This is a genomic window from Labrys sp. 22185, from assembly GCF_052045555.1.
Taxonomy (GTDB): Bacteria; Pseudomonadota; Alphaproteobacteria; order Rhizobiales; family Labraceae; genus Labrys; species Labrys neptuniae.
In genome coordinates this window covers 1-55804 of record NZ_JBQEPH010000031.1, presented here as the reverse complement: position 1 = coordinate 55804, position 55804 = coordinate 1, and the positions used below count along the sequence as shown (strand labels likewise).

53 protein-coding genes (1 of these 53 cut by a window edge) are annotated in these 55804 nt (G+C 64.5%); 29 read left to right on the top strand and 24 right to left on the bottom strand.

What is annotated here, in order from left to right; translation table 11 throughout:
- Nucleotides 1-318, bottom strand: partial view of a GNAT family N-acetyltransferase gene (locus ACTJKX_RS32110; protein WP_394312693.1) — the 5' portion only. Its footprint begins 228 nt before the window's first position; only the first 318 of its 546 coding nucleotides appear in the window; its start codon is at nucleotides 316-318; its stop codon lies beyond the left edge, outside the window.
- A gap of 429 nt (nucleotides 319-747) precedes the next feature.
- Here ACTJKX_RS32110 and ACTJKX_RS32105 point away from each other — a divergent pair, with 429 nt between their 5' ends.
- From ACTJKX_RS32105 to ACTJKX_RS32085, 5 genes are all read left to right on the top strand, one after another.
- A complete protein-coding gene (locus ACTJKX_RS32105; protein WP_440727738.1) occupies nucleotides 748-1881 on the top strand; it encodes an ABC transporter ATP-binding protein in 1134 nt (377 codons plus the stop codon).
- Nucleotides 1882-1908: 27 nt separating this feature from the next.
- On the top strand, nucleotides 1909-3060 hold the full coding sequence (locus ACTJKX_RS32100; protein WP_440727737.1) for an ABC transporter substrate-binding protein: 1152 nt from the start codon (nucleotides 1909-1911) through the stop codon (nucleotides 3058-3060).
- 203 nt (nucleotides 3061-3263) lie between these two features.
- Complete coding sequence (locus ACTJKX_RS32095) at nucleotides 3264-4103, top strand: ABC transporter permease (RefSeq protein ID WP_394312690.1); 840 nt, start codon at nucleotides 3264-3266, stop codon at nucleotides 4101-4103.
- A complete protein-coding gene (locus ACTJKX_RS32090; RefSeq protein ID WP_394312689.1) occupies nucleotides 4100-4942 on the top strand; it encodes an ABC transporter permease in 843 nt (280 codons plus the stop codon). The genes ACTJKX_RS32095 and ACTJKX_RS32090 overlap by 4 nt, the downstream gene beginning before the upstream one ends.
- 13 nt (nucleotides 4943-4955) lie before the next feature.
- On the top strand, nucleotides 4956-5465 hold the full coding sequence (locus ACTJKX_RS32085) for a 2'-5' RNA ligase family protein (protein ID WP_394312688.1): 510 nt from the start codon (nucleotides 4956-4958) through the stop codon (nucleotides 5463-5465).
- A 132-nt stretch (nucleotides 5466-5597) separates the two neighbouring features.
- Here the strand turns inward: ACTJKX_RS32085 and mutM are convergent, their stop codons facing one another.
- Entirely contained in the window at nucleotides 5598-6464 is an 867-nt protein-coding gene (gene mutM, locus ACTJKX_RS32080) for a bifunctional DNA-formamidopyrimidine glycosylase/DNA-(apurinic or apyrimidinic site) lyase (protein ID WP_394312686.1), read from the bottom strand.
- A 150-nt stretch (nucleotides 6465-6614) separates the two neighbouring features.
- Here mutM and ACTJKX_RS32075 point away from each other — a divergent pair, with 150 nt between their 5' ends.
- The 4 genes from ACTJKX_RS32075 (at nucleotide 6615) to ACTJKX_RS32060 (ending at nucleotide 10035) form a co-directional block, all read left to right on the top strand.
- Entirely contained in the window at nucleotides 6615-6872 is a 258-nt protein-coding gene (locus ACTJKX_RS32075) for a type II toxin-antitoxin system Phd/YefM family antitoxin (protein WP_311939178.1), read from the top strand.
- Nucleotides 6869-7252, top strand: coding sequence for a type II toxin-antitoxin system VapC family toxin (locus ACTJKX_RS32070; RefSeq protein ID WP_415083006.1), 384 nt, complete (start codon nucleotides 6869-6871; stop codon nucleotides 7250-7252). The genes ACTJKX_RS32075 and ACTJKX_RS32070 overlap by 4 nt, the downstream gene beginning before the upstream one ends.
- Before the next feature lie 98 nt (nucleotides 7253-7350).
- Nucleotides 7351-8106 carry a bifunctional demethylmenaquinone methyltransferase/2-methoxy-6-polyprenyl-1,4-benzoquinol methylase UbiE gene (gene ubiE / locus ACTJKX_RS32065; RefSeq protein ID WP_415083008.1) on the top strand — a complete coding sequence of 252 codons (756 nt, stop codon included), beginning with the start codon at nucleotides 7351-7353 and terminating at the stop codon, nucleotides 8104-8106.
- Between the two features lie 129 nt (nucleotides 8107-8235).
- On the top strand, nucleotides 8236-10035 hold the full coding sequence (locus ACTJKX_RS32060; protein ID WP_440727736.1) for a cation:proton antiporter domain-containing protein: 1800 nt from the start codon (nucleotides 8236-8238) through the stop codon (nucleotides 10033-10035).
- 120 nt (nucleotides 10036-10155) lie between these two features.
- Here ACTJKX_RS32060 and ACTJKX_RS32055 read toward each other — a convergent pair whose 3' ends face one another.
- Entirely contained in the window at nucleotides 10156-11010 is an 855-nt protein-coding gene (locus ACTJKX_RS32055) for an SDR family NAD(P)-dependent oxidoreductase (protein ID WP_394312682.1), read from the bottom strand.
- A 156-nt stretch (nucleotides 11011-11166) separates the two neighbouring features.
- Nucleotides 11167-11778, bottom strand: a complete 612-nt coding sequence (locus ACTJKX_RS32050; RefSeq protein ID WP_311939069.1) for a TetR/AcrR family transcriptional regulator — start codon at nucleotides 11776-11778, stop codon at nucleotides 11167-11169.
- A 294-nt stretch (nucleotides 11779-12072) separates the two neighbouring features.
- On the opposite strand from ACTJKX_RS32050, the gene ACTJKX_RS32045 reads away from it, so the two are divergent.
- From ACTJKX_RS32045 to ACTJKX_RS32035, 3 genes are read left to right on the top strand one after another with little or no spacing between them, the layout of a single operon-like run.
- Nucleotides 12073-12285, top strand: coding sequence for a hypothetical protein (locus ACTJKX_RS32045; protein WP_311939070.1), 213 nt, complete (start codon nucleotides 12073-12075; stop codon nucleotides 12283-12285).
- 14 nt (nucleotides 12286-12299) lie between these two features.
- Nucleotides 12300-15485, top strand: a complete 3186-nt coding sequence (locus ACTJKX_RS32040) for an efflux RND transporter permease subunit (RefSeq protein WP_311939071.1) — start codon at nucleotides 12300-12302, stop codon at nucleotides 15483-15485.
- 10 nt (nucleotides 15486-15495) lie between these two features.
- The gene (locus ACTJKX_RS32035; RefSeq protein WP_311939072.1) at nucleotides 15496-16668 is read left to right on the top strand and encodes an efflux RND transporter periplasmic adaptor subunit; all 1173 of its coding nucleotides are present in this window, start codon (nucleotides 15496-15498) and stop codon (nucleotides 16666-16668) included.
- Between the two features lie 190 nt (nucleotides 16669-16858).
- Here the strand turns inward: ACTJKX_RS32035 and ACTJKX_RS32030 are convergent, their stop codons facing one another.
- Together ACTJKX_RS32030 and ACTJKX_RS32025 are read right to left on the bottom strand one after the other, a co-directional pair.
- On the bottom strand, nucleotides 16859-17143 hold the full coding sequence (locus tag ACTJKX_RS32030) for a hypothetical protein (RefSeq protein ID WP_440727735.1): 285 nt from the start codon (nucleotides 17141-17143) through the stop codon (nucleotides 16859-16861).
- A gap of 156 nt (nucleotides 17144-17299) precedes the next feature.
- Nucleotides 17300-17572 (bottom strand): helix-turn-helix domain-containing protein, encoded by a 273-nt coding sequence (locus tag ACTJKX_RS32025; RefSeq protein WP_149253249.1) that lies wholly within the window; start codon nucleotides 17570-17572, stop codon nucleotides 17300-17302.
- 366 nt (nucleotides 17573-17938) lie between these two features.
- Here ACTJKX_RS32025 and ACTJKX_RS32020 point away from each other — a divergent pair, with 366 nt between their 5' ends.
- From ACTJKX_RS32020 to ACTJKX_RS31990, 7 genes are all read left to right on the top strand, one after another.
- Nucleotides 17939-19927 (top strand): hydantoinase/oxoprolinase N-terminal domain-containing protein, encoded by a 1989-nt coding sequence (locus tag ACTJKX_RS32020; RefSeq protein ID WP_440727734.1) that lies wholly within the window; start codon nucleotides 17939-17941, stop codon nucleotides 19925-19927.
- Nucleotides 19928-20196: 269 nt separating this feature from the next.
- The gene (locus tag ACTJKX_RS32015) at nucleotides 20197-20913 is read left to right on the top strand and encodes an SDR family NAD(P)-dependent oxidoreductase (protein WP_440727733.1); all 717 of its coding nucleotides are present in this window, start codon (nucleotides 20197-20199) and stop codon (nucleotides 20911-20913) included.
- Between the two features lie 269 nt (nucleotides 20914-21182).
- On the top strand, nucleotides 21183-22157 hold the full coding sequence (locus ACTJKX_RS32010) for a GAF domain-containing protein (RefSeq protein WP_440727732.1): 975 nt from the start codon (nucleotides 21183-21185) through the stop codon (nucleotides 22155-22157).
- A 214-nt stretch (nucleotides 22158-22371) separates the two neighbouring features.
- Entirely contained in the window at nucleotides 22372-23889 is a 1518-nt protein-coding gene (gene adh, locus ACTJKX_RS32005) for an aldehyde dehydrogenase (protein WP_149253252.1), read from the top strand.
- A gap of 217 nt (nucleotides 23890-24106) precedes the next feature.
- On the top strand, nucleotides 24107-24490 hold the full coding sequence (locus tag ACTJKX_RS32000; RefSeq protein ID WP_440727731.1) for a DUF779 domain-containing protein: 384 nt from the start codon (nucleotides 24107-24109) through the stop codon (nucleotides 24488-24490).
- 71 nt (nucleotides 24491-24561) lie between these two features.
- Nucleotides 24562-24969: a putative toxin-antitoxin system toxin component, PIN family gene (locus ACTJKX_RS31995; RefSeq protein ID WP_440727742.1), complete on the top strand. Its 408-nt coding sequence runs from the start codon at nucleotides 24562-24564 to the stop codon at nucleotides 24967-24969.
- A gap of 2 nt (nucleotides 24970-24971) precedes the next feature.
- Nucleotides 24972-25247 (top strand): toxin-antitoxin system HicB family antitoxin, encoded by a 276-nt coding sequence (locus ACTJKX_RS31990; protein WP_311939084.1) that lies wholly within the window; start codon nucleotides 24972-24974, stop codon nucleotides 25245-25247.
- Between the two features lie 123 nt (nucleotides 25248-25370).
- Here the strand turns inward: ACTJKX_RS31990 and ACTJKX_RS31985 are convergent, their stop codons facing one another.
- Nucleotides 25371-26126, bottom strand: a complete 756-nt coding sequence (locus tag ACTJKX_RS31985) for an SDR family oxidoreductase (RefSeq protein WP_440727730.1) — start codon at nucleotides 26124-26126, stop codon at nucleotides 25371-25373.
- A gap of 150 nt (nucleotides 26127-26276) precedes the next feature.
- Here ACTJKX_RS31985 and ACTJKX_RS31980 point away from each other — a divergent pair, with 150 nt between their 5' ends.
- On the top strand, nucleotides 26277-26657 hold the full coding sequence (locus ACTJKX_RS31980) for a hypothetical protein (RefSeq protein WP_367623789.1): 381 nt from the start codon (nucleotides 26277-26279) through the stop codon (nucleotides 26655-26657).
- Between the two features lie 344 nt (nucleotides 26658-27001).
- On the opposite strand, the gene ACTJKX_RS31975 is transcribed toward ACTJKX_RS31980, so the two are convergent.
- The 7 genes from ACTJKX_RS31975 to ACTJKX_RS31945 all read right to left on the bottom strand — a co-directional run bounded on the left by ACTJKX_RS31975 (nucleotide 27002) and on the right by ACTJKX_RS31945 (nucleotide 35358).
- Nucleotides 27002-27748: an HAD-IIB family hydrolase gene (locus ACTJKX_RS31975; protein WP_311939090.1), complete on the bottom strand. Its 747-nt coding sequence runs from the start codon at nucleotides 27746-27748 to the stop codon at nucleotides 27002-27004.
- Nucleotides 27749-27975: 227 nt separating this feature from the next.
- On the bottom strand, nucleotides 27976-28731 hold the full coding sequence (locus tag ACTJKX_RS31970) for an ATP-binding cassette domain-containing protein (protein ID WP_149253257.1): 756 nt from the start codon (nucleotides 28729-28731) through the stop codon (nucleotides 27976-27978).
- Nucleotides 28732-28734: 3 nt separating this feature from the next.
- Nucleotides 28735-29721, bottom strand: a complete 987-nt coding sequence (locus ACTJKX_RS31965; RefSeq protein WP_440727729.1) for an ABC transporter permease — start codon at nucleotides 29719-29721, stop codon at nucleotides 28735-28737.
- 249 nt (nucleotides 29722-29970) lie between these two features.
- Nucleotides 29971-30876, bottom strand: a complete 906-nt coding sequence (locus ACTJKX_RS31960; RefSeq protein ID WP_440727741.1) for a substrate-binding domain-containing protein — start codon at nucleotides 30874-30876, stop codon at nucleotides 29971-29973.
- Between the two features lie 361 nt (nucleotides 30877-31237).
- On the bottom strand, nucleotides 31238-32467 hold the full coding sequence (locus tag ACTJKX_RS31955; RefSeq protein ID WP_440727728.1) for an argininosuccinate synthase: 1230 nt from the start codon (nucleotides 32465-32467) through the stop codon (nucleotides 31238-31240).
- A 310-nt stretch (nucleotides 32468-32777) separates the two neighbouring features.
- Entirely contained in the window at nucleotides 32778-34331 is a 1554-nt protein-coding gene (locus tag ACTJKX_RS31950; protein WP_440727727.1) for a Ppx/GppA phosphatase family protein, read from the bottom strand.
- Nucleotides 34332-34464: 133 nt separating this feature from the next.
- Nucleotides 34465-35358 (bottom strand): LysR substrate-binding domain-containing protein, encoded by an 894-nt coding sequence (locus ACTJKX_RS31945; protein WP_440727726.1) that lies wholly within the window; start codon nucleotides 35356-35358, stop codon nucleotides 34465-34467.
- Nucleotides 35359-35461: 103 nt separating this feature from the next.
- Here ACTJKX_RS31945 and ACTJKX_RS31940 point away from each other — a divergent pair, with 103 nt between their 5' ends.
- A complete protein-coding gene (locus ACTJKX_RS31940) occupies nucleotides 35462-36754 on the top strand; it encodes an MFS transporter (RefSeq protein WP_440727725.1) in 1293 nt (430 codons plus the stop codon).
- Nucleotides 36755-36775: 21 nt separating this feature from the next.
- Here ACTJKX_RS31940 and coaA read toward each other — a convergent pair whose 3' ends face one another.
- The 7 genes from coaA to hisB form a co-directional block, all read right to left on the bottom strand.
- Nucleotides 36776-37729 (bottom strand): type I pantothenate kinase, encoded by a 954-nt coding sequence (coaA, locus tag ACTJKX_RS31935; protein ID WP_082979986.1) that lies wholly within the window; start codon nucleotides 37727-37729, stop codon nucleotides 36776-36778.
- A 29-nt stretch (nucleotides 37730-37758) separates the two neighbouring features.
- On the bottom strand, nucleotides 37759-38076 hold the full coding sequence (locus tag ACTJKX_RS31930) for a phosphoribosyl-ATP diphosphatase (protein ID WP_311939105.1): 318 nt from the start codon (nucleotides 38074-38076) through the stop codon (nucleotides 37759-37761).
- Entirely contained in the window at nucleotides 38073-38858 is a 786-nt protein-coding gene (gene hisF, locus ACTJKX_RS31925; protein WP_394312657.1) for an imidazole glycerol phosphate synthase subunit HisF, read from the bottom strand. The genes ACTJKX_RS31930 and hisF overlap by 4 nt, the downstream gene beginning before the upstream one ends.
- 210 nt (nucleotides 38859-39068) lie before the next feature.
- Nucleotides 39069-39809: a 1-(5-phosphoribosyl)-5-[(5-phosphoribosylamino)methylideneamino]imidazole-4-carboxamide isomerase gene (gene hisA, locus ACTJKX_RS31920; protein WP_440727724.1), complete on the bottom strand. Its 741-nt coding sequence runs from the start codon at nucleotides 39807-39809 to the stop codon at nucleotides 39069-39071.
- A complete protein-coding gene (gene hisH, locus ACTJKX_RS31915) occupies nucleotides 39797-40447 on the bottom strand; it encodes an imidazole glycerol phosphate synthase subunit HisH (protein WP_440727723.1) in 651 nt (216 codons plus the stop codon). The genes hisA and hisH overlap by 13 nt, the downstream gene beginning before the upstream one ends.
- On the bottom strand, nucleotides 40444-40974 hold the full coding sequence (locus ACTJKX_RS31910) for a DUF2628 domain-containing protein (RefSeq protein WP_440727722.1): 531 nt from the start codon (nucleotides 40972-40974) through the stop codon (nucleotides 40444-40446). The genes hisH and ACTJKX_RS31910 overlap by 4 nt, the downstream gene beginning before the upstream one ends.
- Nucleotides 40975-40978: 4 nt before the next feature.
- A complete protein-coding gene (gene hisB / locus ACTJKX_RS31905; RefSeq protein ID WP_367623799.1) occupies nucleotides 40979-41572 on the bottom strand; it encodes an imidazoleglycerol-phosphate dehydratase HisB in 594 nt (197 codons plus the stop codon).
- Between the two features lie 309 nt (nucleotides 41573-41881).
- On the opposite strand from hisB, the gene ACTJKX_RS31900 reads away from it, so the two are divergent.
- The 8 genes from ACTJKX_RS31900 (at nucleotide 41882) to ACTJKX_RS31865 (ending at nucleotide 50796) form a co-directional block, all read left to right on the top strand.
- Nucleotides 41882-43102 carry a serpin family protein gene (locus ACTJKX_RS31900; RefSeq protein WP_394312651.1) on the top strand — a complete coding sequence of 407 codons (1221 nt, stop codon included), beginning with the start codon at nucleotides 41882-41884 and terminating at the stop codon, nucleotides 43100-43102.
- Nucleotides 43103-43225: 123 nt separating this feature from the next.
- Nucleotides 43226-44167 (top strand): glutathione synthase, encoded by a 942-nt coding sequence (gene gshB, locus ACTJKX_RS31895; RefSeq protein WP_311939118.1) that lies wholly within the window; start codon nucleotides 43226-43228, stop codon nucleotides 44165-44167.
- A 162-nt stretch (nucleotides 44168-44329) separates the two neighbouring features.
- Nucleotides 44330-44656 (top strand): DUF2853 family protein, encoded by a 327-nt coding sequence (locus ACTJKX_RS31890; RefSeq protein ID WP_311939179.1) that lies wholly within the window; start codon nucleotides 44330-44332, stop codon nucleotides 44654-44656.
- A gap of 547 nt (nucleotides 44657-45203) precedes the next feature.
- Nucleotides 45204-46811: an ABC transporter substrate-binding protein gene (locus tag ACTJKX_RS31885; RefSeq protein ID WP_068293074.1), complete on the top strand. Its 1608-nt coding sequence runs from the start codon at nucleotides 45204-45206 to the stop codon at nucleotides 46809-46811.
- A gap of 81 nt (nucleotides 46812-46892) precedes the next feature.
- Nucleotides 46893-47909: an ABC transporter permease subunit gene (locus ACTJKX_RS31880; protein ID WP_311939120.1), complete on the top strand. Its 1017-nt coding sequence runs from the start codon at nucleotides 46893-46895 to the stop codon at nucleotides 47907-47909.
- On the top strand, nucleotides 47899-48831 hold the full coding sequence (locus tag ACTJKX_RS31875) for an ABC transporter permease (protein ID WP_440727721.1): 933 nt from the start codon (nucleotides 47899-47901) through the stop codon (nucleotides 48829-48831). Before ACTJKX_RS31880 ends, ACTJKX_RS31875 begins: the two co-directional genes overlap by 11 nt.
- Before the next feature lie 22 nt (nucleotides 48832-48853).
- Entirely contained in the window at nucleotides 48854-49840 is a 987-nt protein-coding gene (locus tag ACTJKX_RS31870; RefSeq protein WP_394312646.1) for an ABC transporter ATP-binding protein, read from the top strand.
- Entirely contained in the window at nucleotides 49840-50796 is a 957-nt protein-coding gene (locus ACTJKX_RS31865) for a dipeptide ABC transporter ATP-binding protein (protein WP_311939126.1), read from the top strand. Before ACTJKX_RS31870 ends, ACTJKX_RS31865 begins: the two co-directional genes overlap by 1 nt.
- A gap of 173 nt (nucleotides 50797-50969) precedes the next feature.
- Here the strand turns inward: ACTJKX_RS31865 and ACTJKX_RS31860 are convergent, their stop codons facing one another.
- From ACTJKX_RS31860 to ACTJKX_RS31850, 3 genes are all read right to left on the bottom strand, one after another.
- Nucleotides 50970-53492, bottom strand: a complete 2523-nt coding sequence (locus tag ACTJKX_RS31860; RefSeq protein WP_440727720.1) for a caspase family protein — start codon at nucleotides 53490-53492, stop codon at nucleotides 50970-50972.
- Between the two features lie 153 nt (nucleotides 53493-53645).
- Nucleotides 53646-55547 (bottom strand): caspase family protein, encoded by a 1902-nt coding sequence (locus ACTJKX_RS31855; RefSeq protein ID WP_440727719.1) that lies wholly within the window; start codon nucleotides 55545-55547, stop codon nucleotides 53646-53648.
- Between the two features lie 44 nt (nucleotides 55548-55591).
- The coding region (locus tag ACTJKX_RS31850; protein WP_440727718.1) for a caspase family protein at nucleotides 55592-55804 on the bottom strand (213 nt) is incomplete at its 5' end.

Sequence of the window (55804 nt, the reverse complement as noted above, 5' to 3'; positions counted from 1 at the left end):
GCAGGTGATCGACCAGATGCCCGTCTCCCCATCGTCCTGGTCGGACGAGAGCCTGAGGAAGCTCTCGCGTGGCGCCACGGAACACCAGCCAACGGGCTCGTCGTCGAGATAGCCGAGCAGGCCGATCGGCACATCGGTTTGGACCCGGTGGTGGAGCGCCTGCTTGCGGGCGGCATTATCGGCCGAACCCCGTTCGGCCATGGGGCGCCAGGCCATGCACCAGCAATATTTCGGCGCGCCCTTGCCTTCGAACAGCGCTTCGAAATCAGGCCAGGTGGCCGCGATGACGGGTCGGGCGGCGAATGTCGGAGCGATCATGCCGGCTGTCCCCCTGACTGTCTGCTGCGCCGGCTTCACCCATGCTCGGCTCCCTGCGGTCCAATCTCCGGCATTTGGGGCGGCGCTGCCAGCCGTGATTTTGGATCCCTGCCAGGCGAACCGTCATATGGCTGTCACCTCGAAGCGGCAGGGATAAAACGTGGCATTGCTCCTGCACAGCTGTGCAAGAAGGAATAGGCCCGTCGCTAAATTCGTTTCCACGCCATGGGAGCGGATTTCAACCTCTCAGGACCGGGCGGATGGTTTCAATGGAATGGCTCTGCGCTATTGACAGGAGTTTCGCGCAGAGCGAGCATTGCACAGCTGTGCAATCAGACATGGCGATGAGGAAACGAGAGGGAACGGTGTCCGCTGCAGGCTTCTTGCCTGAGCCGAGGACGCCGGGACCTGCCCGCGGGAGGTTGCGCCGTGAAGCCGAGTGATCAGCCCCTGGTGGCGACCCCAACGACGCCGGTGCGGCAACCCTTGCTCGAGGTCGACAGGGCCTCGGTGCGGCTCGGCAACACCCAAGTCTTCGAGAATCTGAGCCTGACAGTGGGGGAGGGCGAATTCGTCGCGCTGCTCGGTTCATCGGGCTGCGGCAAGACTTCGCTCCTGCGCACCATCGCCGGCTTCATCCAGCCGCGCGCCGGCACCGTCCGCGTGCGGGGACGCGACATTACCGACGAGCCGCCCGATCGGCGCGGCATGGCGCTGGTGTTCCAGACCTATGCGCTTTGGCCGCATATGACGGTGGCGCAGAATATCGGCTACGGCCTCAAGCTGCGCCGGTTGCCGCGCGCGGAGATCGCCGCCAAGGTCAAGGACATCGCGGCCCTGCTGGGCCTATCCGGGCTGGAGGAGCGCAAACCGGCGGCGCTCTCCGGTGGCCAGCGCCAACGCGTGGCGCTCGGGCGGGCACTCGCCATCAGCCCCGACATTCTGCTGCTCGACGAACCCCTGTCCAATCTCGATGCGCGCATCCGCCTGACGGTGCGCCAGGAGATCAGCGCCCTGCAGCGCCGGCTCGGCATCACCGCTATCCATGTCACCCATGATCGCGAGGAGGCCATGGTGATGGCCGATCGCATCGTCATTCTCGATGCTGGCAGGATCGCGCAGATCGGCACGCCGGAAGAGGTCTACAACCAGCCGGCCTCCGCTTTCGTCGCCGCCTTCATGGGGGCCGAGAACAGGCTGCGCCTCAACGCCGGCCCGGCGACGGAGGGCGATGGCCGGCTGCGGCTTCAAGCCCAGGGGGGCACGCCCGCTCTGATCGCGACTGTACGGCCGGTCGCGCCGGGGCCCTGCATCGCCCATTTCCGCTCCGAGGCGGCCGAACTGCATGAGGCCTCCGCCGCGGCGGAGCCGACCGCCGGCTTCCTCGTCCTGCCCGGCGAGGTCGGCCAGGTCAGTTTCCCAGGCGGGTTCTGGCGTCACGTCGTGGCCACACCAGCCGGTGCCCTGGTCGTCGACGCGCCCAAGGCCTGGCCCGCCGGTTCGAAGGTCGATGTTCATATCCCTCAGACAGGCCTGTTCGTCTTTCCCGACGAGCAAGGCTGAATTGCCATAAGAGACAGGAGAGTTCGGATGAGACTGACAGCATTGTCCGCCGTCGCGGGGCTGCTTGCCGCCGCGTTGCCCCTGGCAAGCACCACGGCATCGGCCGAGGAGCTGACGGTGATCACGGCAGGCGACCAGAACATGGTCGACTACGTCAATAATTTCCTGGCCCCGGCCTTCGAAAAGCAGAATCCCGGCACCACGGTGCGCGTGGTCGGCACCGGCCCCGGCGATGCCGGTTCGCAGAAGATCGTCGAGCGCCTCGATGCCCAGAAGAAGGCCGGCAAGGACGTCTACGACGTCGACGTCGCCGTCATCCACGAGAAGGTGGCGGGCAAGCTGGTCCAGGACGGGCTGCTCGACAAATATCGCGGCAATATCGACACCGGCAAGCTGGTCACGCGGGGCAACGCCAGGCTGGCACTCGGGGCCGATGTCGACGGCTATGTCATGCCGATGTTCAACAGCCAGACCGCCATCGCCTACAATCCGGACCTGGTACCCAATCCGCCCAAGACCTTCGACGAACTGGTGGCCTGGACCGAGAAGAACCCCAAGCAGTTCGGCTATAACGGCATCAAGGGCGGCGCCTCCGGCGTCTCCTTCGTGATCAGTTGGATCTACAACTATGCCGGCGACGCCAAGGTCCTGCAGGAAGGGCCCTATGACGCCAACGAGAAAGCCAAATGGGATGATGCCTTCGCCAAGCTGAAGGCCTTCAACAAGAATGTCGCGCTCACCCCCGGCAATGCCGGCACGCTCGACATGCTCAGCCGCGGCGAGATCGCCATGGGCGCGGTCTGGGTCGACATGTTCTATTCCTGGAAGGCCAATGGCCAGCTGCCGCCCACCATGAAGCTGGTGCTGCCGGCGCCCGGCATGCCCGGCCAACCGATGCATTACGTCATCCCCGGCAAGACCGCCCACAAGGCCCTGGCGGAGAAGTTCGTCGCGCTCGCCACCAGTCCCGAGGTCCAGGCCAACGGCATCGTCAAGCAGTTCAACTGGTATCCGGGCATCGACGCCAAATATGTCCAGGACAAGCTCGACCCGGCGATCTGGCAGAAGCTGTTCACCGACATCTCGCCCGATGACCTCGCCAAATACGGCAAGTCCTTCCCGATCGGGCCGTATTACGCCGACCTGCTCGAAGCCTATGAGAAGAAGGTGGCGGAGTAGGGGGCGACGTCGGCACCCCTCATCCGGCTGCCGCCACCTTCTCCCGCAAGGGGAGAAGGGGCCTGATTGGGAGTCGTGAAGCTCCTCGACCCAACCGAAAGAACGCCTTCTCCCCTTGCGGGAGAAGGTCCCGGCAGGGGGATGAGGGGAGTGGTCGCCACGCCATCATCCCCCTGCCGGATACCATCATCAGGATCTCCACCATGGCTCCTTCACGCACCGCTCCCTCCCTCGCCGGCCTGATGCTGGTGGCGCCGGCGCTTGCGGTGGTGATCCTGCTCTTCGTCGTGCCGCTGGCGAGTTCGGTCACCGGCTCCTTTGCGACGCCGGAGGGGCCGGGGTTCGGCAATTTCCGCAAGGCCTTCGAGCTCTACTGGACCGACATGGTCTTCTCGGTGGTGATCATCCTGATTTCTACCGCGCTGATCGTGCTGATCGCTGTCGCCATCGCCGGCTATCTCACGCTCGGCAACAACCCTCTGGCGGTTGCGGCCTTGCGCTGGCTCTATCGCTGGCCGCTCTTCGTGCCCTTCATCGTGGTTGGCCAGATCCTGCGGACCTTCCTCGCCAAGAACGGGCTGATGAACAGCCTCCTGGTGAATGCGGACCTGCTGTCGCCGCTGCAGGCTGTCAGCTTCCTCGACTGGCGGGGCATCGTCATCGCCTTCGTCTGGAAGCAGATGCCCTTCGTCACCCTGCTCACCGCCGGCGCCATGGCCTCGCTCGACCGCTCCACCATCGAGGCCGCCCGCAATCTCGGCGCCTCGCGTCTGCGCATCCTCCTGGAGATCGTGGTGCCGCAGGTGGCCTCCACGCTGCTGGTCGGGGCCGTGCTCAGCCTGGTGACGATGATGTCGGTGCTTTCCGTGCCACTGATGATCAACGCGCAATCGCCCACCATGATCACCGCCGACATGGCCTTCCGCATCAATTCCTATGGCGACTACGGCGTCGCCAATGCTCTCGGCTTGCTCTCGCTCGCCTTCACCGGCGCGGTAGCCTGGATCTATCTCAGACAGACCATGAAGGAGAATGCGCGATGAGCGATGCCGGTCACGCGCTTGCCGCCCGCAGCTGGCGAATCGACTGGCTGTGGATCCCGCGCGGCATCGGGCTCGGCCTGCTCGCCTTCGCCATCTTCGGCCCACTCGCCAATCTCCTGCTGTGGACGGTGGCGGAGCGCTGGTATTTCCCGCATAGCCTGCCGCTGCAATATGGCTTTTCCTTCTGGCCGCGCGTATTCGCGCCGCGCGGCGATGCCCTGGCCTCGCTCGGCACCAGCGTTTCCATCGCGCTGCTCACCGTGGCGCTGTCCCTCGCCCTGGCGGTTCCCGCCGGCTATGCGCTGGCGCGGCTGAAACTGCCTTTCCGCGCCGGCATCCTGCTGCTGCTGCTCCTGCCCCAGGCCTTTCCGAACCTGCCCGTCTACGTCAACATCGCCCGCCTGTTCTACGAGATCGGCCTGAACGGCACGGTGCTCGGCGTCGTGCTCGTCCACACCACCCATGGTCTGGTCTATGCGGTGTGGATCGCCACGGCTTCCTTCTCCGCCGTGCCGGTCGACCTGGAAGAGGCCGCCCGCTCGATCGGAGCCAGCGCCCCCCGCGCCTTCCGCGATGTCGTGCTGCCGCTGGCCGCGCCCGGTCTGATGGCGAGCGCCATCTTCGTCTTCCTGGAATCGCTGGACGAGTTCACTGGCACCTATTTCGTCGGCGCGCCCGACATCAAGACCATGCCGCTGCTGCTCTACACCGCCAGTGCCGGCGGCAATTACCAGATCGCCTCGATCACCGCTTTGGTGCTGCTGGTGCCCTCCATCGCCTTCATGTTCGTGGTCGAGCGCTTCCTCAGTGCCGACGTGCTGGCCAAGGTCGGGCGCTGAAATGGCGGAGGGGATGTTTTCCGTCTGGCTGATGCCGGTGGCCGAGGACGAGCGCCTGCTTGCCGGCATCGTGGCCGAACTGGCGCAGACCTTCGGCACGCCGCGCTTCCAGCCGCATCTGACCCTCGTCGAGGACAGGCTCTGCGAGGAGGACGACCTTGCGCGCCAACTCACCACTGTCGCTGCCGGCATTGCGCCCTTCGCCGCCGATATCCAAGCGGTCGGTACCAGCGACCTGTTCTTCCGAGCCTTCTATGCCCGCTTCGAGCGGGCGGGACCAGTGCTCGAACTGAAGCGGCGGGCCATCGCTTCGATCGCGGCTTCGGCGATCGAGAGTTTCATGCCGCATGTCTCGCTGGCCTACGGCGTGGAAGACGGGCCGCTCAAACAGGCCGCAGCCAGGGAGGTCGAGGCACATCTTACCGGGCGGGCCGTCCGTTTCGACCGCATCGCCGTGGTTCGGTCGGCACAAAGCATTCCGGTCGAGGATTGGACCGTCGGGGCCGTTATTCCGCTTGGTTGACGAGCTCATGGACAGGGCTGGCGCGGCTCGTCAACACGAGCTTTCCTCCTGGCCCCTGCCAAATCGTTGCAACAGCAAGGTTTGGTTTCGATCCCTCGGTGTTGAGGCATCTGATAACTATAATGAATTTCCTTATTTCTGACAGTGTCGGCACCAATAGGTCGAGCGTCCCGATTGCACCAGGCGCTCGATGGTGCCGCGGCAGTCCGGTGTCGGGCAGGCCTCGCCCTCGCGGTCATAGACGCGGAAACGGTGCTGGAAATAGCCGAGCGAACCGTCGGTGTGCCTGTAATCCTTGAGGGTCGAGCCGCCGGCCTCGACCGCTTCGGCCAGCACCTCGCGGATCACGTCAGAGAGGCGTTCGGCCTGCCCGTCGGCCAGCGTGCCCGCGGCCCGCTCGGGCGCGAGGCCCGCACGATGCAGCGCTTCGCAGACATAGATGTTGCCGAGCCCGGCGATCAGGCCCTGGTCGAGCAAGGCGGCCTTGAGCGGCGCCAGCTTGCCGGCGAACAGGCGGGCGATCGTCTCTCCGCTCAATTCGTTGCCGAGCGGCTCGATGCCCATGGCCTTGAAATGGCGCGAGGTTTCCAATCCGGTCCGCGGCACCAGATCCATGAAGCCGAAGCGGCGCACATCGTTATAGGTGATGGTGAAGCGGTTGGAGAGGCGGAAGACGACATGGTCGTGCTTGGCGTCCTCCTTGACCTCGTTGGCGAACTCGCCCGGTTCCGCCACGCCACCATCCGGCGCCGTGATCAGGAAGCGGCCGGTCATGCCCAGATGCATCACCAGCACGTCGCCGGAGGACAGGTCCGCCAGGAGGTATTTGGCGCGGCGCCCCATGGAGAGGATGGTCTGGCCGGTAAGGCGGCGGGCGAAACCGGCGGGCAGGGGAAAGCGCAGATCCGGCCGCCGCGCCTCGATCTCGACGAAACGGGCACCGGTCATGGCCGGCTCAAGGCCGCGGCGGACGGTTTCGACTTCGGGTAGTTCGGGCATGATTCCTCCGGCGCGGACTGCCGGCCAGAGATAGGACGAAGGGGAGGCGTTTTCCAGCCAAGCATTCAGCAGGGCGTCCGGCGTCGTTGAAACGGACCATTGAATGGACTAAATAGGATGTCGACCAAATATTCCTGCGAGGACAGTGTCATGCGGATCTCGGTGACCGAGGCGAAGGGACAGCTCACGGACCTTGTTCGCCGCGCACAGGCGGGGGATGAGGTCATTCTGACGCGACATGGTCATGCGGCGGTCCAGCTGGTGCCGGTCAAGCCCCTGGTAGACGCCAAATCCCGCAAGGCGGTGATCGCCGCGGTCCGCCTCAGCGCGGCGGCGAAGGCGACGGCCGGTGCGGATGCTGCCCGTAGCCAGGATTTCCTCTATGACGAGAATGGCTTGCCCCGATGATGGCCGTCGACACCTCGGCCTTGATGGCGATCGTGCTGAATGAACCGCAGGCCGATGACTGCGCGGTCACGCTCGAAACCGAAGATCGTCTACTGATCTCGGCCGGCACGGTGGCAGAGATCCTGATCGTGGCCGGATGCAGGAATGTCCGGGACGAGGTCGATCGCCTGATCGAGGGACTCGGCTTCGAGATCGTCAGCGTAACCTCGGCGTCGGCGCGGCGCATTGCATTGGCCTACGACAAGTGGGGAAAGGGGATACATCCGGCGGGGCTGAACTATGGCGATTGCTTCGCCTATGATGTCGCGAAGGAGTATGGCTGCCGGTTGCTCTATGTCGGGGACGATTTCGCCCGAACGGACATTCAGGGCGTCTTGTGAGCATGAGCTGGAGAAGTGGCGATGTCGTGCCGCATTCTCCTTCCCCCGTCTCGGTTTTGTGCTCTATAGAGGCAGCGACCTTATCCGGAGTTCACCCGATGACCGCCAGCACCGACACTCATTTCGGCTTTTCCACCGTGCGGCTGGAGGAAAAGCAGGGGCTGGTCGACGATGTCTTCCACAAGGTGGCCGCGCGCTACGACCTGATGAACGACCTGATGTCGGGCGGGCTGCATCGGCTTTGGAAGGACGACCTGGTCAACAAGCTCAACCCGCCGCGCCAGCGGCCCTTCCGCCATCTCGACGTGGCCGGCGGCACCGGCGACGTTGCCTTCCGCATCGTGAAGGCCGGCGGTGCCGATACGCATGTCACCGTGCTCGACATCAACGGTTCGATGCTGGAAGTCGGCCGCCAGCGCGGCGAGGAGCGCGGCCTGGCCGGCCAGCTCGATTTCGTCGAGGCCAATGCCGAGGAACTGCCTTTCGAGACGGGCAGCTTCGATGGCTACACCATCGCCTTCGGCATCCGCAACGTGCCGCGCATCGACAAGGCGCTGGCCGAGGCCTATCGTGTGCTCAAGCGCGGCGGGCGCTTCCTCTGCCTGGAATTCTCCACCGTCGATCTTCCCGGTCTCGACAAGATCTACGATCTCTATTCCTTCAACCTGATTCCGCCGATCGGCCGCATGGTCACCGGCGATGCCGAGCCCTATCGCTACCTGGTCGAGTCGATCCGCAACTTCCCCAAGCCCGCAGCCTTCTCGGCCATGATCCGGGAAGCCGGCTTCTCGCAAGTCAGCCACCGTTCGCTCACCGGCAACATCGTCGCCATCCATTCGGGCTGGAAGCTGTAGCCGGAAGCACCTGCGATCTTGGGGGCACGTCATTTGCCCGAAATTAATGCTTGTCCGCTGCGATTTTCGGTTGGCGAAGCAGGGTCCTTCGTTGTTCGATAGGCACAATCGAACAATGTGGGGGCGGGTTTGGCTGGAGCGGTCGATCTCTCGGCTTTGAAGGATGCTTTGGTGGTGCTCGGTACCGCCGGCGTCGTGGTGCCGCTCGTGCGCCGCCTGCATGTCAGCCCGGTCATCGGCTTTCTGGCCGCCGGGGCCGTGATGGGCCCGACCGGCGTCGGCGCCCTTTCTTCCTATGTGCCCTATATCGACTGGATCGCCATCAGCGAGCGCGAGACCATCGCGCGCATCGCGGAATTCGGCGTGGTGTTCCTGCTCTTCGTCATCGGGCTGGAGCTCTCGCTCGCCCGCCTGATGACCATGCGCCGCCTGGTTTTCGGCCTCGGGGGCCTGCAGGTGGTGGTATCAACCATCGTCGTCGCCCTGCTCGCCCGGCTCGTGCTGCCATCCGAGGCGGCGCTGGTGGTCGCTGCAGGTCTGGCGCTGTCGTCCACGGCGATCGTGGTGGAGGTGCTGGCCGGGCAGAAACGCATGGCCTCGGCGACGGGGCGCGTCAATTTCGCCGTGCTGCTCCTGCAGGATCTGGCCGTGGTGCCCGTGCTGTTCCTGGTCGGGACCATGGGCGGGCATTCCGACCGTTCCGTGCTGGTCGGCCTCGGCTATGCCCTCGGCCTGGCGGTGCTGACCATTGCCGCCATCGTGGTCGCCGGGCATTTCCTGCTGCGGCCTTTGTTCCGCCTGGTCGCCAATCCGGAAAATCCGGAACTCTTCATCGCCGCCACCCTGTTCGTGGCGATCGGGGCCGGCGTCGCAGCGGCGAGCGAGGGGCTGTCCATGGCCCTCGGCGCCTTCATCGCCGGGCTGCTGCTGGCTGAGACCGAATATCGCCGCGCCATCGAGGCGACGATCGAGCCCTTCAAGAGCCTGCTGCTCGGCGTGTTCTTCTTCACCGTTGGCATGAGCGTCGATCTCGGCGTGGTGGTCCGCTACCCGCTGTTGATCGTGAGTGCCGTGCTGGCGCTGGTGCTGGTCAAGGGCCTGCTGATCTTCGGCCTCTGCCGTCTTTACCGAGTGCCCAAGGCCGTCTCGATCGAAACCGCCTTCCTGCTCGCCTCGGCCGGCGAGTTCGCCTTCGTGGTGTTCACGCTCGCCACCCAGCTTTCCATCCTCACGCCGGAGCAGTCGGCGCTGGTGGTGGCCATCGCGTCTCTTTCGATGGCTTCGATCCCCCTGCTGGGCGTGCTTGGCCGGCGCATCGCCAAGCGCTACGAACTGGCCGTGCCGGTGGAAGCGGCCGCGTTGGAAGGCCCGCCGGAGGACAAGCAGCGCCGTGCCATCGTGGTGGGGTATGGCCGCGTCGGCCGCCTGGTGGCCGAAATGCTCGCCGAGCACAAGATCGCCTATCTCGCCGTGGATGCGAATGCCAAGGCCGTGGCGCGCTGGCGCGAGGACAAGAAGCCGGTCTATTGGGGCGATGCCACCAACGCCGCCTTCCTGGAACGCTGCGGCCTTGCCGAGGCCTCGGCCCTGGTCGTGACCATCGACCAGCCGCGCCAGATCGAGGCCGTGGTCACCACCGCGCGGGCGCTGCGGCCGGATCTCGTCATCGTGGCGCGCTCGCGCGATGCCGATCACGCCAGCAAGCTCTATGCGCTGGGCGTCACCGATGCCGTGCCCGAGACCATCGAGGCGAGCCTGCAACTGTCCGAAGCAGCCCTCGCCGGTCTCGGCGTGCCGGCCGGCCCGGTGATCGCCTCCATCCACGAGCGGCGCGATGTCTTCCGCCGCGAACTGCAGACGGCGGCCGGCCGCGAGACTCACGCCGTCAAGCCCAAGCGCGGCCGGCGTTCGGCGGTCACACCGTCATAGATCCGGCCACAGCGCCCGGCCGATCGGGGGGCGGGTCTTCAGACCCGCCAAGTCTGCAGACCCGCAAGTCCCGTCGGTGGCGGTCACGGGCTGGTCTGAAGACCAGCCCCCCAAACATCCTCACCCCTTCAGGAATTCGGCGAATTTCCCGGCATAATCGGGGTGCCAGCGCGACAGAGGCGGACGGTTCTCGATGATGTCGCCGACGGCCCAGGCGATGCGGCGTTCGTCGAGCGAGCGCGGCACCTCGTTGTCGGGGCAGAGGATATAGAAATCGCCGGCTTCCAGGCGTCCCAGCATGAAATCCACGGTCTGCTCCGGCGTCCAGGCCCCGGCCGGCTTGTCGGTGCGGCCCTTGGCGGCGAGCGGGGTGAAGACGAAGCCGGGGATCAGTAGATGGGCGGATATCCGGCAGCCCTCGGTGTTGCGCAATTCGTGCTGCAGGGCTTCGGTGAAGGCCTTCACCGCCGCCTTCGAAACATTGTAGGCGGGATCGCCGGGAGGCGTGGTGATGCCCTGCTTGGAGCCGGTGTTGATGATGAGGCCAGGGCGTCCGCGCGCGATCATGCCGGGCGCGAAGATCTGGGTGCCCTGGATCACGCCCTTGAGATTGACGGAGAAGATGCGCTCCCAGGTCTGGTCCTCCCGGGCATCGAACAGCTTCGAGCCTGGCTGGATGCCGGCATTGTTCATCAGCACATCCGTGCCGCCGAAGCGCTCATTCACCTGCCGCTGCAGGTCGAGCAGGGCCTCGACGTCGCTGACATCGGTGGCGGAGGCGAGCACAGCCTGCCGCCCCTCCGGCGCAGCTGCCGCGATCTTCTCGGCGGCTGCCGCAAGCTTCTCTTCGCCGAGATCGGCGATGGCGACCTTGAGGCCGAAGGAGGCAAACTTGACGGCCGCGGCGAGACCGATGCCGCTGGCGCCGCCCGTCACGACGGCGACCGAGCCGGGAACGAGTGCTGGATGAGACATGGGGGTGCTTCCTTGCAATGCCGACGGGGAGGGCGACCGGGCATCGCCCACAGCGGAAAGATCATGCGCTGATAGCGAAAATTCGGCGCGAACACCATCGCGCCGGACGAAAACCCGCAGCTCGTCAGAAGGTCTCGGCGAGTCGGAGGCCTTGGGTCAGGCAGTCTTGCCGAAGGAGGCGATCACCCCCTCTGCCATGCGCACGAAGCGGGCGCTCGGGCCTTCCGGGCCGGCGCTCTGGCGGCTGACGCGGGCGCCTTCCAGCAGGAGATGCAGCGTATCGGCGACCAGATCGGGCTGGTCGAGGCCCGCCTCCCGGCAGAGCAGGGCCAGGCGGTCGCGATGCCTCTTCTTGAACTCTTCGACCAGGCGCCGGGCCGGATGGTCCTCGCCCGAGAGCTCGACGGCCGCATTGGCGAATTCGCAGCCCCGGTTGTCGGCCTCGATATAGTCGGCGCATTTGCCGACCCAGGACAGCAACTGGGCGTGGGCATCGCCCGGATGCTCGGCCTCGAGCTGGGCCCAGCGCGCCTGGTTGTCGATCTCCGCCGCCCGCAGGCATTCGACGATGAGATCGTCCTTCGAGCCGAAATGACGGTAAAGCGTCATCTTGTTGGTGCCGGCGACCTTGGCGATGGTGTCGACGCCGATGGTGTTGATGCCATGTCGGTGGAAGAGGTCGCGCGCAGTGACGACGATGCGGTCTCGCGGACGCTGTCCGGGGCAGCAGAGTGACTCTTCGCTTTGTTCCAAAATTTTCTGGCTCATGGCTTGACCAAACTGTTACCGACCTGTAACAGTGTCGCTGTTACTGATCGGTAACAGCTTGGTAAGGCGTCGTCAAGGCCGTTTCGTCATCGCACTGCGATGCAGCCTTGTTAGAGAGACAATTCACCCGAGCGTCTTGTGATTTGATTGAATCTCTTCAAATCGCAAAGGCGCGTCGAACCAGAGAGCTAGAGCAAAGCACGGTCACGCCTGAACGCGCTTTGCTCTGGCAAACGACACATCGTCAAACGGATTCGGCGGAGCATGGACCCATGTTTCCGCGCTGGAGGAGTCATGGCTCAGCAAGGCTGCAATATGACCATCGATCAGTTGCTGAACGATCCGCTGACGCTTGCCCTCATGCGGGCCGACAGGGTCGATCCGGTTTCATTGAGGACGATGCTCACCGGTCAGGCCCGCCGTCTCGCCGAAGCGCAGGACATGCCGCCGATCCTCCTGACATTTTCTGACACCGTCATGCCACATGGTGGCATCCAAGGCGGCTGACGCAGAGCTTCACCATGGTCAATTATTTCATTCAACGTCCGATCTTCGCCTCGGCCATCGCCATCATCATGGTGCTGGCGGGGGCGATTGCCTATTTCCTGCTGCCGGTCGCCCAGTTTCCCAACATCACGCCGCCCCAGATCCAGGTCAGCGCCTCCTATCCCGGCGCCAGCTCGCAGGTCGTCGCCGATACGGTGACCACGCCGCTCGAGCAGCAGATCAACGGCGTGCCGGGCATGATCTACATGTCCTCGGCCAGCTCCAATGACGGTTCCTCCAACATCACCGTCACCTTCGATGTCGGCTATCCCTTGAACATCGCGGCGATGGACGTGCAGAATCGCGTGGCTCAGGCGGCCTCCTCGTTGCCGGCGATCGTCAACCAGTCCGGTGTCTCGGTCACCAAGGCCAATCCCAACTTCGTGCTGATCGTCGACCTGACCTCGCCCGACAATTCGGTCGATTCGGTCGCGCTCAGCAACTACGCCTATCTGCAGATCGTCGATCCCCTGAAGCGCCTGCCGGGCGTCGGCGACGTCAGGATCTTCGGCGAGCGGCGCTATTCCATGCGCATCTGGCTCGATCCCGACAAGCTTGCCAATCTCGGCATCACCGCCGTCGACGTACAGAACGCCGTCGCCGAGCAGAACGTGCAGGTTGCGGCCGGCAAGATCGGCCAGAACCCGGCTCCGGCGGGCACCGCCTTCGAAATGCAGGTCAACGCCACCGGCCGCCTCAGCGATCCGGAGGAGTTCGGCAACATCGTCGTCCGCGCCAATCCGGCCGGCGGTTCGGTGGTGCGCCTGCGTGACGTCGCCCGCATCGAGCTCGGTTCGCTGCAATATTCGTCCTCGGCCTATCACGGCGAAAAGCCGATGGTGGTGCTCGGCGTCTTCCAGGCACCCGGCTCCAACTCGCTCAAGCTGAAGGAAGCCGTCGAAGCCAAGATGAAGGAGCTCTCGGCGCGATTCCCCAAGGGCATCGAATATTCGATGAAATACGACACGACCCGCTTCGTGTCGGCCGCGATGGAGGACGTCGTCAAGACACTGGTCGAGGCGCTCATCCTCGTGGTCCTCGTCGTCTACATCTTCCTGCAGAACTGGCGCACCGTGCTCATCCCGGTCATCGCCATCCCGGTGTCGCTGATCGCGACCATGGTGGTAATGCTGGCCATGGGCTTCTCGCTCAACATGCTCTCGCTGCTCGGCATGGTGCTCGCCATCGGCCTCGTCGTCGACGACGCCATCGTGGTGGTGGAGAACGTCGAACGACAGCTCGAGGCGGGACATCCCCCGCTGCAGGCGGCCAAGATCGCCATGAAGGAAGTCACCGGCCCGATCGTCGCCACCACGGCGGTGCTGATGGCGGTGTTCGTCCCCGTCGCCTTCATTCCCGGTGTCGCCGGCCAGCTCTACAACCAGTTCGCCCTGACCGTGGCGATCTCGGTCGGCATCTCGGCCTTCAATTCGCTGACCTTGAGCCCCGCCTTGTCGGCGGCGTTCCTCAGCCACAAGCCGGCCTCGCGCTTCTTCCTGTTCCGCTGGTTCAATGCCGGCTTCGACAGGCTGTCGCACGGCTATGCCGCCTCCGTGCGCGGCTTCATCAAGCTGCGCTGGCTGATGATGGGGGCCTTTGCCATCGTGCTGGCCGCCACCTACTGGATCTCGACACGGGTGCCCTCCACCTTCCTGCCTTCGGAAGACCAGGGCTATTTCTTCGTCGTCCTGCAATTGCCGGACGGTGCCTCGCTCGAACGCACCGATGCCGCCGCCAAGCAGGTGCGCCAGATCCTGATGGCCGAGCCCGGGGTCGAGGACATCATGTCGATCTCCGGCCTGAACTTCCTCACCAATGCCCAGCAGTCGAGCGCCGCGGTTGAATTCGCCATCCTCAAGCCTTGGGATGAGCGCGGCCCCGGCCTCAGCGCCACCGATATCGTCAACAAGGTGCGCCCGAAGCTGTTCGGCATTGCCGATGGTTTCGTGCTGGCCTTCGAGCCGCCCTCCATCCAGGGCCTCGGCACCACCGGCGGCTTCGAATTCCAGATCGAGGATCTGAACGGACGCGGCCCCTTCGCGGTCAACGAGGCGGCGCAGGCCCTGCTCGCCGAGGCGCGCAAGCAGCCCGAGCTCAATCCGCAGACCCTGTTCACCACCTTCTCGACCTCGACGCCGCAGTTCAACTACGACCTCGACCGCAACAAGGCCAAGCTCCTGGGCTTGAACCTGCCCGATATCTTCAACACCCTGCAGATCTATCTCGGCTCGCTCTATGTGAACGACTTCAACCAGTTCGGGCGAACCTTCCGCGTCACGCTGCAGGCCGACAAGGATTCGCGGGCCGATCCCGGCGACATCAGCCGCCTCTATGTCCGCAACGCCACCGGCAACATGGTGCCCCTGTCGACCCTAGGATCGCTGAAGCCGATCGTCGGGCCGGAGACGGTCACCCATTACAACAATTACGGCGCTGCCCTGATCAATGGCGCCGCCGCGCCGGGCTATTCCTCGGGACAGGCCATCGAGGCGATGCAGAGGGTCGCAGCCCAAACCCTGCCGAACGGCTTCAACTATGAATGGACCGGCATCACCTTCCAGGAGCTCAAGGCCGGCTCGATCGCAGCGGCGGTGTTCGCCCTTGCCATCGTGTTCGTCTTCCTGATCCTGGCCGCGCAATATGAGAGCTGGTCCATGCCGTTCATGGTCCTGCTCGCGGTGCCGCTCGGCCTGTTCGGTGCGCTGCTCGCCATCTGGCTGCGCAGCATGCAGCTCGACGTCTATTCGCAGATCGGCTTCGTCATGCTGATCGGCCTCGCCGCCAAGAACGCCATCCTGATCATCGAGTTCGCCAAGCATCTGCGCGAGCAGGGCCATGGCATCGTCGAGGCGGCGATGGAAGCCGGCCGGCTGCGCCTGCGCCCGATCCTGATGACGGCCTTCGCCTTCATCCTGGGCGTGGTGCCGCTGGTGAAGGCGACCGGGGCCGGTGCGGCCAGCCGCCAGTCGCTTGGTACCGCAGTGTTTGGCGGCATGCTGGTGGCCACCGTGCTGACGCTGGTCTTCGTGCCGGTGTTCTACGCCATCATCGAGCGCTGGCGCGAGCGCCGGCTCTCCGCCAGGAAAGATTCACACCATACCGATAGTACGCCTGAGGAGTCCGAGGAGGCCGTGCCGCCCCGGATCCAGGCCGCCGAATAAGGGGATACCGATGCGTATCTGGAAAATCGCCACCGCCATCGTCGTGGTCGCCGCCGCCGGCGGGGGCTACTACCTCAAGGACAAGCCGCATCTTCTGGCTGCCGGTCAGGAACTCCTGGCTGGGGTGCTGAGCAAGCCGGCCTCGGCCAATCCGGCACCGGCCATGCAGGCCATGCCGGTGCCGGTGGCCTCCGTGGTCAAGAAGTCGATTCCGCTCTTCCTCAACTACCCGGCTCGCACGGAATCGATCCGCAGCATCGCCCTGCAGGCCAAGGTCTCGGGCTATATGCTCGACCAGGCCGTACCTGACGGCACCGATGTGAAGCAGGGTGACGTCCTCTATCGCATCGACGCGCGCGACTATCAGGCCGCGCTGGCGCAGGTGAAGGCCCAGGCCGAGCGCGATACCGCCGCGCTCGACTATGCCAAGACCAGCCTCACCCGCGGCAACGACCTCACCAAGACAGGCTTCCTATCGAAGGACCTGTTCGACCAGCGCACCAGCGCGGTCAAGCAGGGTGAGGCGACCCTCCTAGCCGACAAGGCGGCGATCCAGGCGGCGGAACTCAATCTCGATTATACCGAGATCAAGGCCCCGTTCGATGGACGCATAGGCCGCAACCAGGCCGCGGCCGGCACGCTCGTCAGCCCTGGCGGCACGGTGCTCAACACGCTGGTGCAACTCAGCCCGATCTATGTGACCTTTACGCCGACGGAAGCCGAACTCACCCAGATCCTCAAGGCCAAGGCAGCCGGCAAGGTGCTGGCCGATATCATCGTGCCCGGCCAGAACGAGGCGAGCCATCAGGGCGAGCTCACCTTCCTGGACAATGTCGTCGACCGTGCCACCGGTACCATCACCGCCCGGGCCACCACGGCCAATGCCGATCGCAGCCTGTTGCCGGGGCAATATGTCAATCTGCGCCTGAGCGTCGGCGAGCGGCCCGATACGCTGCTGGTGCCGCAGGCGGCCCTCGGTTCGAGCCAGCTCGGCAAATATGTCTACGTGGTCGGCGAGGGCAGCAAGGTCGAGATGCGTCTGGTCGAGCTTGGTCCGGCGCAGGGACCGCTCATCGCGGTGACCAAGGGGGTCAAGGAAACCGACCAGATCATCGTCGGCAATGTCCAGAAGATCTTCCCCGGCGTGCCGGTGCAGCCCCTGCCGCAGAAGGCGGGAGCCTAGGACATCCCTAGAGCAAAGCGCGCGTTCGAGTGTGAACGCTTGTTTGCTCTAGCTCCTTGTTCCGACGCGTCTTTGCGATTCTCAGTGATTTCACCAAATCGCAAAACGCTTTTGCGCATGACGGGCCTCCGCCTCGGTCCGTCGCAGCGCGGCTTGGCCGGCCCCGGACATCGTTCCAGGCCGGCCTTTTTTATTCGGGGCGCAGGGATTTCGCCGTGCAGCGGTGCCATTGATAGGCGGCCGCGTCGGGATCGTCCTTGCGGCCGAAGCACCAGCCGGTCTCGGCGAGTTGCCTGGTGAGGGCGTCGCGCTGATCGCAGGCATGCCGGGTGACGGGATCGTCGCCGCTGCCGCCTCGGCATTGGCTGTTCAGGGTTTTCCATTGAGCGATCGAAGCCTTGGCCTGCGCTGCCAAGGCCAGCTGTGGCGCAAGGATGAGGCCCATGAGCAGGAAGGCGGGTGCAGCAATTCTCATCCGTGCAACCTCCGATACTGTCTGCCATCAGAGATGGGGGAAGGTCGAAAAACAAGCTGTTTCATTGGAAACCTCCGCTCGGATTCGTATCCTTCGGTGCCGCCAGCTGGGCGCGACGGCCTGCATGGTGCCCGTCGCCGCGAGCTGCACTCCGGGTCAGGCCGAGGGAATTTCCGGCAGCTTGGGAAGCTTGAGGCGCACGCCTCGTCCGCCCTCGCGGCTGACGGCATTATCGCCGATCAGCTCGACGCCGGCGCGATCGAGCGCCTCGATCACTTTCGTCAACGTATCGACCACACCGCGAACATTGCCTTCGCTCGCCTCCATGCGCTGAACCGTCGGCAGGGAAACCCCCGACAGGTCGGCGAGCTGGCGCTGGTCGATGCCGAGCAGGGCACGGGCAGCGCGCATCTGGGCAGCGGTGATCATAGGCAGCCTCGCATTTATCAAATACCAAATTTTAATATTGATGTTTAAAGCATCAATTAGGATGTTTAAGCCATCGATATCTGCAGTGCCCGGGCGCAGGAGAGGGCGGATCTCCTCGCTCACGGCCACCGCAACGCCCTATAGCCGAAGCAGTTTGCGATTTCACCGTCTCACCTCGAATCGCAAAGACGCATCGAAGCGAAGAGTTAGAGCAAAGCGGCGTTTTCGCCTAAATACGCTTTGCTCCGAGCGTGCCTTACCCCCTGGGAAAGGCCGCCAGTGCCAAAAAAATGCGGGTATGAGCGAGCGGCGCAGCCCGAATTCGCGTATCAGCAAAAAAAGATCTGATTGCTAGTGGCTGACATCATGGCTGTTTTGTTGGGTATCGATACGGGCGGAACCTTCACCGACGCCGTCCTCTATGACGAGGAGAAGGGCGTTCTAGCCAAGGCCAAGTCGCTCACCACCCATCATGATCTGGCCATCGGTGTCGGCGGCGCCGTCGGCGCGGTGCTGTCTCAGTCCGACATTGCGCCTGCGCGCATCGCCCTGGTCTCGCTCTCCACCACGCTCGCCACCAACGCCATGGTGGAGGGTCAGGGTGGGCGCGTCGGCCTCGTCTATATCGGCTTCGATGCCGCCGATGCCGAGCGGCCGGATCTCAAGGCGGCCTTGAACGGCGACCCGGTCCTGCTGATTGCCGGCGGCCATGACGCCATGGGCCAGGTCCGTGCGCCGCTCGACGAGGCAGGCCTGGTCGAACAGGCCCGCGCTTTGGCGCCGGGGCTGACCGGCTTTGCGGTGACCGGCCGCTTTGCCGTGCTCGACCCCAGCCATGAGATCGTGGCGCGCGAGATCCTGCGGCGTGAAACCGGCCTGCCGGTGACCTGCGGCCACGAGCTTTCGGCCAAGCTGGACGGGCCGAAGCGCGCGCTCACCTGCGTGCTCAATGCGCGCCTGATCCATCTCCTCGAGGCGCTGATCGCGGCGACCGAGGGGCGCCTCGCCGCGCTCGGCATCGCCGCGCCCTTGATGGTGGTGCGCGGCGACGGCTCGCTGGTGGCGGCCGAGGTCGCCAAGGCCAAGCCGATCGAGACGATCTTCTCCGGCCCGGCCGCCAGCGCGGTGGGCGGCGCCTTCCTGGCCGGCGCCCCGGACGCCCTGATTTCCGATATCGGCGGTACCACCACCGATGTCGTCGTGCTGCGCGGTGCCAGGCCCCGCATCGATCCGGCCGGCGCCCTGATCGGCGGTTTCCGTACCATGGTGGAGGCGATCGCCATCCGCACCTGCGGCCTCGGCGGCGACAGCGAGGTGGCGATCGAGCAACACGGCCTGGATACGTCGCTCAAGCTCGGTCCGCGCCGTGCCGTGCCGCTGTCCCTGCTTGCCGACAGCCATGCCGACCTCGTGCATTCGACGCTCGACCGGCAGCTCCGGGCCGATCTGCCCAACGACCTCTTCGGCCGCTTCGCCCTGCGCCTGCACCCGCCTTTGGCGGAACTGCCGGCGCTGGAGGCCGAGGTGCTGGCGCGGCTGGAGGCTGGGCCGATGGCCGCCGACAAGCTGATCAACAACCGGCGTGAACTCAATGCCCTGCAGCGCCTGGTCAATCGGCGCCTGGCCATCATGTCCGCGCTGACACCGTCCGACGCGGCCCACCAGCTCGGCCTGCATCACGCCTGGGACAAGCCGGCGGCCGAGAAGGGGCTGACCCTGTTCGCCAGGCGGCGCAACGCCATGGGGCTGCCCTATGCTGATGGCGCCGAGGACCTGGCACGGCGCATCATCGAGACCCTCACCCGCCGCTCCGCCGAGTTCCTGCTGGAATGCGCCTTGGCCGAGGACGGCTTCCGCGAGGCGGGCCTGTCGCGCCATGCCTTGGCGGTGGCGGCGCTCGACGGCCATAGCGGCCTCGTCAAGATCGGCCTGTCGCTGACGGCGCCGGTGGTCGGGCTCGGTGCCTCGGCCGCGACCTATTACGGGGATATCGCCGGCCTGGTCGGCGCGCCTTCGCTGGTTCCCGAACATGCCGAGGTCGCCAATGCCGTCGGTGCCGTGGTCGGCGGCGTGCATGTCTCGGCAGAGGTGAAGGTACTGCAACCGGTGGAGGGGATCTTCCGGGTGTTCACGCGGTCGGGCACGCGAGACATCCTCGATCTCGGTGAAGCGCTGGTCCATGCTCAGGAAGCGGCGCGGATCCAGGCAGAGAGCGATGCGCTGACCGCAGGTGCCGCCACCGTCGAGACCTCGGTGAGCGTGGACGAGAAGAAGATCCTGGCCGAGGGCCGCGAATTGTTCGTCGAGGCACTGGTGACGGCCCGGGCCTCGGGCCGGCCGAGGATCAGCGCCTAGAGCATTTTTCAGAAAAGCTGGTAGACTTTTCGTTTAAGAAAGTGCGTTAAAACAAAGAGTTAGGGAAAAATGACAGTTCGGAGAAAAGTCATTTTGCTCTAGACGGAATTCCGAGAGCTCACCTCGTGCCTTGATTGGGCGGATTGTCCGCCGAGCGGTGAGCATATCGCGCGTCATGTGCATTCGTTTGTTGCATCTCGTGCGTCTGGCGCAGGCTATTCGCCTCGGCCTATTGCTGGCCGATCACACCAGCAGCGAGCCTTGAAGCCATGCCTCATACCTTATCTCCAAAGCCCGCCGGCTCCGTCCTGCTTATCGGAGCCTCCCGGGGTCTCGGCCACGCCATGGCCGCCGAATTCGCCGGGAAGGGCTGGCATGTCGTCGGTACCGTCCGTGCCGGGGCCGGCCGAACGAGACTGCATGATCTTGCCGACGAACATGGCGACCGGGTCGAGATCGAAACCGTCGACATCTGCGCGCCGGCCGAGGTCGCAGCGCTCCGCGCCCGGTTGGAAGGGCGCCGGTTCGACATCCTGTTTGTGAATGCCGGCGTCACCAACAATCCCGAGGAAACCATCGCGGAAGTGACGACCGAGGAATTCATCCGTGTCATGGTCACCAATGCCTTGAGCCCCCTGCGCGTCATCGAAACCTTGGGAGACCTCGTCTCCGGAACGGGCCTGATCGGCGTGATGTCGTCGGGACAGGGCAGCGTCGGCAACAACACATCCGGCATGCGCGAAGTCTATCGCGGCAGCAAGGCGGCCCTGAACATGTTCATGCGCAGCTATGCGGCACGCCATGCCCTAGAGGCGCGCCCGATGGTGCTGATGGCGCCCGGCTGGGTTCGTACCGACATGGGCGGTCCCGGCGGACGTCTGTCCATTGAAGAGAGTGTGCCGAGCCTGGTGAATGTGCTTCTCGAAAAACGCAGCAGGCCCGGCCTGGAATATCTCGACTATCGGGGTCAGACGGTTCCCTGGTGAGGGTTCCCTGAGGGGATGCCTTCAATTGCCAAACATCTCGAGCCAAGCATTCCTGACGGATTGAATCACGCTGGCACTCTGCGCGATGTTGACGCATCGAATAGTAAATTCGTTTTCCAAAACGTTTTGGATGGCGATGAAAATCGCAACTGCGATTGACAGGGCAGGAAATTCCAGCGGAAGATGCCGTTAACCGCGTCGATGCCGGGGAGCGGCCTTTCGGGCTCCCCCTATCGCAATGCATGCGGAGGGCGGAGCGAATGCCAGGAATGGGTAAGTCGGACCGCGTGCATCATGCGGATCTGGTCTATGCAACCTTGAATGACGGCACCTCGGGTGCCCAGTCCGCGGTCGCGGCCTCCTGGTCGCGCTCCCTCAGCCATTATGGTCTCGACCCCGACCACTCCCCTCCGCCCCTGCGCCTCGGCGACAGCGAATTCAAGGCGGCCTTGTCGCGCATGGAACTGCTGGTGCGGCTGTCGCAGGCAACCCTCGACCGCCTGTTCCAGGCGGTCGGCGAGGCCGGTTGCTGCGTATTGCTTACCGATGATGACGGCGTGCCGCTGGATCGGCGTGGCGTCGCGGGAGACGATGCCGATTTCGAGGCCCTCGGCCTGTGGACCGGCATGGTCTGGAGCGAGCAGAGCGAGGGCACCAACGGTGTCGGCACCTGCATCGCCGAAGGGCGGGCACTGACCATCCATCGCGACCAGCATTTCCTCACCCGCAATATCGGCCTGAGCTGCACGGTGGCGCCGATCTGGGACGCGAATGGCCGGCTAATGGGCACGCTCGATGTCTCGACCTGCCGTTCCGATCTGACGCCGGCCCTGCTCAAGCTGGTGGCGGCGGCGACACGGGACGCGGCCACCCGTATCGAGACCCAGCATTTCCGCGAGGCCTTCCGCCATGCGCGCATCCTGGTCGGTCCCGACGCCGGCAATGGTCCTGCCGGCCTGCTGGCCGTCGATCGGGAAGACCTCGTCATCGGGGCCAGCCGCGCGGCCCGCCTCGTCTATGGGTTGACGGACGAGCATCTGCGGAATCCCTTCCCCGCGAGTGATCTCGTCGACGGTGAAACGGTGCTGCCCGGCGAGGGGTTGCTTGCCGGCGAGCGTGCCGCCGTGCGCCAGGCACTGTCGCGGGCGAAAGGCAATGTCTCTGCCGCAGCCCGGCTCCTCGGCGTCAGTCGCGCCACCATGCATCGCAAGATCGCACGACTGGGCCTCGGGCGGGAGAGCTGAGGGGGCTGGTCTTCGGGCCGGCCTGGAAACGCAGCGTTTGCAGGAAGGCCCCGGCGGGTCTGAAGACCAGCTCCCCAAATCTGTCTCACCGATGAGACACATCGTCCCCGCCATCGTGCATCCCCATCCTGACAAGCCATCCCGTCACGCCCATCCTCCCAGCCAGACGACGCCAGTCCCAGAACCTCAATTGGCGCGCTGAAGGAGGAAATTGATGAACAAGCCCGAGATCGTCCGCTCGCCCGGAACGCTGTTCAAGCCCCGCTACGGCAATTTCATCGGCGGCCAATGGCAGGAACCGCGCAGCGGCAAATATTTTGAGAACACCTCGCCCGTAAACGGCAGGGTCCTCTGCGAGATCGCTCGTTCCGATGCCGCTGACGTCGAAGCCGCCCTCGACGCGGCCCATGCCGCCAAGGACGCCTGGGGCCGCACCAGCGCGACGGAACGATCGCTGCTGCTGCTGCGCATCGCCCAGGTGATCGAAGACAATCTGGAAACGCTCGCTCTGGCCGAGACCTGGGACAATGGCAAGCCGATCCGCGAGAGCACCGCCGCCGATTTGCCGCTCGGCGTCGACCATTTCCGTTATTTCGCCGGCGTACTGCGCGCCCAGGAAGGCGGCATCTCCGAGATCGACCATGACACCGTCGCCTATCATTTCCATGAACCGCTCGGCGTCGTCGGCCAGATCATCCCCTGGAACTTCCCGCTGCTGATGGCGATATGGAAGCTCGCCCCGGCACTTGCCGCCGGCAATTGCGTGGTGATCAAGCCCGCCGAGCAGACCCCCGCCTCTATCCTGGTCCTGGCCGAACTGATCGGCGACATCCTGCCGCCCGGCGTACTCAACATCGTCAATGGTTTCGGATTGGAAGCCGGCAAACCTTTGGCCTCTTCCAACCGGATCGCCAAGATCGCCTTTACCGGTGAGACCACCACCGGCCGCCTCATCATGCAATATGCCAGCCAGAACCTGATCCCGGTGACGCTGGAGCTGGGCGGCAAGTCGCCCAACATCTTCTTCAAGGACGTTGCCGCCGAAGACGACGATTTCCTCGACAAGGCGATCGAGGGTTTCGTGATGTTCGCCCTCAACCAGGGCGAGGTCTGCACCTGCCCGAGCCGCGCGCTCGTGCATGAAAGCATCTATGACCGCTTCATCGAGAAGGCGCTGAAGCGCGTCGCCGCCATCAAGCAGGGCGACCCGCTCGACCCGACCACCATGATCGGTGCGCAGGCTTCCTCCGAACAGCTCGAGAAGATCCTGAGCTATTTCGATATCGGCCGCCAGGAAGGCGCCGAAGTGCTGATCGGCGGCGAGCGCAACGAACTGCCGGGCGAACTCGCCGGCGGCTATTACGTCAAGCCGACGGTGTTCAAGGGCCACAACAAGATGCGGATCTTCCAGGAGGAGATTTTTGGGCCCGTGGTCTCCGTCACCACCTTCAAGGATGACGAGGAAGCACTCTCCATCGCCAACGACACGCTCTACGGCCTTGGCGCCGGCATCTGGACACGTGACGGCACGCGCGCCTATCGCTTTGGCCGCGCCATCCAGGCCGGTCGCGTCTGGACCAATTGCTACCATGCCTATCCGGCTCATGCGGCCTTCGGCGGCTACAAGCAGTCCGGTATCGGCCGCGAAAACCACAAGAAGATGCTCGATCACTACCAGCAGACCAAGAACATGCTGGTCAGCTACTCCCCCAAGAAGCTTGGCTTCTTCTGATCCGTGCCGGAGCACTTTGCTCCGGGGATCGCCTTCGCCGCCCGGTTCACGCCGGGCGGCCTTTTTTGACGGCGCTGCTGAAGCTAACCGACTATCGTCCTTGCGAACGTAGTGAAGCAATCCTGACGCCACAATACGGTACCCGGCGAAAGCTGGATTGCTTCACTGCGTTCGCAAGGACGAGGGGCGCGATGCATTTCGGTACGGGAGAAGCATCATGGACGACATCACTATAGAGCGCGTGACGGCGACACCGGCCGCCCTCGCCCTGATCGCCAGTCTCCAGGCCCGCTACGGCCCCGTGTTGTTCCACCAGTCGGGCGGGTGCTGCGACGGCTCCTCGCCGATGTGCTACAGCCAAGGCGAGTTCATCATCGGGGACCAGGACGTGCTGCTGGGCAGCATCGGCGATGCCCCCGTCTATATCAGCGCCCCGCAATTTGCTGCCTGGAGTCACACCCAGCTGATCATCGACGTGGTGCCGGGGCGCGGCGGCATGTTCTCCCTGGAGAACGGCACGGAAAAACGCTTCATCACCCGTTCGCGTACCTTCTCTGGCGAGGAGATCTGCGCGCTGCCCGCGGCGAGGAGAGGGGCCTGAATACAGTAGGCCGTCCCGCGCCTGATCTTGACAAAAGCACATAATTTCATATCATATGCGATATGAAATTGGTGCTGGATACCAATGTCCTGGTAACGGCTCTGCGAAGCCCCACTGGCGCGTCCGCCGAAGTGCTTCGTTTGGTGCTTCGCGGTCAATTGGCAATGGCTGCCAGTATACCGATATTCCTGGAATATGAGGCGGTCCTGAAGCGGCCAGAGCATCTTGTCGGCTGTGGCATCGATAGCAGTCAGGTCGATCGGTTTCTGGCGGCTTTGGCCGGTGTAATCGAGCCGGTCACCATCCGATTCCTGTGGCGTCCGATCTTACGGGATCCAAATGACGACATGGTGTTGGAAGCGGCCGTCAATGGGCGAGTCGATGCGATCGTGACCTTCAACAGGCGCGATTTCCTGCCCCAGGCGTTGCGGTTCGGACTTGAAATCCAGGCACCGGCCGAGGTGCTCGAAAGGTTGTGACCATGGCTCATTCCAGCAACTATGCTTTGAGAATGCCGACTTCCTTGAAGAAGGCCGTCGAGGAGTTCGCGCGGCAGGACGGCACCACGATCAATCAGTTCATCGTGTCGGCTGTTGCCGAAAAGCTTTCGGCCCTGACCGCAGCGGAGTTCTTTGCACAGCGACGGGCCGATGGTGACATCGATTGGGCATTGGCTTTCCTCAGCCGCGAGGGTGGCGAGGCGCCAGCTGCGGATGACCGGCTGCCCGCCAAATATCATGGCAAGCCGGGAGCCTGAAGGCGGTTTCCCGGGTGCGCGGGCATCACAGCGACATGCGTGTCGCGATGCCCGCTCTTCCCATCCTGGATATACGGTGCTTCCAGATGCGCGCTGTGATGCCCGCGCACCCGGATACTTCGCTTACCCGCGCCCGACCAGCGGCATCTTGGTCGCCATCACCGTCATGAACTGCACATTGGCCTCGAGCGGCAGGCCGGCCATGTAGACCACCGCATCGGCGACATGCTTCACGTCGAAGGTCGGCTCGGGCTTGATCGAGCCGTCCGCCTGCGGCACGCCGCCCGGCATCTTGGACGCCATCGGCGTCAGCGTGTTGCCGATGTCGATCTGGCCGCAGGCGATGTCATATTTGCGCCCGTCCAGCGACGAGGATTTGGTCAGGCCGGTGACCGCATGCTTGGAGGCGGTGTAGGGCGCCGAATTCGGGCGCGGCGCGGTGGCCGAGATCGAGCCATTGTTGATGATGCGCCCGCCGCGCGGTTCCTGCGCCTTCATCACGCGGAAAGCCTCCTTGGTGCACAGGAACACGCCGGTGACGTTGGTATCGATCACCGCCTTCCACTGCTCGAAGGGCAGGTCCTCGATCGGCACGCCGGGAGCGATCGTGCCGGCATTGTTGAAGACGAGATCGACACGGCCGAGGGCGGCGACGGTGGCATCGAACAATGCCGCAACCGAAGCGGGATCGGTGACGTCGGAGGGGATGGCGCGGGCGGAGGCCGTATGCGGGCTTTCGGCGATCGCCGCTTCCAGGGCCTCCTTGCGACGCCCCGTGAACACGACGGACCAGCCATCGGCCAAAAGGGCATGCGCGACGGCCTTGCCGATGCCGCTGGCGGCGCCCGTGACGATGGCGATCTTTCCTTGACCCGACATGGGTTCCTCCCGATTCCAATTCGATTTGTGCTGCAACGCGCAGTCCGACCCGGCCAGGTGAAGCTACGCATGGCAGGTCGGCGCTTCCGTTGTCTGACAAATATCTCTAATCGGAATTTTCGGATAGGGCGAGCCTCCAAGAGAGACAACATGACAGATCTTCACATCCGTAAGCTTTGCAACGCCCTCATTCCCAATGCGACGCCGTCGCGCTTGGTGCCAGGCGTCGCGGTCGATGCGGCTAGGCGGGTGAGCAGCAAGGCGGGAGGCCTGTGGGTCGGCGGTCGCGTCGAGATCACGCCGGATGGGCTGTCCTTCGCCGCCAATGGCCTGAACAAGGCCTTTCACACAGGCCTGCAGCCCGTCCACATCCCGATGGCCGCCATCCGCAAGACCTGGCGGGAATTCGGCTGGGTCACCGGCATCGTCGCCGTCGAGCATGACGAGGGCACGTTTCGTTTCCGCTGCTTTGGTGCCGGCAAGGTCGCGGCGGCGCTGGAAAAACATATCGCGGGGCGGCAGGAGCGGTGATCGATCGCTCGGTGAAAGAGCTTGCCTTGTCCGTAGACTCGCAGCGTTCCAAGATATGGCGCAGAGATCCCTCCCCGACTTCGGGGAGGTCGCACACACAATTTGTGTGTGCTGGGGCCGGCGAAGCCGGCTTGGGTGGGGGAGAGTGGCGCTGAAGAAAAGAAGCTCGCTCGCGCCACTCTCTCCCTTACGCCGCTGCTACGCAGCGCTACCTTCCCCGAAACCGGGGAAGGATTATTGTGTTTTGTCCGGCTCGGCCGAGATATGCGAAGCAGATAGCCGAGGGCGATAGAGCGTACTTTACCAAGGCGCAGGAGCTCGCCGTTGTGAAGCGCCTCAGTTTCTTACCCCAGGCAGGCGATGATCGTCTCGATCACCCGCTTGGTCTCCTCCGGATCCCTGACGCGGATCGAATCGACGCCGGCCTCCTTGGCCGCATAGTCGTTGCCGCCGGGGAACAGTGCGTCGCCGGCGAAGATCATCTCCTCGATGGCAATGCCCAGCCGGTCGCGCAGCTTGGCGATGCCATAGGCCTTGTCGATGCCCTGCCGGGTCACGTCGATCGAGGTGGCGCCGCCCATGCGCACCGAGAAATCCGGGATCGACTTGTCGAGATAGGTTTTCAGGATGGTGCGCTTCTTGAAATCGGGATCCCAGCTGTGTTTGGCTTCGAGCGGTGCTTCCTGGCCGAGCGCGGACATGGTGATCTGGCTGCCGCGATCCTCGATGCGCTCGCCCCAGATCCGCTCGGGCTTGAAGCCGGCCTGCTCGAAAGCCGCCTCCAGCGCTGCGACGATGCGCTGCTTGTCCTCGGCCGACAGGTCCTCGCGATAGACCGGGACCCAGTTGCCCCCGTCGAAATGGAAGAATTTCGTGCCGCAGGTCGGCAGCAGATGCAGCCGGTCGAAGCGATCACCGGCGGGCAGATTGGCGAGGAACTGCTTTTCGAATTGCGGCCAGTCGCCGCCCGAGATCACGGCGACCTGGGCGACGGTGAGAAGCTGGCCCAGAAGGGCGGCCATCTCGGCATCGATGGCCGATTTGCTCTTGGCAAGCGTGCCGTCGAGATCGAAAATGACGAGTTTCTTCATGAAGAGCTTCGATGTCCCTGGGGAAGGAAAGAGTCCGGCCGTTATAAACGAGTTGGCCGGATGCGCCACTCTACGATGGTGCAGTCGGGCTCACCCTTTCGGGGCAGACGCCATAATGCATCCTTCCCTGGGCCCCAGCATCCTGCCGGCTCCTTGGTGCCGGGGCGTTCGTCAGAAAGAAGAGCCAGCAGGATGCTGGCGGTCCCAGGAAGAGGGCCGGCCGCTCTTCAGTGATCCATACCGGTGATCACCCGCTCCACCGCCTCCACGCTGGTCTGCTTGGGATCGATGTCGTCGGCGACGACGCGCCCGCGGCGCATGACCACGATACGGTCAACCACCTGGAAGACATGGTGGATGTTGTGGGCGATGAAGATGCAGGAATGGCCGGAACTGCGGGCATTGCGCACGAAATTCAGGACGCCCTGCGTCTCCGCCACGCCCAGATTGTTGGTGGGCTCGTCGAGAATGATCAGGTCGCTGTCGAAATGCATGGCGCGGGCGATGGCCACCGCCTGGCGCTCGCCGCCGGAAAGCGAGCCGATCGGCGTGGTCGGTGCGATGTTCTTGGAGATGCCGACCCTTTTCAGCAGCGTGGTCGCCACCTCGTTCATCTTGGCCTGGTCGAGGCGGTTGAGGAAGCGTGGTCCCTTGATCGGCTCGCGTCCCAGAAAGAGGTTGCGGGCGATCGAGAGTTGCGGCACCAGGGCCGAATCCTGGTAGATCGTCTCGATGCCCTGGGCGATCGCATCGGTGGTGGAGCGCATCTCCACCTTCTTGCCGCGCACGAAGATGTCGCCGGAGGTGGCCGCCACCGCCCCCGACAGGATCTTGATCAGGGTCGACTTGCCCGCCCCGTTGTCGCCGAGCAGCCCGACGATCTCGCGCCGGTTCACCGTGAGGGTGACATCCTCGATGGCGCGGATGCGGCCATAGGACTTGGCGATGTTCTGCATGCGGATGAGTTCGCTGGTCTCAGCCATCGCTCACCTCCCTTCCTGATGCCGGCGGTCGAGCCATGAATGCAGGGCCATCATCCCTAAGATGATCGCGCCGATGAAGATGTTGTAGGCCAGGCCCGGCACGCCGATCAGCACGATGCCGTTGCGCATCACGCGCAGGATGAAGATGCCGAGCACCGTGCCGATGATGGTGCCTCGGCCGCCGGTGAGCGCGGTACCCCCGATCACCACCATGGCGATCACCTCCAGCTCATAGCCCGTGCCCGAATTGGGATTGGCCGAGGAGGTGCGGATGGAGGAGATGATGCCGGCCAGGGTCGAAAGCACGGAGCACAGGATAAAGAGCCAGACCTTGGTGGCGTCGACATTGACGCCGCGGGCACGGGCCGCATTGGGATTGCCGCCGGCCGCCTGGATCCAGTTGCCGGCCTTGGTCTTGGTCAGCACATAGCCGAGCACGATGGCGGCGATGGCGAACCAGAGCAGGGACATGTAGACGCGAAAGCTGCCGACATAGAAGGTGCCGACCAGGATCTCGGCCAGCGGCTGGTCGCCGGCGTTCCAGGTGCGCTGGGGAAAGCCGTTGGTGACGAAGAGGGCCGTGCCGCGCACCACCAGCAGCATGCCGAGCGTTACCAGGAAGGACGGGATCTTCAGCCGGGTGACGAAGAGGCCGTTCACCCAGCCGATCAGTGCCGCGACGACGAGGGCGATCAGAAAGGCTGTCCACAGCGGGGTGGCGCCGGAGTTGAACAGCGTCCACATCAGCACCGGCGAGAAGCCGAAGAGCGAGCCGACCGAGAGGTCGAACTCGCCCGAGGTCATCAAGAGCGTCATCGCCAGGGCGATCAAGCCGAGTTCGACGGTGAAGGCCAGGATGTTGCTGAGATTGTCCGCGGAGAGGAAATCGGGGTTGATGCCGCCGAAGATGGCGAGTTCGACGACCAGGAGCACGAAGGGGCCGAATTCCGGCCGGGCGATCGCGCGCTGGAGCAGGGAGCGTTGTTCCACGAGAAGTCCTTGGCGGGTGATGGTGGCGGATGCGGGGCGCTTCGGGGGCGGTGTGGCGATATTGGGATTGGCTCGACTTTTGTCATTGCCGGGCTTGACCCGGCAATCCAGCCTGCCGCGCAGGCGGTGGCCCGCCCGCCTGGATGCCCGGGGCAGGCCCGGGCATGACAACGGTCGGTGTCTCCGACGATATCAAAAGAGATCACCGCGCTGGACAGCCATTCCCGGCCGTCCGCGCCTGTGAATGCCCTATTTCTTGCCGCTCAGGATGTCGTCATATTGCTGGGCGGCATCCTTCTCATAGAGCGCGCCGGTGATGACGTTGAAGCCGGGGCGGATGCCGCTGGAGGCCATGGCCGCCATCGACAGGGCGATATAGCTGGTCGCCTGCGGGTCCTGCCACTGCGCGGCGTTGACATAGCCGTTCAGCACTTCCTGGGTGGTGTCGAGCGAATTGCCCCAGCCGACGACCGGGATTTCGCCGGGCTTGACGCCGACCTGGTCGAACACCCGCTTGATCGAACCGGTGACGAGGTCGCCAAGGCCGATGATCGCCTTGATCTTCTTGCGGTTGGTGGTGAGGTAGTCGGTCATGCGCGAGATGACCTCGGCCTGGTCGAGCGTGGCCTCGGTGACTTCCCAGGTGATGCCGAGCGGCTTGAACACGCTGGAAATTCCCTGTTCCTCCTGCACGCCATAGGTGGCACCGGGGATTTCCACCGGCATCCAGACGAAATCGCCCGACTTCACCAGCTTCTTGTCGACCAGATATTGGGCCCAGGCCGCACCGAACTTGACATTGTCGCCGCCGACATAGGCGCCGAACTTGGCCTGCGGGTCGGGCGTGTTGAAGTTGATGATCGGGATCTTCTTGGCGTTGGCTTCCTCGACCACCTTGATCAGGCTGCCGGGATCCGGGCTGGTGGTGACGATGCCGGCGGCACCCGCCGCGATCGCCGCGCGCACCGCTTCCTGATGGGAGGCAACGTCGCCATTGTGGAAGGAGGTGTTGACCGTGTTGCCGGTGTCACTGGCCCATTGCTTGGCGCCCGCCAGGAAATAGGTCCAGACCGGGTCGGCCGGGCCGCCATGGGATATCCAGTAGAAGGTCTTCGGGGCGGCGTGCGCCATCGGGAGGGAGGCTGCCAGCGCCATTATCGCGCCGGCAACAGCCAAGACGAATTTCCTGATCATGGGAGTGCCTTGCTCGTGTTCCGGGTCTCTGGAGGACCAACGGGCACGATCATTGCAATTGTATTACGATTAATCAATGCGATCTTTGATATGAGATCGTATCATCGCAGAGCATTCTTTGGGGTGATCCAAAGAAACGGCTCTATTTTACTTCAAAGGGTTATCTTGCGATGCGAAAATTATTTGCTGCAATGCATCAAAGTTAACACGCTATCGTTCGGCTGGGCCTGAATGCTGCCGATCTGAAGCGCTTTGATAAACAAAAAGCCCTTCCCTGGGGAGGGAAGGGCCGCGATCAACTTCAAATTCGATGCGAACCGGATCAGACGCCCAGCTTGCGCTTGCGGCTGCCGAGGGTGCGCAGGCGCAGGGCATTGAGCTTGATGAAGCCGGCGGCGTCGCGGTGGTCATAGGCCACGGCGCCTTCCTCGAAGGTGACGAGGTCCTGGCTGTAGAGCGAGTTGGGACTCTCGCGGCCGATGACATGCACGCCGCCCTTGTAGAGCTTGAGGCGGACCGAGCCGGTCACCGCTTCCTGGCTCTTGTCGATCAGGGCTTGCAGCATCTCGCGCTCGGGGGAGAACCAGAAGCCATTGTAGATAAGCTCGGCATATTTCGGCATCAGCTCATCCTTGAGATGGGCGGCGCCGCGGTCCAGCGTGATGCTCTCGATGGCGCGATGGGCCGGCAGCAGGATGGTGCCGCCGGGCGTCTCGTACATGCCGCGCGACTTCATGCCGACGAAGCGGTTCTCGACCAGGTCGAGGCGGCCGATGCCGTTGATGCGGCCGAGTTCGTTGAGCTGGGCGAGCAAAGTGGCCGGGCTCATCTTCACGCCGTCGATGGCGACGGCGTCGCCCTTCTCGAAGTCGATGGTGATGACGGTGGGGGTATCCGGCGCATCTTCCGGATTGACCGTGCGCGAATAGACGTAATCGGGCACTTCGACCGCCGGATCCTCCAGCACCTTGCCCTCGGAGGAGCAGTGCAGCAGGTTGACGTCGACCGAGAAGGGAGCCTCGCCGCGCTTGTCCTTGGCGATCGGGATCTGGTGCTCCTCGGCGAACTTGATCAGGGCTTCGCGCGAGCGCAGGTCCCATTCGCGCCAGGGGGCGATGATGGTGACGTCGGGCTTGAGGGCATAGTAGCCGAGCTCGAAGCGCACCTGGTCGTTGCCCTTGCCGGTGGCGCCGTGGCAGACGGCATCGGCCCCGGTCTTCTCGGCGATCTCGATCTGCTTTTTGGCGATCAGCGGGCGGGCGATCGAGGTGCCGAGCAGGTAGACCCCCTCATACTGGGCATTGGCGCGGAACATCGGGAAGACGTAGTCGCGCACGAATTCCTCGCGCAGGTCTTCGATGTAGATGTTTTCCGGCTTGATGCCGAGCAGCAACGCCTTCTGGCGCGCCGGCTCCAATTCCTCGCCCTGGCCGAGATCGGCGGTGAAGGTGACGACCTCGCAATTATAGGTGGTCTGCAGCCATTTCAGGATGATCGAGGTGTCGAGGCCACCGGAATAGGCGAGCACCACCTTCTTGACGGATTTGGACATCTAGGGAGCTTTCGGGTTGGGATTGGCGCCGGGCGGATAACCCGGCGACGAAAATCGCGCGCGACTATAGTCAGCCGGTGCGACAAGACAAGCATGGCGAGCGCTTTCTAGCGCGGCCTGTCCGGAGCGTGCCAGTCAAGAAAACTGATGGATGACAGCAAGGTCCTTGAAGTGTCCACGCCGAAAGGCACGGCACAAGGAGGGGCGATCGCCACAGCCTGATCGCGAAATGGAACGGGATCGCCCCTCCAATGCCGGGCTATCGCCGCACATCACGGCCGATGAGCCAGTCGCCGGCGCTCTCCGAAAGTCAGACGTCCTCGGCAAGCTCGGTGATCTCCGAGAACTTGACCCCGGCCGCGGCAGCCAGCAGGGACAGGCGCTCGCTTACCGCCTCGCTGTCCGGCACGCGGGCCGAACGGCCGACTTCCAGCCGCAGGCGGTTCGAGCCGATCGACAGGCGCGAATTCGCCAGCACGGCGGGCGTGCCGCCGGACAGGCGATAGGCCACCAGCAGGGCCCGTCCGAGGATCTCGGCACGGCGGCGTTCCGCCGGCGACAGCAGTTTCAGCGCCCCGGCGAGATAGGGGGCGTCGAGCCGTCCGGCGTGGCGGGCGTGAAGCGCGATGGCCAGGAAGGCTCGCTCCGGGTGGTCCAGGCCGATGAAGGGAAATTGCAGCACGCGGCGGTGGCTTTCCTCCGCCCGGATGTCGGGATGGTCGCGCCAGCCCAGATCCGAAAGCGCGCACAAGGTGACGCGCAGGCGCTTTTCGGCCGGGCTTTCGTCCGCGAACAGACCCTCGGTCCAGGCAACCAAAGCGGGCGGAAAGTCGGGGACGCGCGAACCCGGCAGCCCGATCAACTGGGCACCCTCGACCAGCGGATCGAGATAGCGCTCCTCGGCATCGAGTTGCGAATAGAGCCAGCCTTCCCGCAGGCCGAGTGCGGAGAACACCACCTCGTCCGGCGCGAGATATTTGAGCACGCGGTCCAGCACCAGGGCGGCGGCCGGCATGGTGCGGGCGCGCCGACGCGATATGCCCGGCAATTCGGCGATCTTGGCGAGGGGCAGGCGCAGCAATGTCTTGGCAAAAGCGCGGGCCTCGCTCGCCGGGATGCGGTAGCCATGCACCACCGGGACCGGCGCGGCATGCATTGCCATATGGGCCTTGGCGAAGGTCCGCCAGCCTCCGCCGACCGCAAAGAAAATCGGCTGCTTCAGGAAGGAAGTCGGCGTCTTCTCCTTCAGCAGCGCATCGATCCGCCGCTTCGCATCGTCCGGACCCTGCATCAGCGCTTCGACCGGCAGGGCTCCCAGGGGGAAGCTGACCCAGTCCTCGCCGACCCGGTCATCCAGGGCAGCGGCCAGTTCCAGGCTGCCCCCGCCCATGTCGCCGACGATGCCGACGGGACGGTGGAAGCCGGAGATCACGCCGAGCGCCGCAAATCGGGCCTCTTCGGCGCCGCTGAGGATACGCACATCGATGCCCGCCTCCGTCCGGATGGCCTCGACCAGGTCCTTGCCGTTCTCGGCCCGGCGCACCGCCTCCGTCGCGGTGGCATCGAGACGGGCAACGCCCATGGCGTCGGCCACGGCGCGGAAACGGCGCACGGCCTCGACCGTCCGGCGGAACCCCTCGACGGAGATCAGGCCGGTCTGCGCCAGGCCTTCCCCGAGACGGCAGAGCGATTTTTCATTGAAACGCGGCAGCGGGGCGCGGCCGAGCTGGTCGTAGACCACGAGGCGGACCGAATTGGAGCCGATGTCGATGATGCCGTAATGGGCCCGATCGAGGCGTCCCGCCCGCTTTGGATCGAGGTCGAGCGGGCGATGAATGGCTGCCGTGCCGGTGCTGGTCCCCATGAAGCGCTCCCCAATGCATGCCGGGAATCTGGTGTTGGTCCCAGAATTGCGTGCAAGGGATCATGGAGGAACCGGGCCGCTTCGTCCATCCGCAGCGGTGAGTGGAACATGGCCCATCGCCGGGAACGTCTTTTCAGATCCGCTCGCCCGTCAGCCGGTGGGCGAGCATCTCGATGAAGAGACGGGTCCGTGCCGGGGTGCCGACATTGGCGGGCCAGACCGCACTCACGGGGGTCGGTGGCGGCTCGTAGTCCGTCAGAAGCAATTCCAGCTGGCCGTCATCGACCTCTTGGCGCACCTGCCAGAGCGGTGCGATGCCGATGCCGGCACCGAGAAGGACAGCGGCATTGGCGGCGGCGGCGTCATTGCATTTCAAGGGGCCCTTGACCGGGATGCGCACAAGGCCGCCGTCGACCAGGAAGGGCCAGGCATCGCCCTCCGGTCCGATGGTGCGGATGACGCATAGATGCGTCGAGAGATCGGCGGGGGTACGCGGATAGCCGTGCCGCATCAGATAGGCAGGGGCAGCCACGATGACACGGCGAAGCTGCGTGATTCGGCGGGACCGCAGGCTGGAAGCGCCGAGATCGCCAACCCGGATCGCGACGTCCAAGCGCTCCTCGATCAGGTGGGAGAGGGCGTCGTCGAGCACGAAATCGATCTCGACTTCCGGAAAGCGCTGGGCGAATGCCACCGCGGTCGGCACCACGAAGCGAGAGGCAAAATGGATCGAGGCGCTGATACGGAACAGGCCGCCGATGCGTTGCGCCTCGCGCCGGGCTTCCGACCGGGCATCGTCGATGTCCTTCAGGGCGGCGCGCAAGCGCTCGCGCAGGACCATCCCGGTCGGCGTCGTCTGCAGGCGCCGCGTCGTTCGCCGGATGAGCTCGACACCCAGTTCCTCCTCGAGCGACGCGATCGCCCGGCTGACCGCCTGCAGGGATCGGTTCAGATGATGGGCAGCGGCCGTGAGGCTGCCGCGTTCGACCGTCTCGACGAAGGCTTCATATTGCTCGATGCTGGCCATATTATCACAAAATTCGGAATAATTATTCAATAATAATAGCTATTATCACTCCATTAGGATGGATGCAAAATCGCACCTGATCTTCGCATCGGGAAACAGCGCCATGTCTTCCATCTCGACGTCTTCCATCTCGACATCTTCCGTCTCGACCACCGAGGCGGGACCGACGCCGGCCGAACCGGTTTCCGGTCTGCCCGCCGGACTCACATTCCTGTTCGCTGTCTCCGTCGCGATCGCCGTGCTTGGTCTTTTTGCGTCGCAATCGCTCATCGGCCTGATTGGCCCTGCCTTCGATTTCAGTGCCAGCGAAGCGGGGTTCGTCACCACGCTTACCTTGCTCGGTTACGCCAGCGGTCTGTTTCTCCTGGTGCCTCTGGCCGACATCGTCGAAAATCGAAGCCTGATCGTCGCGACGCTGGCGGTCGAGGCAGTCGCCCTGGCGGCTGTCGCCTGTGCGCCGACACCAGCCTTGTTCCTGGCTGCTTGCTATGTCTGCGGCCTGGCGGCGAGTGCCATCCAGATGATGGTGCCGGCCGCTGCCCAGTTGAGTTCGCCCGCCTGTCGCGGTCGGGTCGTCGGCAATGTAATGAGCGGCCTGATGATCGGCATTCTGCTCTCGCGGCCTGCCGCCAGTCTCGTGGCGGAGATCGCAGGCTGGCGCTGGTTCTATGGCGGCCTTGCCGTTCTCGTCGCCGTCCTTGCGGCGATCCTGGCCTTCGTCATCCCACGCCGTCAGCCGGCGGGCGCCGTGAGCTATGCGCGGCTGATCGGGTCGCTGTGGACGATACTGCGCCAGGAGCCGGTATTGCGGCGGCGTGCGACCTACCAGGCGCTATGCATGGGTGCCTTCGGCGTGTTCTGGACGTCTGTGGCGCTTCGTCTCGCTCAGGCCCCCTTTGGTCTCGGCCAGACCGGAATCGCCCTGTTCGCTTTCGCCGGTGCTGCGGGTGCCGTGGTGGCGCCGCTCGCCGGACGTGCGGGAGACAAGGGGAGGACGCGCGGCGCCACCCTGCTCGCTCATCTCGCCGTGATCGGCGCCATGGTCCTGGCCGAGATCGGCGGCGACTTCCTGGCGCGCGGGGCATCGCCGGGAACGTTCCATGGCGCGCTTGCGACCTTGGTCGCCGCTGCGGTTCTGCTCGACCTTGGCGTCGTCGGCGACCAGACCCTGGGGCGGCGCGCCATCAATTTGTTGCAGCCGGAGGCGCGCGGGCGCGTCAACGGCCTGTTCACGGGTCTGTTTTTCATCGGGACGTCGACAGGGGCGGGGCTGTCGGGCTTTGCCTGGGTCCATGCCGGTTGGCCGGGTATATGCGCGGTGGGCGCGGCCTTCGGCGTCGCCGCGCTCATCACCTTTCTCACGGAGCAGGCCGGGGGCGGCGCCTCTCGAGGCTGAATGGCTCGCTTCTGCCGCTCGTCACAGCTTGCGGAGCGAGACCTGCTCGATGTCGTGGCTGTCGCCCTTGCGCAGGATCAGGTCGGCGCGCGGGCGGGTCGGCAGGATATTCTCGATCAGGTTGGGCTGGTTGATGCGGCTCCACAGGCCGAGGGCGGTCTCCAGCGCTTCGGCCTCGGTGAGGTCGGCATATTTGCGGAAGAAGGAGAGCGGATTGCGGAAGGCCGTCTCGCGCAGGGTCATGAAGCGCTCGACATACCAGCGCCTCAGCAGCGCCACCTCGGCATCGAGATAGATGGCGAAGTCGAAGAAGTCCGAGGTGAAGGGGATCGCCTTGCCGTCGCGGGGCAGGCGGGCAGGCTGCAGCACGTTGAGCCCTTCGACGATCAGGATGTCGGGCTGGTCCACCGTGACGATCTCGCCCGGCACCACGTCGTAGACGAGGTGGGAGTAGACCGGCGCCGTGACCTTGCCCTGGCCGGCCTTGATGTCGGCCAGGAAGCGCAGCAGGCGCTGGGTGTCGTAGCTTTCCGGAAAGCCCTTGCGTTCCATCAGGCCGTGTTCGCGCAGGAAGGCGTTGGGGAACAGGAAGCCGTCGGTGGTGATCAGGTCCACCTTCGGCGTGTTCGGCCAGCGCGTCAGCAATTGGCGCAGTACGCGGGCGGTGGTCGACTTGCCGACAGCGACCGAGCCGGCCACGCCGATGAGATAGGGCACCTTGCCCTGGCTGGTGCCGAGAAAGCGCTGGGTGGCGCGGTGCAGGCCCTGCGTCGCCGCGACATAGAGCGAGAGCAAGCGCGACAGAGGCAGGTAGATTTCCTCGACATCGGTCAGCGAGACCGGGTCGTTGAGGGCGCGCAGGCGGTCGAGCTCGGCCGCCGTCAAGGTCATCGGCGTGTCGGCCCTCAGCTTGGCCCATTCGCTGCGGGTGAACACCGAATAGGGAGACACGGGCGACTTCACGAGCTGGTCCATGGCGTTTGCCTGCCCCTCAACTGTCGGCGTCATCGAGGACGGGACGCTTTTTCGGCAAGGCCGGATTGGCCGGTGCGCCGCTCGAGCTCCTGCAGGACCGCAGCGAGCGGGATGTCGCGCGCCTTGAGGCCGACGAGCAAATGATAGAGCACGTCGGCGGCTTCGGCGACGATCGGGCCTTCCTCGCCCTCGGTGAGGGCGATGACGAGTTCCACCGCCTCCTCCCCGAACTTCTTGGCGGCACGTGGCGGTCCGCCGGCCAGCAGCTTGGCCGTCCAGGACTGCTCAGGCGGCGCCTTGGCCCGTTCGGCCACCCGGGCTTCGAGATCGGTCAAGGAAAAGCTCATGCTGCCAATCCGTCGAGACGCATCGGCAGCCCCGCTTCGGCCATATAGGTCTTGGCCTGCCGGATCGAGAAGGTACCGAAATGGAAGATCGAGGCGGCGAGAACCGCGCTGGCATGGCCGTCGCGCACGCCCTCGACCAGATGTTCGAGCGTGCCCACGCCGCCCGAGGCGATCACCGGCACGCCGACCCTGTCGGCGATCGCACGGGTGAGATCGAGGTCGAAGCCGATCTTGGTGCCGTCGCGGTCCATGGAGGTAAGCAGCAATTCGCCGGCACCGAGCCGCACGACATCCTCGGCGAAGGCGACGGCGTCGATGCCGGTCGGGCGGCGCCCGCCATGGGTGAAGATCTCCCAGCGGGCTGCCTCGCCTTCGGTCGAGACCCTCTTGGCGTCGATGGCGACGACGATGCATTGCTGGCCGAACTTCTCGGCCGCACGGGCTACGAACTGCCTGTCGGCGACCGCGGCCGAATTGATCGAGACCTTGTCGGCGCCGGCGAGGAGAAGCTGGCGGATGTCCTCCACCGCGCGCACGCCGCCGCCGACGGTGAGCGGCATGAAGCAGGCCTCGGCGGTGCGGCTGATCACGTCGAGCAGCAGGCCCCGGTTCTCATGGGTGGCGGCGATGTCGAGGAAGCACAATTCGTCGGCGCCGGCCGCGTCATAGGCACGCGCGCTCTCGACTGGATCGCCGGCATCGACGAGATCGACGAAATTTACGCCCTTGACGACACGGCCGTCCTTGACGTCGAGGCAGGGGATCACGCGGGCTTTGAGCATCGACCTTCTTGACCGAGATTGCGGGCCGTTGGTGGCACCATGACAGAATTATAGAGGAAAATCACGAGAGGATGGTCATCCTGTGCGCGATGCAACATGAAATGTTGCGGCGCAGACACGGGACCGTTTCCAGAATGAAACTCATTCGGCACGCTCTCCCATGTCTGCAGCGCATCACTGCGTGCTGCAGACATGGGATGACCCGCCCTCTCAGGCCCCCCTGCTCAACAGGGCGAGAGCCTCATGCGGATCGAGGCGGCGGTCATAGAGCGCGCGGCCGGCGATGGCGCCTTCGAGCAGGGCGGCATCGGGCTGCACCAGGCGTTCGACGTCGGCGATCGAGGCAAGGCCACCCGAAGCGATCACCGGGATCGAGACGGCCCGGGCCAGGGCCAGCGTGCCGTCCCAGTCGATGCCCTTGAGCATGCCGTCCCGCGCGATATTGGTGTAGATGATGGCGGAGACGCCGGCATCCTCGAAGCGTTTGGCGATTTCCTCCGCGGTCACGGTGGAGACCTCGGCCCAGCCCTCGACCGCGACGAGGCCGTCGCGCGCGTCGAGACCGACGGCGATCTGTCCCGGAAAGGCCTTGGCAGCTTCCTTGACGAAGGCGGGATCGCGTACGGCGGCGGTGCCGATGATCACCCGCGCGATGCCCTTGTCGAGCCAGGCCGCCACGGTCGTGAAGTCGCGGATGCCGCCGCCGAGCTGCACCTTCATGGTGCAGGCGGCAAGGATGCGCTCCACGGCTGCCGAATTCATCGGCTTGCCGGCGAAGGCGCCGTCGAGGTCGACGACGTGGAGGTGGGAAAAGCCCATATCCTCGAAGGCGATCGCCTGTTCGGCCGGATCGTCGTTGAAGACGGTGGCCTGGGCCATGTCGCCCTGGACGAGGCGCACGCAGCGCCCTTCCTTGAGATCGATTGCAGGAAAGAGGATCACGGGCGCCACCGCAGGAAGTTGGCGATCAGGGCCAGGCCGAGGGCCTGGCTCTTTTCGGGATGAAACTGGGTTCCCACCATGTTGGCGCGGCCGATCATGGCCGTGACCTGGCCGCCATAATCGGCCTCGGCAATCACGTCGGCCGGATCGGCAGCCGCCAGATGATAGGAATGGACGAAATAGGCGTGCAGGCCGGAAGGACCGGTCGGGATGCCGGCAAGGAGAGCGTGCTCACGCCTGGCGGACAGGGTGTTCCAGCCCATATGCGGCACTTTGAGAGCGGGATCCGCAGGCTGGATCGCCTTGACGTCGCCGCCGATCCAGCCGAGCCCTTCGGTGGTCTCGAATTCGAGCCCGCGTTCGGCCATCAGCTGCATGCCGACGCAGATGCCGAGGAAGGGGCGTCCCTTGGCGGTCACGGCATGGCCGAGCGCCTCGATCATCCCTGATACGGCGCTCAGGCCGCGCTTGCAGTCGGCATAGGCGCCCACGCCCGGCAGTACGACATGATCGGCGCCGGCCACCCGCTCGGGATCATCGGTCACTTCGATGGCGACGGGCAGGCCGGCTTCGGCTGCGGCGCGTTCGAAGGCCTTGCGGGCGGAATGCAGATTGCCCGAGCCATAGTCGATGATGGTTGCGATCAAGGCTTTGTTCCATGCGGTTCGGGAAAGACGCCGAGCACGTTCGGCGAGCCGCTGTTCCGGCCCAGGGCCGAGGACCAGGGGCCGGGGAATTCCTGTCCGGGAGGGTGCGTGCCTGCCGTCGGCGGGTTCCGGGCAGCCGGAACGGCGAGGGAACGACCTTCGAAATGGCGCTGTTCGGCTTCCGCGAGGGTATGGCCGGAGGCGATGCCGCTGAAGCGCCAGCCCTGGCGGCGCATGGTCCAGGCGCGCAGGGCATTGGCCTCCAGGGCAAAGCACAGGCTGACCAGCAGGGAGACGATTCCGGCGGCACGCTGGTCCAGGGAGAACGCCGATGTCAGCACGGCGAGCGCTACCTGCAGCCCCAGCCAGGCCAGGAAGACCAGCCACATCCTGCGCCACAGCAGCCAGACCGGCGTGACCAGAAAGGCGCCGAAGCTGAAGCCGTCCTTGACGAAGACGGATTTGTCGGCGGCCTCCAGCGTGTCGGGAGCGTTCTTGGCGGGCTCGAAAACGAACCAGCTCGGCATCGTCTCAGCCTCCGAGCTTGCCCTTGGTGGTCGGCAATTGGCCTTCCAGGCGCGGGTCGATGGCGACAGCCGACTTCAGGGCGCGGGCCAGCGCCTTGAAACAGCTTTCGGCGATGTGATGGGCATTCGAGCCATAGAGCGTCTCGACATGCAGCGTGATGCCGGCATTCATGGCGAAGGCCTGGAACCATTCGCGCACCAGTTCGGTGTCGAAGGTGCCGATCTTCTCGCGCGGGAAATCGACCTTGAACACCAGGAAGGGGCGGCCGGAGATGTCGATGGCGGCGCGTGTCAGCGTCTCGTCCATCGGCAGATAGGCATCGGCATAGCGCGTGACGCCCTTGAGGTCGCCCAGCGCCTTGCGGATGGCCTGCCCGAGGGCGATGCCGGTATCCTCGACGGCATGGTGGTCGTCGATATGCAGGTCGCCCTTGGTGCGCACGGTGATGTCGATCAGCGAATGGCGCGCGAGCTGGTCGAGCATATGGTCGAAGAAGCCGACGCCGGTGGCGATGTCGTGCTTGCCTGTGCCGTCGAGTTCGACGGTCACGGACACCGACGTTTCATTGGTGACGCGCTCGATCGACGCGCTGCGCATGACTGACCCCGCTGGAACCTTGTGCCGGAAGGCGCTGGCGACTTTCGGCATGGGCGATGCAACGACAAGGAGGGCGCGGGCCGGGTTCGAAGGTCGAGCCTGGCCACACCCCGAGAGGCAGCCTTATAGCGGGGCGGCGGGTGCGGGGAAAGCCCGTATTGTGCGGTGCATTCACGCAGAAAGGTGCTCTGCGATACAGCGCGTCCATGGCATCATGCTTAACTGGGGCAGTGACCGGGCATTGGTGCCCGTTGAGGAGGATGGGGCATGGGCCGCCGCGCTGAGTTTGCAGTATCGAGGAGAGCCTTGATGATCCTTGGCTTGCTCGCCGCCATGCCATTGCCGGCGGAGGCTGCGCCCAAGCCCAAATCGAGCGACGCCAGATCGACGGATGCGAAGCCGGCCGAGAAGGCGAAATCGGCTCCGAGCGCCGTGTCCCAGGCCTCCGCCCGCTTCGGCTTCGACCTCCTCGTTGCGCTGGGCAAGACAGCGGCAGGCGAGCCCAATCTCGCGGTTTCTCCGGCCAGCCTCGCCGCCGCCTTCGCGCTGCTCGATCTCGGGGCCAGCCCGAAGCTCCATGCCGCGCTGCTCAAGACGCTGCGGCTCGAAGGCAAGGCCGGCGATTTCGCCAAACTGCGCCAGGCCTTGTCGCCCCTGATCGCGGGCGGCAAGGACGAAAGCCCGCTGACCGGTATCGGCGCGGTCTATTTCGACCGGGAGGCCACCCCCAAGCCGGCCGCTTTGGCGAAGCTGAAGCAGGCGGGCGCAACGGTGGAGGTCACCGATATCGCCAGTCCGGCAACGCGCGATGCCATCAACGCCCTGGTCAAGGAGCGCACGCGCGGCCTCATTCCCAGCCTCATCGACAATCCCCTGCATGGAGGCAGCCTCGTCCTGCTTAACGCCCTTCATTTCAAGGATGAGTGGCGCATGGCCTTCGATCCCGCCCAGACCGGCGAGGCCGATTTCCATCGTGCCGATGGCGGTCCGGCCAGGGTGGCGATGATGCATTCGGGCTCGGCGTCGCGGCTGGCCCGCCAGGAGGGGCGCTTCGTCGGCGTTTCCCTGCCCTACCGCACCAAGGGCTACGCGTTGATCCTGATCACCACAACGGACAAGCCGGCCGGCCTTGCCGATTTTTCGGAAGTTTCGGGCTGGCTGACGGGGGAAGGGTTCGCCGAGACGACCGGCACCGTCGCCCTGCCGCGCCTCACCATCAAGGCCGGGGGCGACCTCAGGGCCAGCCTGGACGGCCTCGGGCTCGATCCGGCCGCGGGGGCGCCGGACGCGCTGCGCCAGTTCTCGGCCAAGCCGCAGAAGATCGACGAGATCATCCAGAAGGTCGCCATCGCCATCGACGAGAAGGGAACCGAAGCGGCGGCGGCCACGGCCATCACCTCCCGCAGCCTTGCCGACAAGCCTGAGCTCGCCTTCGTCGCCGACAAGCCCTTCCTGTTCGCCTTGCGTGACGAGGCGAGCGGCCAGACCCTGATGGCCGGCTATGTCGGCGACGCATCCAAGGCGCAATAGGGCGCACGGCGGCCCGCCTCTTTTTTTATAATGATCCTCCTCGGCGTCTGTTGCGGCGCGGCGTCGACAGCTATCTAACTAGCAGTCCTTTTTCGAGACCCTGGAAATCCGAGGAACTGCCTGATGAAGCTCAACGTTGCCGTGCAGATGGACCCGATCGAGCGCATCAACATCAAGGGGGATTCCACTTTTGCCCTGATGCTGGAGGCCCAGGCGCGCGGCCATTCGCTGGCGGTCTATACGCCCGATACCCTGTCCCAGCGCGACGGCATCGTCTCCGCGCAGGTCAGGCCGGTCACCGTGCAGGATGTCGAGGGCGATCACGTCAAGGCCGGCGCGGAAAGCCGTACCGACCTTTCCGGCTTCGACGTGGTGCTGCTGCGCCAGGACCCGCCCTTCGACATGGCCTATGTCACCACCACCCACATGCTCGAGCGCATCCATCCCAAGACATTGGTGGTGAACGATCCCTTCCACGTGCGCAACGCGCCGGAGAAGATCCTGGTCACCGAGTTTCCGGACCTGATGCCGGCCACGCTGATTACCCGCGACCGCGTCGAGATCGAAGCCTTCCGGGCCGAACATGGCGACGTCGTGATGAAGCCGCTCTATGGCAATGGCGGTGCGGCCGTGTTCAAGGTGAGCAGGCAGGATCCGAATTTCGGCTCGCTCTACGATCTCTTCGCCTCTCTGTCGCGCGAGCCCTGGGTCGTGCAGCATTTCCTGCCCAAGGTCTCGGAGGGCGACAAGCGCATCATCCTGGTCGACGGTGTCGCTGCCGGCGCCGTCAACCGGGTGCCGCAACCGGGCGACATTCGCTCCAACATGGTGCGCGGCGGCGCCGCCAAGCCGACCGACCTCTCGCCGCGTGAACGGGAAATCTGCGAACGAATCGGACCGACCCTGCGCGACAAGGGCTTGCTGTTCACGGGAATCGACGTGATCGACGGCCATCTCACCGAGATCAATGTGACGTCGCCGACAGGTCTGCGGGCGATCAAGCGGCTCGGTGGCCCGGATCTGGCCGCCCAGATCTGGGATGCGATCGAGGAAAAGCGCCGCTGAGTGTCTTTTGCGTGCATTTCTGTGCGGCTTCCGTAGGGAAAGCCGCACTTTGCGGTGGCGCCTGCGGGCAAATCATGCCCTAATATTCCACGGTTGTTTCGACCAGCAAATAACTGTGTCCGATGCATCGTGATCCAGGAGGAATGCACGCCGATGTCTGATCTGGCTACCTATGTCGCTGATATCAAGAAATACACGTCCAGTGTGAACGAAGCCGCTGCTGCCGGCATCGTGAAGCATCTCGGCATTGCTCTGCGTAATCGTGATTCTTCGCTCGTTGCCGGCAAGGACCCTACCGAACTTGCTCGTGTCCGCGACAGCTTCCTCAAGAAGAAGCTCGCCTTGACGGATGCCGACGACAAGCTTGACGCGGCCGTTGCCGCAGTGATCGAGAAGCTCAAGGCCGACAATTCGAAGTCGCGCGTGACGGTCTATTATCTCCTCGCCGAGCACTTCAAGAAGCTCGACCTCTTTGTGAAATCCGCCTGATTCTTGCCGCGGCGCGTCCATCGCGCCGCTCGCTCGGGTAACTTTATGTTACAGAAAAGCCCCGTGGAATAGCCGCGGGGTTTTTCGTTGGTGCTTCCTGATACAAAAATTACAAACGCCACGAAAATGTCAGATTCCGATTGCCGAAAACGCATAAAAAGGCTTCCATACGCGCCAACTGGGCAAGGGGCGTAACGTCGGGTATGGTTTGGAGCTAGATGAGGCCAAAAATGGCCGGACGAGAGGCGCAGGCACGGTCGGGACATGCATCCCGGGAGGCGGAGCGGCGCTGCGGAAAGCCATTCATCGCCTCACCGCCTTCGGTGGCGCTGTGGCTTTGGCCGATGAGCAGATCGTTTCAGCCATGGGTTTGGCCCATGGCGGGCGTAACAAGTCGGAAGGCTTGCGTCCTCGAACCTCTTCTCCTCGGCTCGAAACGCCTCTGTCTGGCCTGAAACGATGACCGGCGGCGCGCCCTCAATGCCCGTTCGGCGTTTGCGTTCGCTTGGAGGCGGACGGAACAATGCACCATGACAGTGGGGAACAAATGTCAAAACTGCTGAAGACAGGCCTTCTGGCGGCCGGCTTTGCCGCGTTGCTGGGAACGACGGCAATGGCCGCGACCAAGACGCTGGTCTATTGCTCGGAGGGAAGCCCCGAGAACTTCACCCCGGCCCTGAACACCACCGGCACCTCGCTTGACGCCGCCCGGCCGGTCTACAACCAGCTCGTGGAATTTACGCCGGGCACCACCGACCTCCGGCCTGGCCTCGCTGAGAAGTGGGACGTTTCCAAGGACGGCACCGAGATCGTCTTCCATCTGCGCAAGGGCGTGAAGTTCCACTCCTGGAAGGGCTTCAAGCCGACGCGCGACTTCAACGCCGACGACGTCCTGTTCTCCTTCAATCGCCAGTGGAAGGATGACAATCCTTATCACAAGGTTTCGGGTGGTTCGTACGACTACTTCAACGACATGGACATGCCCAGCCTGTTGAAGTCGATCGAGAAGGTTGACGACTACACCGTCAAGATGACCCTGACCAAGCCGAACGCGCCTTTCATGGCCAATCTCGGCATGGATTTCGCGACCATCCAGTCGGCCGAATATGCCGACTACCTGCTCAAGGCCGGCACGCCCGAGAAGTTCGACCAGGAGCCCGTCGGTACCGGCGCCTTCCAGTTCGTCGCCTATCAGAAGGACGCGGTGATCCGCTACAAGGCCTTCCCGCAATATTGGGCCGGCAAGGTCAAGCTCGACCAGCTCGTCTATGCGATCACGCCGGATGCAGCCGCCCGCTATGCCAAGCTGCAGAAGAACGAATGCCAGGTCATGGTCGGCCCCAACCCCGCCGACCTCAAGTCGATGGAGGCCAACAAGGACATCAAGGTCCTGACCAATGAGGGCCTGAACGACATGTACTTCTCCTTCAACACGGAGAAGCCCCCGCTGGACAAGAAGGAAGTACGCCTGGCCCTGGCCAAGGCGATCAACCTGAAGGCGATCCTCTCGGACGTCTATGAAGGCAGCGGCAAGCCCTCGACCACGCTGATCCCCTCCTTCATGCTGGGCTACAACGACAAGATCCCCGAATACGGCTATGACCCCGAAGCTTCAAAGAAGCTCCTGGCCGACGCCGGGGTGAAGACCCCGATCGACATCGACCTGTGGTACATGCCGGTCTACCGGCCCTACAATCCCAACGGCAAGCGCATGGGCGAGCTGATGCAGGCCGATCTGGCCAAGATCGGCGTCAACGCCAAGCTCGTCACCTATGAATGGGGTGACTACCGCAAGCGTCTGCAGAACGGTGAGGCTACGCTGCCCCAGATGGGCTGGACCGGCGACAATGGCGATCCCGACAACTTCTTCTTCCTGTTCGCCTGCGACATCGAGAAGAAGAAGCCCGTCAGCCAGAACTATCCGCGCTGGTGCAACAAGGACCACCAGGAGCGCCTGGAGAAGGCCCGCGCCAGCTTCGACAAGGCCGAGCGCACCAAGCTCTACCAGGAGATGCTGCAGATCGCCCATGACGAGGTTCCCTATCTGAACATCGCCCACACGGTGGTCTACACGCCCGTTCGCAAGAACGTCGAAGGCTTCAAGCCCTCGCCGCTCGGCCGCTTCGAGTTCTTCGATACCGACCTGAAGAAGTAATCACGCTTTCAGGCTGCCAGGTCTTCATCGGCCTGGCAGCCTTTTTGTATCCTGTTTTCTACTGCTGACCCGCGAGCGCCCATGCTGACCTTCCTGCTCAAGCGTGTCGCCATGACCGTTCCGACCTTCATCGCGCTGGTCGCCTTGGCATTCTTCGCCATTCGAATGGTTCCCGGCGACCCGGTCGAAGTGCGTGTGGGCGAAAGAGGTATTTCGCCCGAGCGCCTGGCCGAATTCCGTCACCAACTCGGTCTCGACCAACCTGTCTACGAGCAGTTCGGCCGCTATCTCTGGCAACTCCTGCATGGTGATTTCGGCACCTCCATCGTCACCCAACGGCCGGTGCTGACCGAGTTCTTCACCCTCTTTCCTGCCACGGTGGAACTGGCCTTCGCAGCCATGATCTTCGCCGTCGGGCTCGGCATTCCCTTCGGAATCCTTGCCGCCCTGCAGCGCGGCAAGTTCGCCGACTACATTGCCACAGCCTTCGCCGTGATCGGCAATTCCATGCCGATCTTCTGGTTCGGCATCCTCCTGATCCTACTGGTTTCCCTCAAGCTCGATCTGACGCCGGTCGGCGGGCGTATCGACACGGCGTTCTATTTCGACGAGGAAACCAGTACCGGCTTCATGCTCTGGGACGCCTTCTGGTCCGACCAGGAGGGCGCGGTCTGGTCTGCGCTGCAGCATCTCATCCTGCCCGCCATCGTGCTCGGCACCATCCCTCTGGCGGTGATCATGCGCATCACGCGCTCGGCCATGCTGGAAGTGCTGAACGAGGACTATGTCCGCACCGCCCGGGCCAAGGGATTGTCGCCGCTGCGGGTGATCGGCCTGCATGCCCTGCGCAATGCCATGATCCCGATCGTTACCGTGGTCGGCCTGATGATCGGCATGCTGTTCGCCGGCGCGGTGCAGACGGAATCGGTGTTCTCCTGGCCCGGCGTCGGCAAGTGGCTGATCGATTCCTTCTCGCGCCGTGATTATCCGGCGCTCCAGGGCGGCATCCTGATCATCGCCATTCTCGTCACCTTCATCAATCTCTTCGTCGATCTGCTCTACGGCGTCATTAATCCAAGGATTCGCCATGGCCGCTGACACGCAAGCCGCGGCGGCAATCCGCCCGGCCAAGCCGCCTTCCGCCACTGCCGAGATCTGGGACTCGCTCAAGCAGAACAAGGGCGCTGTCGCGGGCCTTGTCGTGCTCGTCCTGGTGGTTCTCGTTGCCGTTTTTGCTGATTTTCTGGCCCCCTACGCACCCTATAATGCGCCGGGCTGGCCGGATGCCGGCCATCCGGGCCATGTCGGCCAGCCTCCGGCCTGGGTCGAGGGTGGCAGTTGGGAGTTCATCCTCGGCACCGACAAGAGCGGCGGTCGTGATGTGCTTTCGCGCCTGATCTATGGTGCCCGCTACTCGCTCGGCATCGGCCTGACCGTGATGGCGGTCTCGATGCTGCTCGGCGTGATCCTGGGGCTGATCGCGGCCTATGTCGGCGGCTGGTTCGACTTTGTGCTGATGCGGCTGATGGACCTGATCATGTCCATCCCGGATCTGGTGCTTTCCATGGTGATCGTCGCCATTCTGCAGCCCGGCCTGGTGCCGACGGTCGCCGCTATCACCATCGTCTTCCTGCCGCGCTATGTGCGCATCGTCAGGGCAGCCGCCCTCGGGGAGTTGTCGAAGGACTATGTCACCGCCGCCACGGTCGTGGGGGTCAAACCGCCCCGGCTCCTGTTCCGCACCATCCTGCCCAATTGCATGGCGCCGCTGATCGTGCAGGCGACACTCGGCGTCTCCGATGCCATCCTGCAGGCGGCGGCACTGGGCTTCCTCGGCATGGGTGCGCAGCCGCCCATCCCCGAATGGGGCGCCATGCTCTCCGACGTGCGCCAGGACATCCAGAGCGCGCCCTGGCTCGCCATCGCGCCCGGCATCTGCATCCTGATCACCGTGGTCGCCATCAACCTGTTTGGCGACGGTCTGCGCGATGCGCTCGATCCCAAGTTGAAGCGAGGGTAGACATGTTGGGGCAAGAATAGACATGGCGCTGCTCGAAATCTCCAATCTCACCGTCGAATTCCAGGTCAAGCACGGCTTCTTCCGGGCCGTGGACGGGGTCTCGCTCACGATCGATCCGGGCGAGATCGTCTCCATCGTCGGCGAGTCCGGGTCCGGCAAGTCGGTCGCCATGCTGGCGCTGATGGGCCTCTTGCCCAAGACGGCCCGCATCACCGCCGACAAGCTGGCCTTCAACGGGCTGGACCTGCAAAAGATCACGCCGCGCGAACGGCGCAAGATCATCGGCCGCGACATGGCGATGATCTTCCAGGAGCCGATGACCTCGCTCAATCCCTGTTTCACGGTCGGCTTTCAGCTCACCGAGGCCATACGCGCCCACCTGTCGATATCGCGGCGCGAGGCGCGGGATCGGGCGGTGGAACTGCTGAAGGCTGTCGGCATCACCGATCCGGCGCGCCGCCTGTCGGCCTTCCCGCATCAGATGTCGGGCGGCATGAGCCAACGCGTGATGATCGCTATGGCGATCTCCTGCAATCCCAAGCTGCTGATCGCGGACGAGCCGACGACGGCGCTCGACGTCACCATCCAGGCGCAGATCCTCGATCTTCTGGTCAAGCTGCGCGAGGAACGCGGCATGGCCGTGGTGCTGATCACCCATGACATGGGTGTCGTCGCTGAAACGGCCGAGCGCGTGGTCGTGCAATATGCCGGCCAGCAGGTCGAGATGGCCAAGACGGGCCCCTTGTTCCACACCCCGCGCCATCCCTATACATCAGCCCTGCTGGCAGCCTTGCCGGAGCGGGCCACCTCGCAGATCCTGCCGTCGATCCCCGGCGTGGTGCCCGGCCAGTATGACCGTCCCCGCGGTTGCCTGTTCTCGCCGCGCTGTTCCTATGCCACCGATGAATGCCGCGCCGCGCCGCCCAAGCGGGCCGGCGTGGACTATAACCAGGCCTTGTGCATCCACCCGCTGACTGGTGGCGAAGCGGCCCGCATGGAGGCCGTGTGATGGCAGTCCTCGTCGAAGCGCGTGATCTCGCGCGCTCCTATGAAGTCAAGCGCGGCATGTTCGGCGGCACGGCGACCGTCAAGGCGCTGGCCGGCGTGAGCTTCACGCTCGATGCCGGCAAGACGCTGGCGGTGGTGGGTGAGTCCGGCTGCGGCAAGTCGACCCTCGCGCGTTTGCTGACCATGATCGAGCAGCCCAGTGCGGGATCGCTGACCATCGGTGGCATCGATGTGAAGCTGGCGACGGCGGAGCAGCGCAAGACCCTGCGCCGCGAAATCCAGATCGTGTTCCAGAACCCCTTCGGCTCTCTCAATCCGCGCCAGACCATCGCGCAGGCGCTGGAGGAGCCCCTGCTGGTCAACACCAGGATGAGCTCGGGCGAACGGCGCGAAGCTGCCCTTGCCATGATGAAGCGGGTCGGCCTGCGTCCCGAGCAGGCGCTGCGTTATCCGCACATGTTCTCAGGCGGCCAGCGCCAGCGCATCGCCATCGCCAGGGCCCTGATGCTCCGACCGAAGATCCTGGTGCTGGACGAGCCGGTCTCGGCCCTGGACGTCTCGGTGCGCGCGCAGGTGCTCAACCTGCTCGCCGAACTGCAGCAGGAGTTCAAGCTCGCTTATATCTTCATCAGCCACGACCTGTCGGTGGTGCGCCACATCGCCGACGACGTGATGGTGATGTATCTGGGACGGGCGGTCGAGATGGGCACGCGCGACGCCCTGTTCTCGGCGCCGCAGCACCCCTATACCAGGGCACTGATGTCGGCGACGCCGCAGGCCGATCCCGACCGCAAGCGCGAGCGCATCGTGCTGCAGGGCGAGTTGCCCTCGCCCTTCGCCCCGCCGACGGGCTGCGCCTTCAATCCACGCTGCCCGATCGTCAAGCCGCATTGCCGGGACGAACGACCGGGCCTGGAGCTGAAGCACGATCGCCTGGTCGCCTGTTTCGAGGTCTGAGGGCGCGCGCGCCGGCCCCCCTCATCCGGCTGCCGCCACCTTCTCCCGCAAGGGGAGAAGGGACCTCATTTGGCACGGCCTATTCCCATTCAAGCTCCTTCTCCCCCTGTGGGAGAAGGTCCCGGCAGGGGGATGAGGGGTGAAGCTCTCCTCTCAAAGCGCACTCCCACTCCCTACTTCCCCGGATTGAAGAAGAAGTCCTCGCCCGGCAGGGAACCGTAGGTGAAGGGCTCCTGCTGGCGTTCGGTCGCCTTCATCACATCGTCGCGCACCAGGCGGAAGAGCTTGCCGATCTCGACATTGGGCTTGCGCAGATTGGTGTCGAGCGCGGTGACGAAGGGCGAATTGCCATCCGCCCCGTCCAGCGCCACCTGGCCGGCCTTGGCGGCATAGACAACCAGGCTCGCGCCGTCGGGCTCGACGCGGCTGAGGCCGCGCGTGACGGCCCGCGTCGCGCTCTTCTTGGCCATCGAGCCCTCGAAGGGATTGTTGCGGCAAGCGTCGAGGATGACCAGGCGCAGCGACTTGGCGCCTTCGCCCGCTGCCATCACCCGGTCTAGCGGTACGGCTTCGAACAGGATGTCGCGCTCCTTCTCGAGCTTGGCGTCGACCGGGATGAGGTAGTTGACATTGTCGACCTCCATGCCGTGGCCGGCATAATAGACGACGGCCCAGTCGGCCTGCGCCGCCTTGTCCGAGAATTCCTGCAGGGCGCGGTTGAAGCCCTGGACGTCGAGGTCCTCCACCAAAGTGACGTCGCTGAAGCCGATGCTGCGGAAGGTCTCGGCCAGCCGCGCCGCGTCACGCTTGGGATTGGGCAGGGGGCTGGTGCCGGTATAGGCACCATTGCCGATGATGAGGGCGATACGCCTGCCCATCGACACCGGTGCCTGGGCCGGCGTCGAAGTTGCCGGCGTGGCCTGTCCGGTCGCCGGCGGATTGGCGGACCCGAACTTCTGCACCAGCGCCTGCTTGGCCTTTTCCAGGCCGGCGGCTGCCAGCGGATTGGAGGGAAACTGGCGCAGCATCGCCAGATAGTCGGCGGCGGCGAGGTCGGGCTGGCCGGCAGCGAGATAGGCATCGCCGCGCTGGCGCAGGATGAAGCTCTTGCGCCCGAGGCTGATGGCCTGGGTATAGTCGACGATGGCTGCGGCATAGTCCTGCTTTGCCGCCTGGGCCAGCCCGCGCGCGTGGAAAGCTTCGGGGGATTGCGGCGTGGTCGACAGGAAGCGCGTCGCATCGGCGATGGCACCATCCGGGTCGTTGCCATAGGCCTTGGCCATGGCGCGGTACATCAGGCTATAGGCATTCTTGCCGGGATCGGCCGTCAGTTCATCGTTGGCGGAATCGACGGCGCGGCTCAGATCCGATGCGGCCTCGTCCTTGCGGCCGAGCTCGAGCAGCGCCACGCCGCGATTGAGGTAGTCGGGGGTGGCGGCCTTGCCGCCGGCGACCACCGAGGTGATGTTGTCGACGCTTTCCTGCAGACGACCGAGCCTGAGGGCGGCGGAGGCGCGGTAGCTCAGCAGTTCCGTCCGAGTGGGTTTCAGGCGCAGGGCCTGGTCGAAATCGGCAATGGCCTGGGCATTGTCGCCCTTGGCGAAGCGGGCATAGCCACGCCCCGAGAAGGAGAGATCGTCATCCTGGCGCAGGGCAATGGCTTCGTTGTAATCGGCGATGGCCTTGTCGTAGTCGCCCTTGAGGTAGAAGCCCCAGCCCCGGTTCGAATTGGTGACGGCCAGCGTTTGGGGCAGGAGCAGATCACCCACCGCCAGCACGTCGCTGCAGGCCTTGACGATGTCGTCGGCCACCTTGGCCTGTCCGCAGAGCTGGCGATTGGCCCTGAGATCGGCGATCTCGGAAAGCGGCGCCTCCGCTGCTGAGCCACTGTCGTCGTCATCCAGCCGCAGCGAGCCGATCATGACCCCAAAGGCATCATAGGCCTCGAACATCTCCACCATCTGTGTGGTGTCCTTGCCGGTGTCGGCGTTCCAGCGGATGATCATGCCCCGCGCCGAACCGTCGGCGCCCTTGATGAAGCGGGCATAAAAGCCCAGGCTGTCCTTGGTGCCGAACAGCACGAAATAGGTGGGGTTACGCCCCGCCCGTGCCTTGAACAGCTTGGCCTGGACGATTCGGGTCACCTCCGGCGTGGCCTTCATAGCCTCGAAGCGCCCCTCGAATGGCATGTCTCCTGCCGAAAAGGCCTGTAGTTCCACGCTCATGTCCCAGCGTGGCGCCCGCAGGCGCAGGCCCGTCGGCGTTTCCTCGCGGGCCGGCAGCAGCGAGGCCGGATAGTCGATGGTCATGCCCTGGGCACTGGCGGTCCTGAAGTCGAGCAGAGCTTTCTGCTTGGCCGCCTTGGTGCGGGCGAGCTTGATCAACTCGGGCGAGGGAATGCTGTTTTCCTCGAGCGGCTTGATGTTCAGGCTTCTCAGATTGTGTGATTGGAAATTCCGGATCGCGACGAAGGTCGCTTCGTCAAAACTGCCCCAGAGGGGGAAATTGGTGAGGCTGTTGTAGCCGGTGTTCCACGACAGGTCGGATTGCAACTGGCGCAGTTGCGTGCTGCTCAATTGATCGCCGATCCTCTTGGCTTTCTCGAAGCGGGCATAGTCGATGATCTGCGCCGCGGCCGGAGTGGCGATGGCCAGCGTCAGCCCGATCAGGGCGGCGATCGTCTTCAAGCGCAACATTGGGGAACCCCGGATCGATAGGTTTGGCCAAGATTTTGATCGTCAGGCCGCAGGGGCCTGAGCTTGGGCGCATTCCTGCACCTTGGAGCTTCTCGCCATAGCTGCGGGAGGCTGCAGTTCCCTGGAGAACATGGATGGTCCACACCCCAGCCCTCACCCCGGATTGAAGATGAAGTCTTCGCCGGGCAGGGAGCCATAGGTGAAGGGCTCCTGCTTGCGGTCGGTCGCCTTCATCACGTCGTCGCGCACCAGGCGAAACAGCTTGCCGATCTCGACGCCGGGCTTCTGCAGGTTGGTGGTGAGGGCGGTGACGAAGGGCGAGTTGCCGCCACTGCCGTCGAGGGCGACCTCGCCGGCCTTGGCGGCATAGACCACGAGCGTACCGCCATCCGGCTCGACCCGGCTGAGGCCGCGCGAGACGGCGCGTGTTGCCGTCTTGCGGGTCATGTTGGCCAGGAAGGGATTGTTGCGGCAGGCATCGAGGATGACCAGACGCATGCCCTTGGCGCCTTCGCTGGCAGCCATCACCCGATCGAGCGGCACGGCCTCGAAGGTGACGTCGCGATCCGAGGCGAGCTTGGCATCGACCGGCACCAGATAATTGGTGTTGGCGATCTCGATGCCATGGCCGGCATAGTAGATCACCGCCCAATCGGCCCCGTCGGCCTGGCTGGCGAAGTCCTGCAGGGCGCGGTTGAGGCTGCGGAAATCGGTGTCTTCAGCCAGTGTCACCTCGGCAAAGCCGATCTTGCGCAGGGTGTCGGCGACCTTGGCGGCATCGTTCTTCGGGTTCGGCAGGGCGGCGACATTGGCGTAGTTGGAATTGCCGATCACCAGGGCCACCCGGCGGCCGAGCTCGGCTTTGGCCTGGGCTGGCGGGGCGCCGCCGGTGGCCGGGGCACTGTTACTCTGTGGCGGCGTGGCGGAAGCCTGCAGCTTGGCGGCCATGGCCTGCTTGGCCTTTTCGAGCCCGGTCATGGCCAGGGCGTTCCCGGCTATCTGGCTCAGCTGGGCCTGATAGTCGGCGATTGCCAGTTCGGGCTGCCCAGCGGCCAGATAGACATCGCCGCGCTGGCGTAGGATGAACAATTTCTTCCGATCCAGATTGATGGCCTGGGAAAAATCGGCCAACGCATCCCGGTAGTTCCGTTTGGCTGCATAGGCGAGGGCCCGGGCTTGAAAGGCATCGGCGGTCTGGGCCTGGGTCGACAGATAGCGGGAGATATCGGCGACGGCGCCGTCCGGATTGTCTCCGAGCGCCCGCGCGAAGGCGCGGTCGACATACCAATAGGCCTCCGGCGTACTGGTTCCTTCGATCTTTCCTGTGGCAAGCGCTTCGGCCTTGGCGAAATCGGCCTTTGCTTCGTCCGCTTTACCCAATTCGATCAGAGCAAAGCCGCGATGGGTGTAATCGCCCGGGATGACATTGTTTCCTCCCTTCTCGATCTGAAAGGTGAGGTCGGTGACAGCCTCGTTGACCCGGCCCAATCTCAGCAGCGCCACGCCACGGTAGCCGTGAACCATGGCATTGTCGGGTGCCGTGCGCAGGGAGGTATCGAAGTCGCCAAGTGCCTTTTCATAATCGCCGACGTCGAAATAACTCCTGCCACGGTCGGCATAGTCTCCTGCGCCCTTCGCTCCCTTATTGACCGCCTCTTTGAAATCGGCGAGAGCCAAGTCGTTCTTGCCCTGTTTTCTGTAGAGGAGCGCGCGTAGCGTATAGTGTTTCGCCGATTGAGGGGTGAGAGCCAGCCCCTTGGTGACATCGGCAACCGCCGGGTCGAATTGCTGTAGCTTGGTATAACCGATCGCGCGGCTATAGAGCACCATAGCGCGGTTGGGTTTCGACAATTGCTTCTCGCCGGCGGAGAGGGCGGCCGTGCAGGCTGCGACGTTTTCGTTGCCATCCTTGGCCTTGAAGCAGATATCGATATAGCGCTGCAGCTCGGTGGCCGTGAGTTTCGTTTGCCCCTGGGCCGTCGTGGCGGCGGCCAAGCTCGTGCCGAGGATCACGGCAAGGAGTGTTCCGAGAATGGGCGGTTTCAATCGACGCATTGCGGCGGTTTCCGGTTTCTCACTCCGACTCATGCCTGTTGTCCTCAGCCCGGATTGAAGATGAAATCTTCGCCGGGCAGGGAGCCATAGGTGAAGGGTTCCTGCTTGCGGTCGGTCGCCTTCATCACGTCGTCGCGCACCAGGCGAAACAGCTTGCCGATTTCGATGCCGGGCTTCTGCAGGTTGGTGGTGAGGGCGGTGACGAAGGGCGAGTTGCCGCCACTGCCGTCGAGGGCGACCTCGCCGGCCTTGGCGGC

What these genes read in the sequence shown, in the direction of transcription:
- ACTJKX_RS32100 (WP_440727737.1), top strand. Translation starts at nt 1,909, where the DNA reads ATGAGACTGACAGCATTGTCCGCCGTCGCGGGGCTGCTTGCCGCCGCG.
- ACTJKX_RS32095 (WP_394312690.1), top strand. Translation starts at nt 3,264, where the DNA reads ATGGCTCCTTCACGCACCGCTCCCTCCCTCGCCGGCCTGATGCTGGTG.
- ACTJKX_RS32090 (WP_394312689.1), top strand. Translation starts at nt 4,100, where the DNA reads ATGAGCGATGCCGGTCACGCGCTTGCCGCCCGCAGCTGGCGAATCGAC.
- ACTJKX_RS32085 (WP_394312688.1), top strand. Translation starts at nt 4,956, where the DNA reads ATGTTTTCCGTCTGGCTGATGCCGGTGGCCGAGGACGAGCGCCTGCTT.
- mutM (WP_394312686.1), bottom strand. Translation starts at nt 6,464, where the DNA reads ATGCCCGAACTACCCGAAGTCGAAACCGTCCGCCGCGGCCTTGAGCCG.
- ACTJKX_RS32075 (WP_311939178.1), top strand. Translation starts at nt 6,615, where the DNA reads ATGCGGATCTCGGTGACCGAGGCGAAGGGACAGCTCACGGACCTTGTT.
- ACTJKX_RS32070 (WP_415083006.1), top strand. Translation starts at nt 6,869, where the DNA reads ATGATGGCCGTCGACACCTCGGCCTTGATGGCGATCGTGCTGAATGAA.
- ubiE (WP_415083008.1), top strand. Translation starts at nt 7,351, where the DNA reads ATGACCGCCAGCACCGACACTCATTTCGGCTTTTCCACCGTGCGGCTG.
- ACTJKX_RS32055 (WP_394312682.1), bottom strand. Translation starts at nt 11,010, where the DNA reads ATGTCTCATCCAGCACTCGTTCCCGGCTCGGTCGCCGTCGTGACGGGC.
- ACTJKX_RS32050 (WP_311939069.1), bottom strand. Translation starts at nt 11,778, where the DNA reads ATGAGCCAGAAAATTTTGGAACAAAGCGAAGAGTCACTCTGCTGCCCC.
- ACTJKX_RS32045 (WP_311939070.1), top strand. Translation starts at nt 12,073, where the DNA reads ATGGCTCAGCAAGGCTGCAATATGACCATCGATCAGTTGCTGAACGAT.
- ACTJKX_RS32040 (WP_311939071.1), top strand. Translation starts at nt 12,300, where the DNA reads ATGGTCAATTATTTCATTCAACGTCCGATCTTCGCCTCGGCCATCGCC.
- ACTJKX_RS32035 (WP_311939072.1), top strand. Translation starts at nt 15,496, where the DNA reads ATGCGTATCTGGAAAATCGCCACCGCCATCGTCGTGGTCGCCGCCGCC.
- ACTJKX_RS32030 (WP_440727735.1), bottom strand. Translation starts at nt 17,143, where the DNA reads ATGAGAATTGCTGCACCCGCCTTCCTGCTCATGGGCCTCATCCTTGCG.
- ACTJKX_RS32025 (WP_149253249.1), bottom strand. Translation starts at nt 17,572, where the DNA reads ATGATCACCGCTGCCCAGATGCGCGCTGCCCGTGCCCTGCTCGGCATC.
- ACTJKX_RS32020 (WP_440727734.1), top strand. Translation starts at nt 17,939, where the DNA reads ATGGCTGTTTTGTTGGGTATCGATACGGGCGGAACCTTCACCGACGCC.
- ACTJKX_RS32015 (WP_440727733.1), top strand. Translation starts at nt 20,197, where the DNA reads ATGCCTCATACCTTATCTCCAAAGCCCGCCGGCTCCGTCCTGCTTATC.
- ACTJKX_RS32010 (WP_440727732.1), top strand. Translation starts at nt 21,183, where the DNA reads ATGGGTAAGTCGGACCGCGTGCATCATGCGGATCTGGTCTATGCAACC.
- adh (WP_149253252.1), top strand. Translation starts at nt 22,372, where the DNA reads ATGAACAAGCCCGAGATCGTCCGCTCGCCCGGAACGCTGTTCAAGCCC.
- ACTJKX_RS32000 (WP_440727731.1), top strand. Translation starts at nt 24,107, where the DNA reads ATGGACGACATCACTATAGAGCGCGTGACGGCGACACCGGCCGCCCTC.
- ACTJKX_RS31990 (WP_311939084.1), top strand. Translation starts at nt 24,972, where the DNA reads ATGGCTCATTCCAGCAACTATGCTTTGAGAATGCCGACTTCCTTGAAG.
- ACTJKX_RS31985 (WP_440727730.1), bottom strand. Translation starts at nt 26,126, where the DNA reads ATGTCGGGTCAAGGAAAGATCGCCATCGTCACGGGCGCCGCCAGCGGC.
- ACTJKX_RS31980 (WP_367623789.1), top strand. Translation starts at nt 26,277, where the DNA reads ATGACAGATCTTCACATCCGTAAGCTTTGCAACGCCCTCATTCCCAAT.
- ACTJKX_RS31975 (WP_311939090.1), bottom strand. Translation starts at nt 27,748, where the DNA reads ATGAAGAAACTCGTCATTTTCGATCTCGACGGCACGCTTGCCAAGAGC.
- ACTJKX_RS31970 (WP_149253257.1), bottom strand. Translation starts at nt 28,731, where the DNA reads ATGGCTGAGACCAGCGAACTCATCCGCATGCAGAACATCGCCAAGTCC.
- ACTJKX_RS31960 (WP_440727741.1), bottom strand. Translation starts at nt 30,876, where the DNA reads ATGGCGCTGGCAGCCTCCCTCCCGATGGCGCACGCCGCCCCGAAGACC.
- ACTJKX_RS31955 (WP_440727728.1), bottom strand. Translation starts at nt 32,467, where the DNA reads ATGTCCAAATCCGTCAAGAAGGTGGTGCTCGCCTATTCCGGTGGCCTC.
- ACTJKX_RS31950 (WP_440727727.1), bottom strand. Translation starts at nt 34,331, where the DNA reads ATGGGGACCAGCACCGGCACGGCAGCCATTCATCGCCCGCTCGACCTC.
- ACTJKX_RS31945 (WP_440727726.1), bottom strand. Translation starts at nt 35,358, where the DNA reads ATGGCCAGCATCGAGCAATATGAAGCCTTCGTCGAGACGGTCGAACGC.
- ACTJKX_RS31940 (WP_440727725.1), top strand. Translation starts at nt 35,462, where the DNA reads ATGTCTTCCATCTCGACGTCTTCCATCTCGACATCTTCCGTCTCGACC.
- coaA (WP_082979986.1), bottom strand. Translation starts at nt 37,729, where the DNA reads ATGGACCAGCTCGTGAAGTCGCCCGTGTCTCCCTATTCGGTGTTCACC.
- ACTJKX_RS31930 (WP_311939105.1), bottom strand. Translation starts at nt 38,076, where the DNA reads ATGAGCTTTTCCTTGACCGATCTCGAAGCCCGGGTGGCCGAACGGGCC.
- hisF (WP_394312657.1), bottom strand. Translation starts at nt 38,858, where the DNA reads ATGCTCAAAGCCCGCGTGATCCCCTGCCTCGACGTCAAGGACGGCCGT.
- ACTJKX_RS31910 (WP_440727722.1), bottom strand. Translation starts at nt 40,974, where the DNA reads ATGCCGAGCTGGTTCGTTTTCGAGCCCGCCAAGAACGCTCCCGACACG.
- hisB (WP_367623799.1), bottom strand. Translation starts at nt 41,572, where the DNA reads ATGCGCAGCGCGTCGATCGAGCGCGTCACCAATGAAACGTCGGTGTCC.
- ACTJKX_RS31900 (WP_394312651.1), top strand. Translation starts at nt 41,882, where the DNA reads ATGATCCTTGGCTTGCTCGCCGCCATGCCATTGCCGGCGGAGGCTGCG.
- gshB (WP_311939118.1), top strand. Translation starts at nt 43,226, where the DNA reads ATGAAGCTCAACGTTGCCGTGCAGATGGACCCGATCGAGCGCATCAAC.
- ACTJKX_RS31885 (WP_068293074.1), top strand. Translation starts at nt 45,204, where the DNA reads ATGTCAAAACTGCTGAAGACAGGCCTTCTGGCGGCCGGCTTTGCCGCG.
- ACTJKX_RS31880 (WP_311939120.1), top strand. Translation starts at nt 46,893, where the DNA reads ATGCTGACCTTCCTGCTCAAGCGTGTCGCCATGACCGTTCCGACCTTC.
- ACTJKX_RS31875 (WP_440727721.1), top strand. Translation starts at nt 47,899, where the DNA reads ATGGCCGCTGACACGCAAGCCGCGGCGGCAATCCGCCCGGCCAAGCCG.
- ACTJKX_RS31870 (WP_394312646.1), top strand. Translation starts at nt 48,854, where the DNA reads ATGGCGCTGCTCGAAATCTCCAATCTCACCGTCGAATTCCAGGTCAAG.
- ACTJKX_RS31865 (WP_311939126.1), top strand. Translation starts at nt 49,840, where the DNA reads ATGGCAGTCCTCGTCGAAGCGCGTGATCTCGCGCGCTCCTATGAAGTC.
- ACTJKX_RS31860 (WP_440727720.1), bottom strand. Translation starts at nt 53,492, where the DNA reads ATGTTGCGCTTGAAGACGATCGCCGCCCTGATCGGGCTGACGCTGGCC.
- ACTJKX_RS31855 (WP_440727719.1), bottom strand. Translation starts at nt 55,547, where the DNA reads ATGCGTCGATTGAAACCGCCCATTCTCGGAACACTCCTTGCCGTGATC.